35 protein-coding genes and 1 pseudogene are annotated in these 43,996 nt (G+C 74.8%); 24 read left to right on the top strand and 12 right to left on the bottom strand.

Annotated elements, in window-relative coordinates; all coding sequences use genetic code 11:
- The 10 genes and pseudogenes from BD833_RS10445 to BD833_RS10400 form a co-directional block, all read left to right on the top strand.
- Nucleotides 1-240: pseudogene (locus BD833_RS10445) on the top strand (methyl-accepting chemotaxis protein); the annotation flags it as partial.
- Between the two features lie 146 nt (nt 241-386).
- Entirely contained in the window at nt 387-2,834 is a 2,448-nt protein-coding gene (locus tag BD833_RS10440; protein WP_166533054.1) for a chemotaxis protein CheW, read from the top strand.
- A 1-nt stretch (nt 2,835) separates the two neighbouring features.
- A complete protein-coding gene (locus tag BD833_RS10435; protein ID WP_208092559.1) occupies nt 2,836-3,288 on the top strand; it encodes a chemotaxis protein CheW in 453 nt (150 codons plus the stop codon).
- A gap of 621 nt (nt 3,289-3,909) precedes the next feature.
- On the top strand, nt 3,910-4,815 hold the full coding sequence (locus tag BD833_RS10430; protein ID WP_166533053.1) for a hypothetical protein: 906 nt from the start codon (nt 3,910-3,912) through the stop codon (nt 4,813-4,815).
- A gap of 473 nt (nt 4,816-5,288) precedes the next feature.
- Nucleotides 5,289-6,401, top strand: coding sequence for a protein-glutamate methylesterase/protein-glutamine glutaminase (locus BD833_RS10425; RefSeq protein ID WP_166533052.1), 1,113 nt, complete (start codon nt 5,289-5,291; stop codon nt 6,399-6,401).
- A complete protein-coding gene (locus BD833_RS10420) occupies nt 6,398-7,222 on the top strand; it encodes a CheR family methyltransferase (protein WP_166533051.1) in 825 nt (274 codons plus the stop codon). The genes BD833_RS10425 and BD833_RS10420 overlap by 4 nt, the downstream gene beginning before the upstream one ends.
- Entirely contained in the window at nt 7,222-7,605 is a 384-nt protein-coding gene (locus BD833_RS10415; RefSeq protein WP_166533050.1) for a response regulator, read from the top strand. The genes BD833_RS10420 and BD833_RS10415 overlap by 1 nt, the downstream gene beginning before the upstream one ends.
- A complete protein-coding gene (locus tag BD833_RS10410; protein WP_166533049.1) occupies nt 7,602-8,144 on the top strand; it encodes a chemotaxis protein CheX in 543 nt (180 codons plus the stop codon). The genes BD833_RS10415 and BD833_RS10410 overlap by 4 nt, the downstream gene beginning before the upstream one ends.
- Nucleotides 8,141-8,503 carry a response regulator gene (locus BD833_RS10405; RefSeq protein ID WP_166533048.1) on the top strand — a complete coding sequence of 121 codons (363 nt, stop codon included), beginning with the start codon at nt 8,141-8,143 and terminating at the stop codon, nt 8,501-8,503. Before BD833_RS10410 ends, BD833_RS10405 begins: the two co-directional genes overlap by 4 nt.
- A complete protein-coding gene (locus BD833_RS10400; RefSeq protein WP_166533047.1) occupies nt 8,500-8,991 on the top strand; it encodes a hypothetical protein in 492 nt (163 codons plus the stop codon). Before BD833_RS10405 ends, BD833_RS10400 begins: the two co-directional genes overlap by 4 nt.
- A gap of 209 nt (nt 8,992-9,200) precedes the next feature.
- On the opposite strand, the gene BD833_RS10395 is transcribed toward BD833_RS10400, so the two are convergent.
- Nucleotides 9,201-9,656 carry an ATP-binding protein gene (locus BD833_RS10395; protein ID WP_166533046.1) on the bottom strand — a complete coding sequence of 152 codons (456 nt, stop codon included), beginning with the start codon at nt 9,654-9,656 and terminating at the stop codon, nt 9,201-9,203.
- Nucleotides 9,657-9,849: 193 nt separating this feature from the next.
- Between BD833_RS10395 and BD833_RS10390 the strand changes: the two genes are divergently transcribed.
- Complete coding sequence (locus BD833_RS10390; protein WP_166533045.1) at nt 9,850-11,616, top strand: SpoIIE family protein phosphatase; 1,767 nt, start codon at nt 9,850-9,852, stop codon at nt 11,614-11,616.
- A gap of 97 nt (nt 11,617-11,713) precedes the next feature.
- Here BD833_RS10390 and BD833_RS10385 read toward each other — a convergent pair whose 3' ends face one another.
- The gene (locus tag BD833_RS10385) at nt 11,714-12,907 is read right to left on the bottom strand and encodes an ATP-binding protein (protein WP_166533044.1); all 1,194 of its coding nucleotides are present in this window, start codon (nt 12,905-12,907) and stop codon (nt 11,714-11,716) included.
- Nucleotides 12,908-12,961: 54 nt separating this feature from the next.
- The gene (locus tag BD833_RS10380) at nt 12,962-13,561 is read right to left on the bottom strand and encodes a TetR/AcrR family transcriptional regulator (protein ID WP_166533043.1); all 600 of its coding nucleotides are present in this window, start codon (nt 13,559-13,561) and stop codon (nt 12,962-12,964) included.
- Nucleotides 13,562-13,645: 84 nt separating this feature from the next.
- Between BD833_RS10380 and BD833_RS10375 the strand changes: the two genes are divergently transcribed.
- The 3 genes from BD833_RS10375 (at nt 13,646) to BD833_RS10365 (ending at nt 19,927) form a co-directional block, all read left to right on the top strand.
- Nucleotides 13,646-14,356 carry a GAP family protein gene (locus BD833_RS10375; protein ID WP_166533042.1) on the top strand — a complete coding sequence of 237 codons (711 nt, stop codon included), beginning with the start codon at nt 13,646-13,648 and terminating at the stop codon, nt 14,354-14,356.
- A 103-nt stretch (nt 14,357-14,459) separates the two neighbouring features.
- Nucleotides 14,460-14,831: a phage holin family protein gene (locus BD833_RS10370; protein ID WP_166533041.1), complete on the top strand. Its 372-nt coding sequence runs from the start codon at nt 14,460-14,462 to the stop codon at nt 14,829-14,831.
- Between the two features lie 74 nt (nt 14,832-14,905).
- Nucleotides 14,906-19,927 carry an NAD-glutamate dehydrogenase gene (locus BD833_RS10365; RefSeq protein WP_166533040.1) on the top strand — a complete coding sequence of 1,674 codons (5,022 nt, stop codon included), beginning with the start codon at nt 14,906-14,908 and terminating at the stop codon, nt 19,925-19,927.
- 96 nt (nt 19,928-20,023) lie between these two features.
- Here BD833_RS10365 and BD833_RS10360 read toward each other — a convergent pair whose 3' ends face one another.
- On the bottom strand, nt 20,024-20,767 hold the full coding sequence (locus tag BD833_RS10360) for an NADPH-dependent FMN reductase (protein ID WP_166533039.1): 744 nt from the start codon (nt 20,765-20,767) through the stop codon (nt 20,024-20,026).
- Nucleotides 20,768-20,871: 104 nt separating this feature from the next.
- On the opposite strand from BD833_RS10360, the gene BD833_RS10355 reads away from it, so the two are divergent.
- Nucleotides 20,872-21,723, top strand: a complete 852-nt coding sequence (locus BD833_RS10355) for a helix-turn-helix transcriptional regulator (RefSeq protein ID WP_208092557.1) — start codon at nt 20,872-20,874, stop codon at nt 21,721-21,723.
- A gap of 106 nt (nt 21,724-21,829) precedes the next feature.
- Nucleotides 21,830-22,594, top strand: a complete 765-nt coding sequence (locus BD833_RS10350; protein WP_243737577.1) for an aldo/keto reductase — start codon at nt 21,830-21,832, stop codon at nt 22,592-22,594.
- Between the two features lie 39 nt (nt 22,595-22,633).
- Here the strand turns inward: BD833_RS10350 and BD833_RS10345 are convergent, their stop codons facing one another.
- Nucleotides 22,634-24,814, bottom strand: coding sequence for an MMPL family transporter (locus BD833_RS10345; RefSeq protein ID WP_166533036.1), 2,181 nt, complete (start codon nt 24,812-24,814; stop codon nt 22,634-22,636).
- A gap of 172 nt (nt 24,815-24,986) precedes the next feature.
- Here BD833_RS10345 and BD833_RS10340 point away from each other — a divergent pair, with 172 nt between their 5' ends.
- The 4 genes from BD833_RS10340 to BD833_RS10325 all read left to right on the top strand — a co-directional run bounded on the left by BD833_RS10340 (nt 24,987) and on the right by BD833_RS10325 (nt 30,328).
- Complete coding sequence (locus BD833_RS10340; protein WP_166533035.1) at nt 24,987-26,153, top strand: sensor histidine kinase; 1,167 nt, start codon at nt 24,987-24,989, stop codon at nt 26,151-26,153.
- A complete protein-coding gene (locus BD833_RS10335) occupies nt 26,150-26,821 on the top strand; it encodes a response regulator transcription factor (RefSeq protein WP_166533034.1) in 672 nt (223 codons plus the stop codon). Before BD833_RS10340 ends, BD833_RS10335 begins: the two co-directional genes overlap by 4 nt.
- A gap of 286 nt (nt 26,822-27,107) precedes the next feature.
- On the top strand, nt 27,108-28,964 hold the full coding sequence (locus BD833_RS10330; protein WP_243737576.1) for a glycoside hydrolase family 15 protein: 1,857 nt from the start codon (nt 27,108-27,110) through the stop codon (nt 28,962-28,964).
- Complete coding sequence (locus BD833_RS10325; protein ID WP_166533032.1) at nt 28,961-30,328, top strand: glucose-6-phosphate dehydrogenase; 1,368 nt, start codon at nt 28,961-28,963, stop codon at nt 30,326-30,328. Before BD833_RS10330 ends, BD833_RS10325 begins: the two co-directional genes overlap by 4 nt.
- A 128-nt stretch (nt 30,329-30,456) precedes the next feature.
- Here BD833_RS10325 and BD833_RS10320 read toward each other — a convergent pair whose 3' ends face one another.
- Complete coding sequence (locus BD833_RS10320; protein WP_166533031.1) at nt 30,457-31,875, bottom strand: amidase; 1,419 nt, start codon at nt 31,873-31,875, stop codon at nt 30,457-30,459.
- Nucleotides 31,876-31,938: 63 nt separating this feature from the next.
- Here BD833_RS10320 and BD833_RS10315 point away from each other — a divergent pair, with 63 nt between their 5' ends.
- Nucleotides 31,939-33,750: a DEAD/DEAH box helicase gene (locus BD833_RS10315; protein WP_243737575.1), complete on the top strand. Its 1,812-nt coding sequence runs from the start codon at nt 31,939-31,941 to the stop codon at nt 33,748-33,750.
- On the opposite strand, the gene BD833_RS10310 is transcribed toward BD833_RS10315, so the two are convergent.
- The 3 genes from BD833_RS10310 to BD833_RS10300 all read right to left on the bottom strand — a co-directional run bounded on the left by BD833_RS10310 (nt 33,747) and on the right by BD833_RS10300 (nt 38,112).
- A complete protein-coding gene (locus BD833_RS10310; RefSeq protein ID WP_166533030.1) occupies nt 33,747-36,374 on the bottom strand; it encodes a SpoIIE family protein phosphatase in 2,628 nt (875 codons plus the stop codon). The genes BD833_RS10315 and BD833_RS10310 overlap by 4 nt on opposite strands.
- A 140-nt stretch (nt 36,375-36,514) precedes the next feature.
- Nucleotides 36,515-37,261 carry a peroxide stress protein YaaA gene (yaaA, locus tag BD833_RS10305; RefSeq protein ID WP_166533029.1) on the bottom strand — a complete coding sequence of 249 codons (747 nt, stop codon included), beginning with the start codon at nt 37,259-37,261 and terminating at the stop codon, nt 36,515-36,517.
- A 50-nt stretch (nt 37,262-37,311) separates the two neighbouring features.
- The gene (locus BD833_RS10300) at nt 37,312-38,112 is read right to left on the bottom strand and encodes an exodeoxyribonuclease III (RefSeq protein ID WP_166533028.1); all 801 of its coding nucleotides are present in this window, start codon (nt 38,110-38,112) and stop codon (nt 37,312-37,314) included.
- Nucleotides 38,113-38,265: 153 nt separating this feature from the next.
- On the opposite strand from BD833_RS10300, the gene BD833_RS10295 reads away from it, so the two are divergent.
- Both BD833_RS10295 and BD833_RS10290 read left to right on the top strand, forming a co-directional pair.
- On the top strand, nt 38,266-39,816 hold the full coding sequence (locus tag BD833_RS10295; protein ID WP_166533027.1) for an LCP family protein: 1,551 nt from the start codon (nt 38,266-38,268) through the stop codon (nt 39,814-39,816).
- Nucleotides 39,817-39,982: 166 nt separating this feature from the next.
- A complete protein-coding gene (locus tag BD833_RS10290; protein WP_166533026.1) occupies nt 39,983-40,498 on the top strand; it encodes a GNAT family N-acetyltransferase in 516 nt (171 codons plus the stop codon).
- A gap of 25 nt (nt 40,499-40,523) precedes the next feature.
- Here the strand turns inward: BD833_RS10290 and BD833_RS10285 are convergent, their stop codons facing one another.
- Entirely contained in the window at nt 40,524-41,474 is a 951-nt protein-coding gene (locus BD833_RS10285) for an acyl-ACP desaturase (RefSeq protein WP_166533025.1), read from the bottom strand.
- A gap of 120 nt (nt 41,475-41,594) precedes the next feature.
- On the opposite strand from BD833_RS10285, the gene BD833_RS10280 reads away from it, so the two are divergent.
- Nucleotides 41,595-41,810 (top strand): hypothetical protein, encoded by a 216-nt coding sequence (locus BD833_RS10280; protein ID WP_166533024.1) that lies wholly within the window; start codon nt 41,595-41,597, stop codon nt 41,808-41,810.
- Nucleotides 41,811-41,889: 79 nt separating this feature from the next.
- Here BD833_RS10280 and BD833_RS10275 read toward each other — a convergent pair whose 3' ends face one another.
- Together BD833_RS10275 and BD833_RS10270 are read right to left on the bottom strand one after the other, a co-directional pair.
- Nucleotides 41,890-43,329 carry a hypothetical protein gene (locus BD833_RS10275; RefSeq protein WP_166533023.1) on the bottom strand — a complete coding sequence of 480 codons (1,440 nt, stop codon included), beginning with the start codon at nt 43,327-43,329 and terminating at the stop codon, nt 41,890-41,892.
- Between the two features lies 1 nt (nt 43,330).
- Nucleotides 43,331-43,840, bottom strand: a complete 510-nt coding sequence (locus BD833_RS10270; RefSeq protein ID WP_166533022.1) for a SigE family RNA polymerase sigma factor — start codon at nt 43,838-43,840, stop codon at nt 43,331-43,333.
- Between the last annotated feature and the right edge of the window lie 156 nt (nt 43,841-43,996).

The following is a 43,996-nucleotide window of genomic DNA, read 5'->3' as shown; positions in this document are numbered from 1 at the left end:
TCCGACCGCCAGACCACGATCGCCTCGGCGGTGGAGGAGCAGACCGCCACCACCAACGAGATGTCGCGGTCGGTGCAGGAGGCCGCCGGTGGCACGACGCAGATCGCGGAGAACATCTCCGGGGTCTCCACCGCCGCGGAGTCCACCACCCAGGCGCTGACCCAGACCCGCACCGCCGTCGACGAGCTGTCCCGGATGGCCGCGGACCTGCGCAGCACCGTGGGCCGCTTCAGCTACTGACGACGGATGGTCGGCCGCGGCCGACCTCCTGCCGATAACAGATCCAGGCGCGCAGCCGCCGGCGGGTTCACCTTGACTCCGCCGGCGGCCCGCCGATGACCCAACGGGGCCGACTGCGCCCCGAAGCGACCAGAGAGAAGGCAACAGTGGACGGTCTGGACGACATCGTCGAGGAGTTCCTCGTCGAGAGCCACGAGAACCTGGACCAGCTCGACTCGGACCTGGTCGCCCTGGAGCAGGACCCCAACTCCCGTGAGCGGTTGTCCAGCATCTTCCGGACCATCCACACCATCAAGGGCACCAGCGGGTTCCTGGCCTTCAACCGGCTGGAGGAGGTCACCCACGTCGGCGAGAACATGCTCTCCCGCCTGCGGGACGGCGAGCTGGCCCTCACCCCCACCCGGACCAGCGTGCTGCTCCAGATGGTCGACACCGTCCGGTCGCTGCTGACCTCGATCGAGGCCAGCGGGGGCGAGGGGTCGGTGGACGTCTCCGCCGTCGTCGCCGCCATCAGCGCCGCCATGGAGGACACCCCGGCGGCTCCGGTCGCCGAGCCGGCCCCGGCCGCCCAGGCCCCCGCCGCCGCCAAGGCGCCGGCCAAGCGCGCCGCGAAGGCCCCGGCCGCCGCCACCGCGAAGGCGCCGGCGAAGGCCGCTGCCGCGAAGGCCCCGGCCAAGGCTCCCGCCAAGCGGGCCAGCCGGGCCAAGGCCGCCCCCGCTCCCGTGGCCGAGGAGCTGTCCGACGTCCTGCAGGACGAGCTGCAGACCGACCTGCCCGCGGAGCCGCTGACCCCGGCCCCCACCGTCGAGGAGCACCCGGTGCCCGAGCCCGCCGCCACCGACCATCCCGAGGCCGAGGCGACCACCGACGCCGCCGGCGGCCAGGCCCGCCGGGCCGTCGCCGACAGCACGATCCGGGTGGACGTCGACCTGCTCGACGAGCTCATGCTGCTCGTCGGCGAGCTGGTGCTGACCCGCAACCAGATCGTGCAGAACGTGGCGCGGCAGACCGACACCGACCTGATCCGCGCCTCCCAGCGGCTGAACCTCATCGCCAGCGAGCTGCAGGAGGGCGTCATGAAGACGCGCATGCAGCCCATCGACCACATCTGGTCCAAGCTGCCGCGCGTCGTCCGCGACCTCGGCCTCGCGCTGAAGAAGTCGATCCGCCTGGAGATGGAGGGCCGGGAGACCGAGCTCGACAAGACCCTGCTCGAGGCCGTCAAGGACCCGTTGACGCACCTCGTGCGCAACTCCGTGGACCACGGCATCGAGACGCCCGAGGACCGCAAGAAGGCCGGCAAGCCGACGGAGGGCGTCCTCACCCTCCGCGCCCGGCACGAGAGCGGCCAGGTCGTGGTCGAGGTGGCCGACGACGGCGCAGGCATCGACCCGGCGAAGCTCGGGGCCAAGGCGGTGCAGCGCGGCCTGCTCACGGCGGACGCGCTGTCCCGGATGAGCCCGGCCGACATCCTGCAGCTGATCTTCCTGCCCGGCTTCTCGACGGCGGCCGCGGTCACCAACGTCTCCGGTCGTGGCGTCGGCATGGACGTGGTCAAGACCAACATCGAGTCCATCGGCGGCACCATCGAGGTCGAGTCCGACCCCGGCGTGGGCACCGTCTGCCGGCTGCGCATCCCGCTGACCCTCGCGATCGTCCCGGCGCTGACCGTCGAGTGCGCCTCCGACCGGTACGCGATCCCGCAGATCAGCCTCCAGGAGCTGGTCAGCCTGGACGCGGAGAAGGCGGCCAACGCGGTCGAGGAGGTCGGCGGTGCGCCGGTCTACCGGCTGCGCGGCGAGCTGCTCCCCCTCGTCCGCCTCACCGACGTCCTCGGGCTCACCTCCGAGCGGCACGACGGCCACGTCGTCATCGCGGTGCTCCGCTCCGAGGGCCGGCGCTTCGGCCTCGTCGTCGACCGGGTCATCAACACCGAGGAGATCGTGGTCAAGGCCGTGGGCGGCCAGCTCAAGCAGATCGGCCTGTACTCGGGGGCGACCGTCCTCGGCGACGGCACCGTCGCCCTGATCCTCGACGTGCAGGCGCTCGCCCGTCGTGCCCTGCGCACCGAGACCGCGGACCGCCAGGAGGCCCGCGCCGGCGTGCTCCAGGCCGCGGCGGTCGAGACCGACCGGCAGCGCATGCTCCTGGCCGCCATCGGCGGCGGGCGCCGGGTCGCGATCCCCCTGGACACGGTCACCCGCCTCGAGCAGGTGCGCACCGAGTCGGTGGAGAAGGTCGGCAACCGGGAGGTCGTGCAGTACCGCGGCGCCATCCTGCCGATGGTCCGGCTCGACCGGCACCTGGGCGCCTACGGCGAGAGCGACCGCGAGGTGCTCGAGGTCATCGTCTACGCCGACCACGGCCGCAGCGTGGCCATCGTCGTGGAGGAGATCCTCGACATCGTCGACGGCGAGGCCGCGGTGCGCAGCGACATCGACGACATGGGCCTGCTCGGCTCCGCCGTCCTCGGCGACAAGGTGACCGAGCTGCTCGACGTCCGGGCCGCGATCCTCGCCGCCGACCCGGCCTTCTACTCCTCCCCCACCCCCACGACGCCCTCCGGCGTCCCCACCGCTCTGCTGGAGGTCTGACGTGACCGCACCCACCCGTGCCCTGGCCCCCGCGACCAGCGGCCAGCTGGCCACCTTCCGCCTCGACGGCGACCTCTACGGCATCGAGGTCGAGCACGTGCAGGAGGTGCTGCGCAGCCAGCAGCTCACCCGCGTGCCCCTGGCCCCGACCGCCGTGGCCGGGTTGATCAACCTGCGCGGCCAGGTGGTCACCGCCATCGAGCTGCGCGAGCGGCTCGGCCGGCCTGCGCGCCCGGAGGGCACCGACCCCGTGGTCATCGTCGTCCGGCTGCACGGTGAGGCCGTGAGCATGCTCGTGGACTCCATCGCCGACGTCGTCGACGTGGACGCCAGCGACTTCGAGGCTCCGCCGGACACCCTCGAGGGCCAGGCCCGCGAGCTGATCCGCGGCGCCTACAAGCTGGACGGCAAGCTGCTGCTGGCGCTCGACGTCCAGAAGGCGCTCAGCGCTTAGTACTTCGTCGTCCTCCGGACGACACCGCGGCCAGGAGCCGTCCCCCAGCGGGGCGGAGCCGACCCGTCGCGCCTACGCGGACCCCTCCGGGGCCCACTCGGCACGACACCGCGGCCAGGAGCCGTCCCCCAGCGGGGCGGAGCCGACCCGTCGCGCCTACGCGGACCCCTCCGGGGCCCACTCGGCACGACACCGCGGCCAGGAGCCGTCCCCCAGCGGGGCGGAGCCGACCCGTCGCGCCTACGCGGACCCCTCCGGGGCCCACTCGGCACGACACCGCGGCCAGGAGCCGTCCCCCAGCGGGGCGGAGCCGACCCGTCGCGCCTACGCGGACCCCTCCGGGGCCCACTCGGCACGACACCGCAGACGCAGTTGACGAGCGGCGGGGGAGGGCGACCTCCCCCGCCGCTCGCGTCCTGTCAGGCTCCAGGATGTAGAGCAAGCAATCACCACCGCGGGCCAGCGGCCGGTCACTCAGCGTGACGGGTCGCTGACAGTGCCGGGGGTGACACGCCCGGTAGGGGGTCAGGCCCTCCAGCGAACGGGTGAGGGGTGCATGGCGGTTCACCGGCAGGGCAGACAGCATGGGCCGTCCGTTCCCGAGCCCCTGGAGGCGCTGCCGTGCCCTACTCGCTGGTCAGTGCCGCCACGCTCGGTTTCGACCTGGTCCGCCTGCCGGCCGGTCGCGCGGTCGCCGAGGTCCTGCTGGCCGGGCTCGGGTCCGACGCCGCGGCCATCGACCGGCTCGCCGTCGCTCACCCGGCCCGCGGCCTGGACCGGGAGCGCCGGGGCGTCCGCGCCGTCCGGTCCCGCCGGGCGCGCGAGATGGCCGTGGGCGTGCCGCACCTGCGCTCGGCCGCCGACGCCGCCGCGGGTGGTGGCGACCGCACCGCCCTGCTCGTCGCCCAGCTGGAGCAGGGCACCATCGGCGACGTCCCCACGCTGGAGCGGTTGCTCCGCGACGACGTCCTGGGCGCCGAGCACCCGCTGCACGGGCAGCTGGACCCCGGGCTCTGGGACGAGGCCGCCGACGTGCTGGCCGACGCCGCCGTGGGCTTCTGGGCGGCCGGCGTGCTGCCGCCCCTGGTCCGCCGGGACCTCACCGCCGCCTTCGACCGCGTCCTCGACCGTGGCCCGCTGGTCGCACCCAACGCCTGCGACCTGGGGCCGGCCACCGGCGAGCTGACCGGCTTCCTGGCCGCCGTCCGCGACCTGGACGATGCCGGCCGGGCCCGCTGGCGGATCGCCGTCGACGAAGGCCGCGCGGCCCAGCGCCCCTGGGCGACGGCCATGCACGAGGCGTCCTGGGGTGCCCACGTGTCAGGACGCACCCGCGCGCTCGCCGCGGCCCAGCTGATGGCGGTCCAGGCGTTCCTCGACGGCGGCTTCGACCTGCACGACGGCGCGGCCGGGATGTGGAACGCCGTCGCCGGCTGCGTCCAGGCCATCGCGCTCGGCGACCTGCTGGGCAGCGACGCCGTCGACGTGCTGCGGGCGCCCGCCCGCCGGGTCGGCGCCCTCTCCTGAGCAGCGCGCGCGGTGGTCCCGCGCGGCGTTCCCGCAGGTCGATGACCATTCCGGGAGTTCGGGTCGACATCGGTGCGGCGGGTCGCCGTCTTTCCCGTTGTCGAAATTTGTGGAGCGCAAAAAGATAGCGCTCCACCTTCTGCGTGTCGGCTGTAGTACGGCAGTCATCCGCCGAGAATCCCTGTCAGCACCAGTCGTCCGGTCGCTCTCCGACGTGCCCGGACGCGCTGTGGCGTGCCGATACGCATCTTTCTCCCCACCGGTCCCCTGATTCCCCGCCATTCCCCGGAATGACGGTCCGGACTGTCCGTGGGCAGAGCCGATCGCGTCGCGGCCCGTTCCGTCGTGCCCGGTGCGACCGCGCCGGTGCAGGTGCGGTGCCGTTCCGCCGAAGGGCTCAAGCCGGGCGCGGAATTGCCGATACAGAACAACGAGCCTGCCGGTCGGACCGGGGGCAGGGGCCAGGAGGACGTGTGAACCCGATCAAGGTGATGGTGGTCGACGACTCGGTCGTCGTCCGCAAGATCGTCACCGACGTGCTCTCCGCGGACCCGGGGATCGAGGTCGTGGGCACCGCTGTCAACGGCAAGGTCGCCCTCGGCAAGCTGGAGCAGCTGAAGCCCGACCTGATCACCATGGACATCGAGATGCCGGAGATGAACGGCATCGAGGCGGTGCGGGCCATCCGGGGGCAGCGCAGCCGGATCCCGATCATCATGTTCAGCACGCTGACCGAGCGCGGTGCCACGGCCACCCTCGACGCCCTCTCCGCCGGCGCCAACGACTACGTCACCAAGCCGGCCAACGTCGGCAGCGTCGCGCAGTCGATGGAGAGCGTCCGCGAGCAGCTCATCCCCAAGATCAAGGCGCTGACCGGCCGCCCGGTGACGACCCCGGCGCGCGCCGCGGCGCCCGCCGCTCCCCCGCCGCGCCCGGCCGCCCCGCGCACCGGGCCGGGCAAGAAGCCGGCCGTCCTGGTCATCGGCTCCTCCACCGGCGGCCCGGAGGCGCTGGCCCGCGTGCTGCCGGCCCTGCCGGCCAACCTGCCGGTGCCGGTCCTGCTCGTCCAGCACATGCCGCCGGTCTTCACCCGCCAGTTCGCCCAGCGACTGGACCGGCTCTGCGCGCTCCGCGTGGTCGAGGCGGTCGACGGCGTGCCGCTGGCCCCCGGGACGATCCACCTGGCACCCGGCGACCACCACCTGGTGGTGCGCGCCAACTCCCGCGCCGGGTTCTCGACCTCGCTCAACCAGGGCCCGCCGGAGAACTTCTGCCGCCCCGCGGTCGACCCGCTGTTCCGCTCGGCCGTCGCCGCCTACGACGGCGCCGTGCTCGGCGTGGTCCTGACCGGCATGGGTGCCGACGGCCGCAACGGCTGCGGGGAGATCCGCAACGCCGGCGGCACCGTCGTGGTCCAGGACCAGGCCACCTCGGTCGTGTGGGGCATGCCGGGCGCCGTCGCCCAGGCCGGCTACGCCGACGAGGTCCTGCCGCTCGACCGGATCGCCGAGGCGATCCAGCGCCACCTCTCCGGTGCCGCATTCCTGAACTCCGGAACCGCTATGGCCGTGGGAGGTCGTCGATGAGTCTGACCGCGACCAGTTTCGACTGGGTCCGTGAACTCGTCCGCAAGGAGAGCGCCATCGTTCTCCAGCCGGGCAAGGAGTACCTGGTGGAGGCCCGCCTCCTGCCGATCGCCCGGCAGATGGGCCTGCCCGACGTCGGCAAGCTGGTCGACACGGTGCGCACCCGGCCGAGCGCCGACGACACCCGCAAGATCGTCGAGGCCCTCACCACCAACGAGACCTCGTGGTTCCGCGACGGTGATCCGTTCACCGCGCTGACCTCGACGGTGCTGCCCGCCCTGCTCTCGGCGCGCGGCGCGAACGAGCGGCTGCAGATCTGGTCGGCCGCCTGCTCCAGCGGCCAGGAGCCGTACACCATCGCGATGCTCCTGGACGACGCGCTGCCCAACGCGGCCTCCCGCGTCTCGATCACGGCGACGGACCTCTCCCGCGAGATGGTGCAGCGCACCCGGGCGGGGCGGTTCAGCCAGCTCGAGGTCAACCGCGGGCTGCCCGCGCCGATGCTGGTCCGGCACTTCACCCGGGCCGGGACGGAGTGGGAGGTGTCGGCCAACCTCCGCCGGATGGTCAACGCCACCGAGTGCAACCTGGCGGCGCCGCTGCCGCGGATGGGCCCGTTCGACGTGGTCTACCTGCGCAACGTGCTCATCTACTTCGACCTGCCCACCAAGCAGTCGATCCTCCGCCGTGTGCGGGACCTCATGCGACCTGACGGCTGGCTCTTCCTCGGCGCCGCCGAGACCACCCTCGGGGTCGACGACTCATGGGAGCGGGTCGTCATCGGCCGCAGCTCCGCCTACCGCCCACTGAAGGGGAAGTAATGCGTGCCTTGGTGATCGACGACTCCCGCGCCATGCGGCGGATCGTCACCGGGATCCTCACCGACCTCGGCTACGAGGTCAGGGACGCCGGTCACGGTGGCGAGGGCCTCGAGGTGCTGAACGAGGGCTGGGCACCCGACCTCGCGACCATCGACTGGAACATGCCGGTGATGGACGGGCTGCAGTTCGTCTCCGCCGTCCGCTCCAACCCGGCGTGGCGCCGGATGACCATGATGATGGTCACCTCGGAGAGCGAGCACACCCAGATCGTCCGTGCCCTGGCGGCCGGCGCGCACGAGTACATGATCAAGCCGTTCACCGCCGACGCCTTCCGCGACAAGCTCGCGCTGCTCGGCCTGCTCCCCCAGGAGGTCGCCCTGTGAGCACGATCGACACCGGCGCCCGGCGCCGGACCACCGACCCGAGGCCGGTGATCACCGACCTGATCGACGGGGACACCATCCTGTCGATCGCCGGCGACGCCTGGATCTCGCTGGTCGGCGAGGACGAGGTCCTCGTCCCGCTGCCCGGTCCCCTGCCCGGCGACATCCTGTCCAGTTGGGTCGACGTCGTCGGCCCCTGGACCGGCAGCGTCGTGCTCACCACGGCGCGCGCCACGGCCGAGGAGCTCTCCCGGGCGCTGCTCCGGGAGTCCGCGCCGGAGGTGCTCGACGACGAGGACGTCGCCGACGCCTTCGGCGAGATCGCCAACGTGGTCGGCGGCAGCGTCAAGGCCGCACTGCCCGGGCCGTCCGCCCTGAGCCTGCCGCAGGTCGGCAACGCTCCCCTGGTCCGCAACCCGGGCGACGTGTGCCGCGTCGACGTCGTCTGGCGCGGCGAACCGCTCACGATCTCCGTGCAGGGCGCTCTCCCGCCGCTGCCGGTTCCCTCCCCCACCCGCGAGAACGAGGTGTCACTGTGAAGATCCTGATCGCCGACGACAGCCGCGTGATGCGGCAGATCGTCATCCGCACCCTGCGCCAGGCCGGCTACGACGACCACGACATCGTCGAGGCCGAGGACGGCGCCGACGCGCTGGCCAAGGTCGGCTCGGAGAAGCCCGACCTGGTCCTGTCCGACTGGAACATGCCCAACATGAGCGGCATCGAGTGCCTGGAGGCCATGCGCGCCTCCGGCTCGGCCGTGCCCTTCGGCTTCGTCACCTCGGAGGGCTCCCCGGAGATGCGGGAGAAGGCCGCCAACGCCGGCGCGCTGTTCCTCATCGCCAAGCCCTTCACCGAGGACACCTTCAGGGAGCACCTGGACGGGGTGATCGCATGACCGCCGTCGGCACCGTCCCCCTCCCGGAGGCCAAGGAGGTCCGCGACATGCTGTCGGGCCTGGTCGGCAAGCCGGTCAACGTCCTGCCCGGCGCACCGGTCACCCCCACGCCGGACAAGCCCGTCTCCGTCGCGATCTACGTGGACCCGCAGAAGGCCGTCACGGCGCTCTGCGTCATGGACCTCGGCGCGTCGGCCTACACCGGCTCGGCGCTCGCCCTGCTGCCCCCCGGTGGCGCCCAGGACGCCGTCGAGGAGGACGGCGAGCTGAGCGGTATGCAGGTCGAAGCCCTGTACGAGGTGGTCAACGTGCTGTCGGCGCTGTTCAACAAGGAAGGTGCGCGGCACTCGAAGCTGGACACGCTGGTCGCCCCCGGCGACGACATCCCCGGGGACGTCGCAGGCATGCTGGCGGCGTTCAACCGCATCGACCTCGCCATCGAGGTGCCGACCTACGGCAAGGGAGCCCTGTCGCTCATCGTGCCGTGAGCGATGACATCGCGATCCTCCGGATCGCACCGCGGCCAGCGGCCGTCCCCGACGGCCGCTGAGCCGCTGCGTCGTCCCTGCGCGGGACCCTCCGGGCCCCACTCGGGACGACAGTGCAAAGGCTCGTCGTAGTGCTGCACCGCAGAGACCCCCGCCGCCTCCGGGCGACGGGGGTCTCTGCGTTCGGCGTTGCACGTGGAACACGGCGCTCAGGCGAGGGCGTACGCGCTCTCCGGGCTGGTGGGCAGGCAGGCCCACACGTGCTTGCAGTCGTCGTCGACGTACCAGCCGTGCGCCACCGACAGCCGGGCCACCAGCTGGAGGCCCATCCCGCCCTGCGCGGGGTCCCGGTCCACCACGGGCGCCGGCATGGACCCGGGCGCCCGGTCGCTCACGTCGAGCAGCCACCCGCCGCTGCCGGCCACGATCGTGGCCACCACCGGCGACTCACCGTGCCGCAGGGCGTTGGAGGCGAGCTCGTCGAAGGCGAGGACCAGCTGCTCGCTGCACTCGTCGTCCCGGTCGTCGGGCAGGCCCACCCCGCCGAGCCGGCTGCGGAGCGCCGCCCGGGCAGAGGGCAGCTCGGCCAGGGCACGGAGCCGCCACCGCCACACCTCGCCGCGCCCGTCGGGCAGCGGGCGCAACGGCCATGCGAGTCGCCCCATGCTCTCCCCCTCGAGTCGCGGGTGTCCGACCGATGTCATGAGTGCCCCACCCACCGGGCTGTCAACCCCGGATGTGACCGGTCCCGCGCTGTCGCCCCCGCGGGGGGTGCGGGGGAGCCGGTGATTGCATTCACCCCGGTCGACCGTCAGTCTGATCGTCCAGGCTGCCGACCGTGCGGCGGGACGGAGCACCGTGGGCGGTACGACCCTGGACGACGCGGCGCGATCGCTCGGTGCATTGCTCCTGCACGCCGTCGAGGGCATGGACCGGCCGTTGTTCGTGCTGGACGCCGACTGGCGGTTCAGCTACGTCAACCCGGCCGGTGCGAAGGTGCTCGACCGCACCGTCGACGGCCTGCTCGGCGCCGACATCTGGGTGGAGTTCCCCGAGGCCGTCGGCGGGCCGTTCGAGGAGCTCTACCGGCGGGTCCGCGCGACCGGCCGGGCAGACGCGGTCGAGACCTGGTTCGCCCCCCTGGGCAAGTGGTTCCACGCCGATGCGTTCCTGACCGACGCCGGGCTGGTCGTGAGCTACGACGACATCACCGCCCGCCGCCTGGCCGAGGACGAGCGGGTCGCCGCCGTGGCGGCGCGCGAGCAGGCCGTCGCGACCGCCGCCCGGGCCGCCGCGGACGCCGAGGAGGCCGGTCGGCACCTGATGCTGCTGGGGGACATCAACCTGGCGATGACGTCCACGCACGACACCGACGAGGCGGTGCAGCGCTTCGCCGAGCTCTCGGTGCCGCAGCTGGCCGACTGGTGCCTGGTCAGCGTGGTCGGCCCCGGCGGGATCCGGCGGGACGTCGGCCGGGCACACCGCGACCCCGCGCTCGTCGAGGCCATGCACCGGTACGCCGACGCCCGGGTCGCCTCCAACCGCTCGACCGCGCCGGTGCCGGTGGCGCTGCGCAGCGCCCGCCCGGTGGTCATCCCGCAGCTGACCGAGGAGCACGTCACCACGATGGTGGGCGACCCGGTCAGCCGGGCCGCGCTGGAGCCGCTGCGGCCGGGAGCCGTCGCCGCCTTCCCACTGGTCGCCCGCGGTGAGGTGTTCGGGGCGCTGACGCTGGTCAACGGCGCGGACCGCGGCCCGCACACCCCCACCGAGCTGCGCACCGCCGAGATCGCCTCGCGGCGGGCGGCGCTGGCCCTCGACAACGCGCGGCTGGTCGCGGTCAACCACCAGGTGGCCGAACGACTCCAGCTGAGCCTGCTCTCCCCGCCCGTCCAGCCGGACCACCTGGAGCTGGCGGTGCGCTACCGCGCGGCCACCCGGGGGGTCTCCATCGGGGGCGACTGGTACGACGCCTTCCTGCAGCCCGACGGGAACACCGTGCTCGTCATCGGCGACGTGATGGGCCACGACGTCGAGGCAGCGGCTGCCATGGGCCAGGTCAAGACGCTGGTGCGCGCGATCGCCTTCGACCGGCGGGAGGAGCCGACCGGGCTGCTGCGCCGGGTGGACGAGGCGATGGTGGGGCTGGCCGTGCCCGCCATGGCCACGGCCCTCGTCTGCCGGGTGGAGCTGGCCCCGACCGGGCGGCGCCGGCTGCGCTGGGCGTCGGCCGGCCACCCCGACCCGGTGCTCCTGCTGGCCGACGGGAAGGTGCGCGACCTGCGGGTGCGGGTCGGCCCCCCGCTCGGCACCGGCTGGGTCGGTGAGCTGGCCGACGGGGACGTGGGCATGCCGGACGGCAGCACGCTCGTCCTCTTCACCGACGGCCTGTTCGAGCGCCGGGGGCTGCCGCTGGACGAGGGCCGGGCGAAGGTGCGCGCGGTGCTGGCCGCGTCGGCCGGGCTGTCGTTGACCGAGCTCTGCGACCGCCTGCTCGCGGAGATGCTGGGGGACGGGGCGGAGGACGACGTCGCCGTCCTCGCCGTGCGGGCCCACCCGATGAACCGGCCCCGGCCGCTGGAGGCCGGTCCGGAGGTCCTGCCGCCGGGGGGCGACAGCGGCTGACTCAGGCGCCGGCCCGCTCGATGGCCGGTCCGGCACCCCGCGCCGTTGCCCAGCGCAACCACCCGTCAACCCCGGTGGGAGGAGGGGTGGTCCGCTCTCAGTCGGGGTGGCGCAGCAGGTACCGGCCGAAGTGCGGCACGGTGAACGCGATCTGGCCGCGCTCGGCGGAGTAGACCAGGCCCTTCTTGATCAGCGAGTCCCGCGCGGGGGAGAGGGAGGCGGGCTTGCGGCCGAGGGAGACCGCGACCTCCGACGTCGCCACCGCCGCGCCGCCCGGCCCGCCCAGCTGCGCCATGGCGTGCATGTACTCCCGCTCGGCCGGGGTGGCCCGGTCGTACCGGGAGCCGAAGAAGCCCACGGCGAGCTCGGCCTCGGCCACCGGCGCGGCCATCGCGACGTCGGCGGCGGTGATGGGGGAGGAGGCCGCGACGTCCCACGTCACCTTCCCGTAGGCCTGCACGAAGTACGGGTAGCCGTCGGCGGCGTCGTACAGGGCGTCGAGGGCGTCGGGCTCGAAGCTGACGTCCTCGCGCTCCGCGGGCGCCAGCAGCGCCCGGTCGGCGGCCGCCCGGTCGAGGCGGTCGATGCGCAGGTAGCGGAACAGCCGCTCGGAGTAGCTCTTGGACGCCGAGAGGACGGCCGGCAGGTGGGGGAGACCGGCCCCGACGACGATCAGCGGCGCGCCCTGCTGCGAGAGCTCGTGGCAGGCGGCGCAGACGGCGGAGACGTCGTCGGGCTGGATGTCCTGCATCTCGTCGATGAACAGCGCGATGCCGCTGCCGATGTCGGCGGCCACCCCGGCGGCGTCGGTGAGCAGCTCGACCAGGTCGATCTCCATGTCCCCGGAGTCGGCCCGCCCGGTGGCCGCCGGGACGTCGATGCCCGGCTGCCAGCGGTCGCGGACCTTCGCCTCCGCCGGATTGACCCGCTGGGCGAAGGCCTTGACGACGCCGAGCACCTCGGCCACCGACTCCTGGTCGCCGTGGCGGGGGCCCAGCTCGCGCAGCGCCATGTGCAGCGCGGAGGAGACCGGCCGGCGCAGCGACTGCTCGGGGCGGGCCTCGATCTTCCCGGTGCCCCAGCCGCGGGCGATCGCGGCCGACCGCAGCTGGTTGAGCAGCACCGTCTTGCCGACGCCGCGCAGCCCGGTGAGCACCAGCGACCGCTCCGGCCGGCCCCGCGCGATCCGCTCCAGGACGACGTCGAAGGCCGAGAGCTCGCCGTCCCGGCCGGCCAGCTCGGGCGGGCGCTGCCCGGCGCCGGGGGCGTAGGGGTTCCGCACCGGGTCCATGTCGACCACCGTATGGCCATGTCTAGGGATGCGGCTAGAGATCGGTAGAACGACCTAGCGCGTGTCGCGCAGCTCCGCCAGGTGCGCCGCCAGCACCTCGCGCACCCGTGCGGGCGGCAGCGCCGACGGCCGGGTGATCGCGTGGACGGCCAGCCCGTCCAGCACCGCGTACAGGCGCTCGGCCTCCAGCGCCGCGTCCACGCCCTCGGCGAGTTCCCCGGCCTCGGCCAGCGCATCCACCACCGCGGCGCAGAGGCCGGAGAGCTCGGTGGCCGCCCGGTCGCGCAGGGCCGCCAGGTCGGCGTCGACGAGGGCGCGGGCGGTGAGGGCCAGCCAGACCTCGCCCTCCGCGCGCCGTTCGTCGTCGAGGGGGAGGGTCTCCTCCAGCACGGCGAGCACCTGGTCGCGCAGCGGTGCGCCGGCGCGGAGCACCGCCGTGATCCGGTCGCGGGCGCGCTCCACGACCAGCGTCATCGCGAAGGAGAGCAGCTGGTCCTGGGTGGCGAACCAGTGCCGCAGGGCGCCCATCGAGGTGCCGGCCTCCCGGGCCACGGCGCGCACCGAGGCGCCGGTGACGCCGTCGCGCCGGATGACCCGCCAGACGGCCTCGGCCAGCTGCTGCCGGCGCTGCTCGGCATCGACGACCCTGGGCACGGCTCGTTGATAGCACGACTGTGCTAATTTCGTTGGCAGCACACTCGTGGGGGGGGGGGGGGGGGGGGGGGGGGGGGGGGGTCCGTGGAGCTGCTGGTGTCGCTGGTCGTGCTCGCCCTGGTGGACAGCACCAGCGTGGGCACCCTGGTGCTGCCGCTGTGGTTCCTCCTGGCTCCCGGCCGGGTGCGGGTCGGCCGGGTCCTGCTGTTCCTGGGCACGGTGGCCGGCTTCTACCTGGCCCTCGGCGTCGCCCTCCAGCTGGGCGCCGGAGCGCTCCTCGACCCGGTGGGCGACGCGCTGGAGAGCCCGGCGGGCCGGATCGCGCAGCTGGTCGTCGGCGTCGTGCTCGTCGTGCTCGGCCTGACCATCGAGCCCTGGACGGCGGCCGGCAAGGAGCGCAAGCGCGCCGCGCGGGCCGCCCGCGGCCCCGGCCGGCTGGCCCGGCTGCGGGACGGCGCGCGCGGCGACGGCCCGCGGCGCGCCGTGGTGCTCCTCGCGGTCACGGCCGCCGGCATCGAGGCGGCGTCGATGGTCCCCTACCTCGCCGCGATCGCCCTGCTCACCGCCTCCGGGCTCGGGCCGCTCGCCTCGCTCGCCGTCCTGACCGGCTACTGCCTGGTCATGGTGCTGCCCGCGTTGGTGCTGCTCGGCGTCCGCACCGCGCTGGGCGACCGGCTCAGCCCGGCGCTCGGCCGGCTGGAGGGCTGGATGTCCCGGAACTCGGGGGAGACGCTGGCCTGGGTGCTCTTCCTGCTCGGCCTGTACGTCGCCGGCGGCGCCTTCCCGCTGACCTGACCGGTCGCGAGCCTCGTCCGCGGCTCTCTAGCAGCGACCCTAGACAGCGGCAGACGCGGTCAGATCCCCCGGTCGGCGAGCCCGCCCGGCTAGCGTGGCCGCCGTGATCAAGTTCCTGCTCAAGGTCGTCATCTTCGCGGCGGCCTTCTACGGGCTGACCTACTTCGACGTGCTGCCCGGCCTGGAGGTGCTGGCCAATCCGGACGGTCCGCTGGGGGAGTACGGCAGCTACCTGTGGATCGGGCTCATCTTCGGCATCGTGAACGCCGTCGTCGGCCCGGTGCTGCGGCTGCTGTCGCTGCCGTTCCTGCTGCTCACCCTCGGCCTGTTCCTGCTGATCATCAACGCGGCGCTGCTGGGCCTGACCGCGGCGATCACCGACCGCCTCACGATCGACGGCTTCGGGACGGCCGTCATCGGCGGGCTGATCTTCGCCATCGTCGGCTGGGCGGCCGACCAGATGCTCGACAGCTGAGCACGAGCCCGCTGCGCCGCGCCGCCCCCCCGCCGCCGTGACGGCGCTCACGGGGAGCAGTACCGTGGCCGAACATGGCGAGTGACACCGGTGTCGTCCCGGAAGCCCCGTCCCGCGACCAGGACGGCGGCCCGGCGGCCGGCGGCCTCGCCGGGCTGGCCGCCCTCGAGGCCGGGCGCGACGAGAAGAAGCGGATCCTGCGCGAGGCGGCCGCCACCGCGGCCGCGGAGGCCGAGCAGGGCGCCGTGGCGCTGCCGCCCGGCTGCGAGCCCGAGGAGCTCCCGTCGTTCCTGCGGCGGTACTACTGGAGCGAGCCCGCCGACGAGGTGCTGAGCGCCGACCCCGCCGACCTGGCCGCCCTGGCCCTCGGGCACCTGCGGCTGGCCGAGGTGCGGCTCCCCGGTGCCGCCACCGTCGACGTCCAGTGGCTGCCCGGCGGGCCCGGCGGCCGGACCGTGGTCCGGCTGGTCACCGACGACATGCCCTACCTGGTCGACTCGGTGACCGCCGAGGTCGTGCGCCAGGGCGTCGGGCTCGCGCACATCGTCCACCCGATCGTCGTGGTCCGCCGCGACCCCTCCGGCCGGATCACGGCGTTCTACGACGCGGCCACCGCCACCGGGTGCGGCACGGACGCGCTGGCCGAGTCGTGGATGGCCGTCGTCCTCGACCGCTCCCTCGACGAGGAGTCCGCCGCCGACCTGGTCGCCGGGCTGCGCACCGTCCTCGACGACGTGCGCGCCGTCGACGAGGACGAGGACCGGATGCGCAGCCGGATGCTCGACCTCGCCACCGAGCTGGACGAGCTCGCCGCCGCCGGCACCGCCGCGCCCGGGCCCGACGGCGACCCCGCGGACGACCCCGCCGAGGCGGCGGCCCTGCTGCGGTGGCTGGCCGAGGGCAACTTCGTCCTCCTGGGCGCCCGGGACGTCGAGGTCGCCCGCGACGGGGAGGACGCCGCCCGCCCGGTGCCCGGCACCGGCCTCGGCGTGCTCCGCAGCGACGCCGACATGACCCGCACGGCCAAGGTGCCCCCGGAGGCGGCCGGCCTCACCGGGCGCCACCTGCTCACCGTCACCAAGGCCGACAGCCGCTCGTCGGTGCACCGCCGGGCGTGGCTGGACCTGGTGGCGGTCACCCTGCCCGGCTCGGCCGGCGCGGTGACCCGGCGCCGCCGCTTCGTCGGGCTGTTCCCCTCGACCGCCTACGGCACCAGCGTGCTCGACGTCCCGCTCGTGCGCCGCCGCGTCGAGGAGGTGGTCCGCCGCTCCGGCGTCCCCGCCGACAGCCACACCGGCAAGCAGCTGCTCGAGGTCCTGGAGACCTATCCGCGCGACGAGCTGATGCAGGTCGGCGCGGACGAGCTGCTGCCCGTCGCGATGGCCGTCCTGCAGCTGCAGGAGCGCCGGCAGACCCGGCTGTTCCTCCGCCAGGACGCGACCGGGCGGTTCTGGTCGGCGCTGGTCTACCTGCCGCGCGACCGCTACACGACCGAGGTCCGCGTGGCGATGCAGCAGCTGCTGCTCGAGCGCCTCGGCGGCTCCGGCGTGGAGTTCACCGCCCGCTCCACCGAGTCGGTGCTGGCCCGGCTGCACTTCGTCGTCCGGCTGCCGGTCGGCCGCACGGGCGCCACCCAGCCGGTGGACGTCGACGTCGAGGCTCTGCAGGCCGAGCTCGCCGCGGCGGCGCGGAGCTGGACCGACGACCTCGCCGAAGCCCTCGCCGAGCGGTATCCGGCCGAGGCCGAGACGGTGTTCGCCCGCGTGGCCGACGCCTTCCCGGCCGCCTACCAGGAGGACTTCCCCGCCACCCGGGCGGTCGAGGACCTGGCCCGGCTGGACGGGCTGGCACCGGGCGACCTCGGGCTGCGGCTCTGGACCCCGGCCGGCGCGGCACCCGGGGAGCGGCGGCTGTCGGTGTACCGGGTCGGCGAGCGGCTGCTGCTGTCGCAGATCCTGCCGGTGCTGCAGCACATGGGCGTCGAGGTCGTCGACGAGCGGCCCTACGAGATCGACCGGATCGGCGCACCCCCGACCTGGATCTACGACTTCGGCGTCGCCGTCCCGCCGGTCGACCTGCCGCTGCTGCGGTCGCTGCCCGAGCGGTTCACCGAGGCCGTGGCCGCCGTCTGGCGCGGGGAGGCCGAGGACGACGGCCTCGGTGCGCTCGTCATGCTCGCCGGCCTCAACTGGCGCCAGGTCACCGTCGTCCGGGCGTACGTGCAGTGGCTCCGGCAGGCCGGGCTGCCCTTCAGCCAGGCCTACGTCGAGCGGACCCTGGCAGCCCACCCGGGCGTCGTCGCCCGCATGGTGGCGCTGTTCGAGACGCGCTTCTCCCCCGGCCGCAGCGGCCGGGAGGCGCGGCAGGCAGAGCTGGTCGAGGCGCTGCGGGGGGCCATCGGCGAGGTCGCCTCGCTCGACGCCGACCGCGTGCTGAGCTCGCTGCTCGCCGCCGTCGTCGCGACGCAGCGGACCACGTACTACGCGATGTCGTCCCCAGCCCGCCCCGCGCTGGCCCTCAAGCTCGACCCCTCCGGCGTCCCCGACCTCCCCGAGCCGCGGCCGGCGCACGAGGTGTGGGTGAGCTCACCGCGGGTGATGGGGGTGCACCTGCGCTTCGGCAAGGTCGCCCGCGGCGGCCTGCGCTGGTCCGACCGGCACGAGGACCTGCGCACCGAGATCCTCGGCCTGGTCAAGGCGCAGATGGTGAAGAACACCGTCATCGTGCCGACCGGCGCCAAGGGCGGGTTCGTCGTCAAGAACCCGCCGCCGGACGGCGCCTCCCGGGACGAGGTGGTCGCCGAGGGGCAGGCCTGCTACCGGATCTTCGTCGGCGCCCTGCTGTCGCTGACCGACAACCTGGTCGACGGCGCCGTCGTCCCCCCGGAGAAGGTGGTGCGGCACGACGGCGACGACAGCTACCTCGTGGTCGCCGCCGACAAGGGGACGGCGACGTTCTCGGACCTGGCGAACTCGGTGGCCCTCGAGCGGGGCTACTGGCTGGGTGACGCGTTCGCCTCCGGCGGGTCGGTCGGCTACGACCACAAGGCCATGGGCATCACCGCCCGCGGCGCCTGGGAGTCGGTCACCCGGCACTTCCGCGAGCTCGACCTGGACGTGCAGAGCCAGGACTTCACCGTGGTCGGCGTCGGCGACATGTCCGGCGACGTCTTCGGCAACGGGATGCTGCTGTCCGAGCACATCCGCCTGGTCGCCGCCTTCGACCACCGGCACGTGTTCGTCGACCCCGCCCCCGACGCGGCGCGGTCGTTCACCGAGCGGCAGCGGCTGTTCGAGCTGCCGCGCTCCTCGTGGGCCGACTACGACCCCGCGCTGATCAGCGCCGGCGGCGGCGTCTGGCCGCGCACGGCGAAGTCGGTGCCGGTGTCGGAGGAGATGCGCGCGGCCCTGGGCCTGCCCGGCGACGTTCCCGCCCTGACCCCGGTCGAGCTGATCCGCGCGATCCTGCTGGCGCCGGTCGACCTGCTGTTCAACGGCGGGATCGGCACCTACGTGAAGGCGGCGACGGAGAGCCACCTCGAGGTGGGCGACAAGGCCAACGACGCGGTGCGGGTGGACGGCGGGCAGCTGCGGGTCCGCGTCGTCGGCGAGGGCGGCAACCTGGGGCTCACCCAGCGCGGCCGGGTGGAGTACGCCCTGGCCGGTGGGCGGGTGAACAACGACGCCATCGACAACTCCGCCGGCGTCGACACCTCCGACCACGAGGTCAACATCAAGATCGCCCTGAACCGGGTGGTCGACGAGGGCCGCATCGACCCCGAGGGGCGGGCCGCGCTGCTGGGGGAGATGACCGACGACGTCGCGGTCGCCGTCCTCGCCCACAACCACGCGCAGAACGCGACCCTCGCGGTGGAGACCGCCTCGGCCCGCGGCCTGCTCGACGCGCACGAGCGGTTCATCCGGTCGCTGGAGCGCTCGGGCCGGCTGAACCGGGCGGTGGAGTTCCTGCCCGACGGCCGCGGGCTGGCCGAACGGCGGCGCGACGGGCAGGCGCTGACCGGCCCGGAGCTGTCGGTGCTGCTGGCCTACGCCAAGCTGCAGACCGGGGACGCGGTGGTGGCCTCCTCGCTGCCCGACGACCCCGCCCTGGAGGAGCTGCTGGTCGGCTACTTCCCCGCTCCGCTCCGGGAGCGGTTCCCCGCGGCGGTGACCGACCACCCGCTGCGCCGGGAGATCATCGCCACCGTCCTCACCAACCGGGCGGTGAACGTCGCCGGCATCACCGGGCTGTTCCGGCTGGCCGAGGAGACGGGGGTGCCCCTGCACACGGTGGTGCGGGCGCACGCCGTCGCCCGGGCCGTGTTCGGCGTGGACCGGATGTGGGACGCCGTCCGCCCGCTGGACAACCGGGTCGCCTCCGCCGCCCAGGTGGAGGCGCGCACCGAGGCGACCCGGCTCGCGGAGCGGGCCACCCGGTGGCTGCTGCGCCAGCCCGACCTCACGGCGGAGAACCCGCCGCCCCTCGCCGCGGTGACCGTCCGGTTCGCCGCGGCGGTCGCGGAGGTGCAGGCCGGGCTGCCCGGCTGGCTGCTGGGCAGCGAGGCGGCCGGGTACGCGGAGCGGGCGGAGCGGCTGCAGGAGGCCGGTCTCCCTGCCGAGCTGGCCGCCCGGGTGGCCGCCGCGCCGCTGGTGCCGGCGGCGCTCGACCTCGCCGTCGTCGCCGAGCGGACCGGTGCCCCGGTGGCCCTGGCGGGACAGGTGCTGCAGCGCCTGGCCGACCGGCTGGGCCTGGTCGCGCTGCGCGAGCTGGTCACCGCCCTGCCGCGGGACCGGCGCTGGCCGTCGATGGCCCGCGCCTCGCTGCGCGACGACCTCGCCATGGAGCAGTCCTCGCTCACGGAGGACGTGCTCAGCCTGCGGACCGCGGAGAACGAGCCGCCCGACGAGCTCGTCACCCGGTGGGAGGAGGGCTGGGACGCCGCCCAGCGCCGGGCCGCCGCCCAGCTCGCCGACATCACCTCCGGTGACCGGCAGGAGCTGGCCGAGCTGCTGGTCGCCGTCCGGACCCTGCGCGGGCTGCGCCGCCGCCGGCAGGCCCGCCGCCTGCCGCGCCCCGAGGAGAAGCAGCCGGGCTGAGCACCGATCCCGAGCCACGGCCGACGACGGCATCCGGGGAAGTTGGGAGACGTCCGGACCCAAGGGCCTGACCAGCTCTGCGGAGGGCGCAGTCCGCTAGAGCGCACCGACGGGCTGGCCGCCGTCGGCTCCGACGGGGTCGGCGGCGGAGCCACTGTCGTGATCGCCCGCGCCGTCGGCCTGACGCCGCGCACTGCCCCGCAGCGGCGCCAGGGCTCGACTGTGGGCGAGGAGCTCCTCGAGCAGATCCTGCAGCACCGCGTCCTGGTGCGGACGGGCGGCCACCACCCCGGGGTCGGTGGGATCGGCGGGGTTGGCATAGCTGAAGTCGTCGAAGACCGACAGGGCCACCTGGGCACTCACGGGGACGGCCTTGACCTCGACCAGGACGGTCCTGAGGTGCTCGACGGCGCGCACCCCGCCGGCGAGTCCGTAGCTGACGGCGCCCACGGCCTTGTGGTGCCACTCGGCATACAGGTAGTCGATGGCGTTCTTCACCGCCGCCGGGATGGAGTGGTTGTACTCCGGGGTCACGAAGACGAAGGCGTCGCAGGAGGCCACCGTCGCGGCCCAGCGCCGGGTGTGCTCGTGCTGGTACCGGCCGAACGCGGCCGCCAGCGGCTCGTCCAGCATCGGCAGCGCGACCCGGGCCAGGTCGAGCACGGCGAACTCGACGTCCCCGGAGCGCACCCGCGGGTGCGCCCGCACCCCGTCCAGCACCCAGTCGGCGACCGTTGCGGCCTTCCGCCCCGGGCGGGTGCTGCCCACCACCAGCCCGACGCGGGTCGTGCCCGCCGTCGTGGACGCGTCGATCGTCTCGCTCGTGAACTCGGAGGTCATGCCGTCACGGTGGGCGCGACGGCCTTCGTCGGGGAGGCCGTGTCGAGAGTGGCCCCGAGAGGGCCACCCACCCTGGCCGCCCGAAGGCCACACTGGCGCAGGTGATGACCGGAGAGCTGGGGAACTTCCTCCGCAGCCGCCGTGAAGCGGTGCGCCCCGAGGACGTGGGACTGGCCGCCGGCTCGCGCCGGCGCACGCCGGGACTGCGGCGAGCGGAGCTGGCCACCCTCGCCGGGATCAGCGTGGAGTACCTGGTTCGCCTCGAGCAGGGACGTGACACGCGGCCGTCGGTCCAGGTGCTCGCCGCGCTCGCCACCGCCCTGCGCATGGACGACGCCGACCGTGACCACCTCCAGCAGCTCGCCACGGTGAGCCAGGGCACCGAACTGTGCACGCAGGGCGGGGTATCGGCCGCCCGGCACGTGCGCAGCCCGGTCCGCACCCTGCTGGATCGACTCGATCCGGCTCCGGCCGTGGTCGTCAACCACCTGCTCGACGTGCTGGCCTGGAACTCCGCGTACGACCGGCTGTCCCGCCCCCTGGGGCTGCTCGACGGCGAGGTGCCCAACCTGCTCTGGTACACCGCCACCGACGCGCGGGCCCGCGAGGCCTATCCCGACTGGTCGGAGGTCCTCGACGAGCAGGTCGCCTTCCTGCACGGGTTCCGTCGGGGCGACCCGGCGACCGATGCCCTCGCCGAGCGGATCAGCACCGTTGCGGGCTCGACCTTCAGCGACCGGTGGAAGCAGCGGCCGCTCGCCCAGCGGCGGTCCCGCGTGACGGCGATCGCCCACCCCGACGTCGGAGCACTGCGCCTGGTCCTCGAGCCGCTGGAGCTCACCGACGGCGACTACCAGCGGCTGGTGGTCCACCTGCCCGCCGACACCGCCAGCGCGGAACGTCTGGACCGCCTGGCCGGTCGCCGACCCGGTGCGCTGCGCTCGGTCAGCAGCTGAGCCGGCGATGCCCCAGGGAGGCGTCATGACCTCGGGCCCCACGGAGGGCGGTCGACGACGGGGCTCCCCGCCCGACCTTCCCGTGCAGGGGCTCGGGTGCATGCGCATGGACGATCCGCTCAGCGCCCGGGCGGTCATCGCCCGGGCCGTGGACCTCGGCGTCCGCATGCTCGACACCGCCGAGATGTACGGGAGCGGGAGCAACGAGCAGCTCGTGGGCGCCGCCATCCGGGGCCGCCGCCGGCACGTCTTCCTCGCCACCAAGGGCGGCGTGCGCGCCGAGCCGGACGGCACCTACTCCTGCCACGGGCGTCCGGAAGTCCTCCGCGCGGCCTGCGAGCGCAGCCTCGCCCGACTGGATGTCGAGGTGATCGACCTGTACTACCTGCACCGCCGCGATCCGGACGTTCCGCTGACCGAGTCCGTCGGCGCGCTCGGCGACCTGGTGACGGCGGGCAAGATCCGGCACGTCGGGCTGTGCGAGGTCACGGCCGCCGAGCTCGAGGCCGCGTCCGCGGTGTTCCCCATCGCGGCCCTGCAGTCCGAGTGGTCCCTGACCGCCCGTCGCATCGATGCCGTACTCCCCACCTGCGCACGGCTCGGCACGGCCGTCGTCCCCTACGCGCCGCTGGCGAGAGGACGCCTCGGGCGGGTGCCGGTCCTCGGCGACATCGCCCGTCGACACGGCATCGCTGCGACCCAGGTGGCTCTGGCCTGGCTGCACGACCAGTCCCGCCGCTGGGGGTTGCCCGTGGTCCCGATCCCGGGCAGCACGAGCGTGGCGCACCTCGAGTCGAACGCCGCCGCGGCGACGCTCCGGCTGTCCCCGGACGACCTCGGACTCCTCGACGCGGCGCCGATGCCGACGTGAACGTCGCGGTGCGCGTCGGCCGGCCCGACGGCGGGCGCATCACCGCACCCCGGCCGTCTCCCGGACCGGCTCCCGCGGCAGTGACACCGAACCCTCGACGGTCAGGTGCGGGAGCCGCCGGTCCAGCCACCCCGGCAGCCACCAGTTGGCGCGGCCCAGGAGCTCCATGGTCGCCGGCACGAGCACCATCCGGACGAGCGTCGCGTCGATGAGGATCGCCACCGCGAGCCCGAAGCCGAACAGCTGCAGGTCCCGGTCGGCGCCCAGGACGAAGCTGCCGAACACGCAGACCATGATCGCCGCGGCCGCGGTGATCACCCGGGCCGTGCGGGCCAGCCCGGTCGCGACCGCCGCCGCGTTGTCCCCGGTGCGGTCGTACTCCTCGCGGATCCGCGAGAGCAGGAACACCTCGTAGTCCATCGACAGGCCGAACACGATCGCGATCAGCAGCATCGGCACCCAGGCCTCGATCGGCCCGGTGCCCTCGATGCCGAGGGCACCGGCCAGCCGGCCCCACTGGAACACGGCCACCAGCGCGCCGAACGCGGCACCGATCGACAGCAGGTTCACCACCACCGCCTTGAGCGCCACGAGCAGGCCCCGGAAGACCACCGCGAGCAGCAGGAACGACAGCCCGAGGACGACGGACAGGAACAGCGGCAGCCGCTGGGCGGTGTAGTCGGCGAAGTCGATCGCCGCCGGCTGCGCGCCGCCGATGGCCACCTCACCGCCGGTTCCCGCCACCACCGGCGGGACGACGTCCTCGCGCAGCCGGTGCACCAGGTCGGTCGTCGCCTCGTCCCGCGGCGCCGAGGTCGGCACCACCTGCAGCACAGCCGTCCCGCCGTCCCTGGAGACCACCGGCGGGCTCACCGCCGCGACTCCGCCGTCGGTGGCGAACGCCGCGGCCAGGTCCGCGGCGAGCGGTTCGGCGTCTCCGGACGGGGCGTCGACGGCGACGACGAGCGGCCCGTTCACGCCCGGTCCGAAGCCGTCGGCGACCAGGTCGTAGGCCTGGCGCGCGCTGCTCTCCTCGGGCATCGTCCCGGCGTCGCTGAAGCCGAGCCGCAGGTCGAGCACCGGGACGGCCAGCACTGCCAGTGCGGCCAGCGCCCCGGCCACCCACAGCGCCGGCCGGCGCTGCACCGTCCGCGACCACCGCTCCGCTGCCGCACCCGAGCCGTCGCCGCCGCCGGCGAGCCGCCGCCGTGGTCGGGCCTGGGCGCGCTGCAGCCGGGGCCCGACGATGCCGAGCAGGGCCGGCAGCAGGGTCACCGCGGCCAGCATGGCGACCAGGACCGCCGCCGCGATGCCGATCGCCATGCCGGTGATCAGCTCGATGCCCATGAAGACCAGACCGAGGGTGGCGATGACCACGGTGACGCCCGCGAAGAGCACCGACCGGCCCGCCGTGTGCTGCGCGAGGGCGACCGCGTCGGGCACCGGCAGCCCGTCGTGCAGTGCCTCCCGGAACCGGGTGACCACCAGCAGTGCGTAGTCGATGCCGACGCCGATGGCGATCATCCCGGCCGCCGCGCCGGCGTAGCTGGGCACCGCGATGACGTGCGCGGCCAGCTCCACCCCGGCGACACCGCAGAGCGCCCCGAGGACGCCGATGGCCAGCGGCAGCAGCATCGCCACGACGGAGCCGAACGCGATCAGCAGGATCACCGCGGCGGCGATCAGGCCGATCACCTCGGCCGGCGCACCGGCCGGCTCCTGCTCCTCCACCTGCAGCCCCAGCTCGACCTGCAGCCCGGCCACGCCGACGTCGTCGGCCAGCGCCAGGAGCTGCTCCCCGGACGCGGCCACCTCCGCCGGATCGCGGTGCGGCAGATCGACCTGCAGGTAGGCGATGTCCCCGCCGGGGGAGATCTGCCGATCGCCTCCCGGGGCGAAGGGGCTGACCACCTCCGCACCGGGCAGCTCATCCTCGATCGCGGCGGCCAGGTCCTCGACCGCCGCCCGCACCTGCGGCGTCGCCACGCCGTCGGGCGCGTGCAGCACCACCTGCGCCTGCGTGCCGGCGCTCGCCTCGAACCCGGCGTCGGCGAGCAGGTCGGAGGCCCGCTGGCTCTCCGATCCGGGCAGCGAGAAGTCGTCGCTGGTCGGGCCGGCGAAGGCCCCGGCGAGCACCGAGAGCATGACGACGGCGGTGACCCACACGGTCGTGACCGACCACCGGGCACGGGCGCAGGAACGGGCGAGAGTGGCGAGCACGGCGTTCTCCAGGGGCTGGACCGGACAGGACGCCGGGAACGCTAGGAACGCCGGGCCTCCGGGGGATCCGCTGCGCCGACCGACCTGGCTACGGATCTCGGCGTACACCTGCCGCGAGGACTACGTCGTCGCGCGGATTCCCGGCACACCGGGAACGCCCTAGCCTCCCGGCATGACCTGGCGCCCGGGGCGGACCGACGTCGTCCTCGTGCTGGCCTCGGTGCTGCCGGCCTGGGCCGCGCTGGCCGCCCACCTCGAGGTCGAGGCGAAGCCGCCCGATGCCTTTGCCTTCGCCCTCGTGACCGTGGTCGGCCTGCCGATGCTGTTCGCCCGCCGGGCCCCCGTGCCCGCGCTGGCGCTGAGCATCGCCCTGCTCTTCGGCTACTACTGGACCGGCTATCCCGCGATCGGCCTGGCGCTGCCGCTCGCCCCCGCGCTGTTCACCGTCGCCGAGGCCGGACGGGTGCGGCTGGGCGCGGTGGTGGGCGGCTCGGGCCTCGCCCTGTCGACGATCTTCCGGCTGCTGGGCGGCGAGCGGGACGTGGACCCGGGGGTCATCATCGGCTACGACGGCGCCCTGTCCCTCGCGCTGCTCGCCGCGGTGCTGGCGCTGGGCGACGCCGTGCGCTCGCGCCGGGGCTGGCAGGCCGAGCTCGACCAGCGGCTGCGGCTGGCCGAGCAGGAGCGCGAGGCCGAGGCGCAGCGCCGGGTGGCCGACGAGCGGCTGCGGATCGCCCGCGACGTGCACGACCAGCTAGGCCACGCGGTCGCCATCGTCACCCTGCACGCCGCCGTGGCCGCCGAGGCGCTGGACGACGACCGGGAGGCCGCCCGCCGGTCGCTGGAGACGATCCGCACCGTCAGCCGGGACGTGCTGCACCACCTCGGCGACACCGTGGGGCTGCTGCGGGGGGACGCCGCCACGAGCGCCGAGCCGGCGGCGGGCATGGCCGACCTCGCCGATCTGGTCGCCGCCACCGCGTCGACCGGCCTCGACGTCCGGCTCGAGGTCCGCGGCGTGGAGCGCCCGCTGCCCGCCGCCGTCGAGGCGACGGTGCACCGGCTGGTGCAGGAATCGCTGACCAACGTCCTCCGGCACGCGCACGCCCGCTCCGCGACGGTGACCCTGGAGCACGGGGCGGCCGACCTCACCGTCACGGTGGCCGACGACGGCGCCGGCGACCCGGGCACCGGTGCCGCCGGGCACGGGCTGCAGGGGATGCGCGAGCGGGTGGCGCTGCTGGGCGGCCGGCTGGCGGTGGGCAACCGGCACGCCAGGGGGTTCGCCGTGACCGCGGTGCTCCCGCTGACCGCCGAACGGGTCGGCGCGCAGCCGTGATCCGCGTGCTGGTGGTCGACGACCAGCCCCTGGTGCGGGCCGGCATCCGCGCGCTGCTGGACCGGGCCGACGACGTGCAGGTGGTGGGCGAAGCGGGCGACGGGCGCGCCGCGCTGCACCGGCTGGGGGGAGCCCGCGACGTCGACGTCGTGCTCATGGACCTGCGGATGCCGGTGCTCGACGGCATCGAGACCACCCGCCGCATCGTGGCCGACCCCGCGCTGGAGGGGGTGTCCGTCCTGGCGCTGACCACCTTCGACGACGACGAGCTGGTCTTCGGCGCCCTGCGCGCCGGCGCCAGCGGCTTCCTGCTCAAGGACGCCGAGCCCGACGCGCTGCGCCGGGCGGTGCGCGCGGCCGCCGCCGGCGAGGCGGTGCTCGACCCCGCCGTCACCCGCAGCGTGCTGGCCGCCGCGCTGCACGCCCCGCCGCCGGCGGATTCCGGGCTCCTCCAGCACCTGACCGACCGGGAGGGCGAGGTGCTGGTCGCGGTCGCCCGCGGTATGTCGAACGAGGAGATCGGGCGGGCGCTGCACATGAGCCCGGCGACGGCGCGCACCCACGTCGGGCGGGTGCTGACCAAGCTCGCCGCGCGCGACCGTGCCCAGCTGGTGGCGATGGCCTGGCAGGCCGGCCTGCTGCCGCCGGCCCAGCCGGCCGGGGACTGACCGGCCGCGGTCGGGCACGAGGCCCGCCGGCGCGACATTGGTGCCTCGCGCCTCCCCGTCCGCGCCCCATGGTCTCCGCGCACCCCGCGCCGATGCGCACGGCTGCGCCTGTGACCGGCACCTTTCCCGCGGTCGTGCGCATCTCGGCGGTCATGAGGCCGTCTAGCGCCTCGGCTAGAGAGCGATAGAGGGCCCAAGTCATCGGACCGTCATGTCGGGGGTGGTTGGCGGGTGCGTGGGCGGGCACGGTCGGGAGGTCCCCTGCCCACCGACCCGAGGGAGTTCCGTGCCGCTGCGCCCGCTGACCCGCATCGACGGCTACCTGCCGATCGAGGACCACGGCCTGATCGGCGACGGCCTCACCTGCGCGCTCGTGGCGCGGGACGGCAGCATCCCCTGGCTGTGCCTGCCGGACTTCGACAGCCGGCCGTTCCTCGCCGGCATCCTCGACACCGACCGCGGCGGCAGCTTCGGCATCGCCCCCGTCGGCCTGCGGGAGTCCGCCCAGCACTACCTGCCCGACACCGGGATCCTGGTCACCGAGCTGCAGGGGGACGGCGGCCGGCTCGAGCTCACCGACTGCCTCACGCTGCGCTCGGGCGCCGACCTGGCCGAGCCGGTGCCCTCCGGCCGCGGCGAGCTGCTCCGGCTGGCCCGCGCCGTGGGTGGAGCGGTCGAGGTGGAGATCCGGCTGGCGCCCATGGACGGCGTCCTGGTGCGGCCCGAGCTGGGCGCCTGGCGGATCCTCTGGGCCGCGCAGCCGCAGCTGGAGATCCTCGTCTCCTCCTCGCACCCGCTCACCGTGGCGGGCAACGGCGCCCTCAGCGGCCGGGTGGCCCTGCGCGAGGGGGAGCAGCTGACCGTCGCCCTGCAGTGGTCGGGGGAGACGCACACCCGGACCCGCACCCAGCCCGAGCGGCTGATCGACCAGACGGCGGCGGCCTGGCGCAGCTGGGCCGGCCGGCTCCGCTACACCGGCCCGCAGGAGGACCTGGTCCGCCGGTCGGCGCTCACCCTCAAGCTGCTCGACCACGCCCCCACCGGCGCGATCATGGCGGCCGCGACGTCGTCGCTGCCCGAGGAGATCGGCGGCAGCCGGAACTGGGACTACCGGTTCACCTGGGTGCGGGACGCCGCCTTCTCCAGCTACGCGCTGCGGCGGATCGGCATGCAGGACGAGTCCGACGCCTTCCTGGCCTGGACGCTGCGCAACATCGAGCGGGACGACCGCGCGAGCATCTGCTACACCCTCGACGGCCGGCGGCCGGGCATCGAGTGGGAGGACCTCGCCCTCTCCGGCTACCGCGGATCGGGCCCGGTGCGGTGGGGCAACGGCGCGGCCCGCCAGGTGCAGAACGACGTCTACGGCGAGCTGCTCGACGTCGCCTACCAGTGGGCCCGCTCCGGAGGGCAGCTCGACCCGCCCCTCTGGGGCGCGCTGTGCGACCTCACCGAACAGGCCATCGCCCAGTGGTCGACCCCGGACAACGGGATCTGGGAGATCCGCGACGCCGGCCGGCCGTTCACCTACTCCGTCGCCATGTGCCACGTCGCCGTCGACCGGGCCGTGCGCATCGGCGAGCTCTGCGGGCTGCCGCACCCGGGAGAGCGGTGGCGGCGCGAGGCCGACCGGATCCGCAGCACCCTCCTCGAGCACGCCTGGGATCCCGACCGCGGCACGTTCACCGAGCACCTGACGCCCCCGGGCCGCGGTGACCGCGGGGGTCTGGACGGCTCGCTGCTCACCCTGCCCCTGCGCCGGCTCGTGCCGGCCGACGACCCGCGGATGGTGGCGACGACCGAGGCGGTGCGCCGGCACCTCGACGCCGGGGACGGCCTGCTGTACCGCTACCTGCACACCGCCTCACCCGACGGGCTGCCCGGCGGCGAGGGGGCGTTCCTGCTCTGCAGCTTCTGGCTGGTCGACAACCTCACCGGGCAGGGCCGGCTGGACGAGGCGCAGGAGCTGTACGACTCGCTGTGCGGCCGGGCCACCGAGCTGGGGCTGCTCGCCGAGGAGATCGATCCCTCGACCGGGGCGTTCCTCGGCAACTTCCCGCAGGCGTTCAGCCACGTGGGCGTGATCAGCAGCGGCTGGAACCTCGGTCGGGCGCTGGCCGCCCGGGACGGAGCGGCCCGGTGAACCGGTCCTTCGTCGTCCTCGGCGGCACCGGCGACCTCACCGGCCGGTTGCTGCTGCCGGGCCTGGCCGAGCTCGTGGCGGCGGGCGTGCTGGACGAGCCGGTGGCCGTGCTGGCCGTGAGCCGGGAGGACTGGTCCGACGAGGAGTACCGCGACTGGGCGCGCACGCGGCTCGCCGAGCACGCCGGCCGCGTGCCCGAGGCGGCCAGGGAGCGGCTGATCGGGTGGCTGGGCTACCGGCACGGCGACGTGACGGTGCCCGCGGACCTGCGGGCCGCCCTCGAGCGGGCGGGCGGGGTGCCGGTGGTCTACCTGGCGCTGCCGAACACCGTCTTCCTGCCCACGCTGGAGGCGCTGCGGGAGTGCGAGGTGCCCGAGGGCACCGTGGTCGCCGTCGAGAAGCCCTTCGGCCGGAACCTGGCCGATGCCCGGAACCTCAACGAGGTGCTGCACCGGCTGGTGCCCGAGGACCAGGTGTTCCGCACCGACCACTTCCTCGCGATGCAGACGGTGCTCAACATCCTCGGGCTGCGGTTCGCCAACCGGGTGTTCGAGCCGGTGTGGAACGCCCAGCACCTCGAGCGGGTGGACATCGTGTTCGACGAGACGCTGGGCCTGGAGGGCCGGGCCGGCTACTACGACACCGCCGGTGCGCTGCGCGACATGCTGCAGAACCACCTGCTGCAGATGCTGGCGGTGGTGGCGATGGAACCCCCGGCCGCCCTGGACGCGCGCAGCCTGGCCGCCCGCAAGGCCGACGTGCTCCGCGCCGTCCGCCCGCCGCGGGACATGCGGCGGGACACGGTGCGCGCCCGGTACACCGCCGGGACGGTGGGCGACCGGCAGCTGCCCGACTACACCGCCGAGCGCGGGGTGCAGGCCGACCGCGGCACCGAGACCTACGCCGAGTACACCGTCGAGGTCGACAACTGGCGCTGGGCCGGGGTGCCCTTCCGGCTGCGCTCGGGCAAGGCCCTGGGTGCCGACCGGCACGAGATCGTGCTGCGCTTCAAGCCCGTGCCCCACCTGGCCTTCGAGCCCGACGGCGCCGGCCCCGAGCCCGACGTGCTGCGGCTGCGGCTGGACCCGGACGGGATCAGCCTGGAGCTCAACCTCAACGGCGCCGGGGACCCGTTCGACCTGGAACGCCGCTCGCTCGCCGTCGACCTGCCGCCGACCCCGCTGTCGGCGTACGGCCTGCTGCTCGAGGAGCTGCTGGCCGGGGAGGCGGCGCTGTCGATCAGCGACGTCGAGGCGGAGGAGTCCTGGCGCATCGTCGAGCCGATCCTGGCCGCCTGGGCCGCGGACGAGGTCCCGCTGCTCGACTACCCGGCCGGCTCCGACGGACCAGCCGGCCCCGCCTGACGATCCCGTCCGGCCACTCCCGCCGATATGCGCATGCCGGTAGTTCTCACGCGCTCAGAAGCGCAGGAATGCGCATATCGACGACTCTGGCGTCGTCTGTCGTCCGCGCTAGAGAGTGGTAGAGGAGGTCAGAGGGCGGGGCGGCGCTCGCCGAAGCGGGTCGCCTGCTCGAAGGCGTGGCCGACCTCCAGCACCCGCCGGTCGGCGCGGGCGGGGCCGATCACCTGCAGCCCCACCGGCAGCCCGTCCGGTGTGAAGCCGCCGGGCACCGACAGCGCCGGGCACCCGGTGGCGGAGACGACCGTGCAGGACCGCATCCACTCGAGGTAGTTGTCCTGGTGGACGCCGGCGATCTCGGTCGGGTACTCGACCTCCACGGGGAAGGGCAGGACCTGCGTCGTGGGGGCGAGCAGGACGTCGTAGCGCTCGAAGAAGGCGACCACCCGCTCGAACAGCGTCGTGTGCAGCCGCTCGGCCCGCGCCAGGTCGGAGCCGGTCAGCCTCGCGCCCAGCGCCGCGTTCCAGCGGATCGACTCCTTGAGCTGCTCCGGTTGCCGGCGGGCCAGCTCGCTGAAGGTCGCGTCGAACAGCCAGGCCCGCAGGGTGCCGAACACCTCGTCGGCGCCGGAGAGGTCGGGGCAGGCCTCCTCGACGACGGCGCCGAGCTCCCCGAAGACCCCCAGCGACGCGGTCAGCGTGGCGGTGATCGCGGGGTCGACCGCCACCCGGCCGCCCAGGTCCGGCGTCCACGCCACCCGCAGGCCGTCCAGCCGGTCGGGGAGGGGGGCGGCGAACCCGGCGGGGTCGTCGTCGAGGGCGATCGGCACCCGCGGGTCCGGGCCGGCCAGCACGGACAGCTGCAGGGCGACGTCGGCGACGGTCCGGCCCATAGGGCCCTGCACCGACAGCGTCGACCAGGCCATCGGCGCCGGCCAGGTGGGCACCCGGCCGGGGGTGGGCCGCAGCCCGGCCACGTTGCAGAACGCCGCCGGGTTGCGCAGCGAGCCGCCCATGTCGCTGCCCTCGGCCAGCGGGACCAGCCCGGCGGCGAGCGCCGCGGCGGCGCCGCCGCTGGACCCACCGGCGGAGAGCCCGTGCCGGTAGGGGTTGTGCGTCACGCCGAAGACCGGGTTGAAGGTGTGCGACCCGGCCGCGAACTCCGGCACGTTGGTCTTGCCCACCCGGATGGCCCCGGCGCCGACCAGGCGCGCCACCGCCAGCTCGTCGCGGGCGGGGACGGTGTCGCGGTGCAGCGGGGAGCCCCAGGTGGTGCGCATGCCGCCGGTGGCGTGGGTGTCCTTGTGCGCGACCGGCAGGCCGTGCAGCCGGCCGAGCGGCTCCCCGGCCGCCTGTGCGGCGTCGGCGGCGTCGGCGGCGGCCCGGGCCCCCTCGGCGTCCAGCGTCACCACGGCGTTCAGCGACGGGTTGAGCCGCTCGATCCGGGCGAGGTGGGCCTCGAGGAGCTCGCGCGCCGACACCTCCCGGGCGCGCACCAGGGCGGCCAGCTCCGTCGCCGGGCGGGTGCAGAGGTCGTCGTCGGCGCTCACCCCGGCAGCGTGCCAGACGGCCGGGTGCGCGGGAGCGTCCCGCCCAGGGAACGATGGACCGCGATGACCGACGAACGAGACACCCCCGCCGCCCCCGAGGGCACGGCGACCGAGGGCACGGCAACCGAGGGCACGGCAACCGAGGGCACCGCGACCGAGGGCACCGCGACCGAGGGCACCGCTCCTGACGGCACCGCCCTCGACGGCACCGCCACCTTCGAGGGCCTCGGGCTGCGCCCGGAGCTGCTGAAGGCCCTGACCGCCCTGGGGTACGAGGAACCTACCCCGATCCAGCAGGAGGCGGTCCCGCCGCTCGCGGAGGGGCGCGACCTGCTCGGCCAGGCCGCCACCGGCACCGGCAAGACGGCGGCCTTCTCCCTGCCGGTGCTGCAGCGGATGGCCGCGCACCGCACCGAGCGCCCGCCCGTGGCGCTGGTGCTGGTGCCCACCCGCGAGCTCGCCGTCCAGGTGTCGGAGGCGCTGCACCGCTACGGCCGGGATCTCGGCGCCCGCGTCCTGCCGGTGTACGGCGGCGCCCCGATCGTCCGGCAGCTGCGCTCCCTGGAGTCCGGCGTCGACGTCGTCGTCGCCACCCCCGGGCGGGCGCTGGACCTGCTGAACCGGGGTGCGCTGCAGCTCGGGGACGTCGCCACCGTCGTGCTCGACGAGGCCGACGAGATGCTCGACATGGGCTTCGCCGAGGACCTCGAGGCCATTCTCGACGCGACCCCGGAGCAGCGGCAGACGGTGCTGTTCTCGGCCACGATGCCCCGGCGGCTGGACGCGCTGGCCCGCCGGCACCTGCGCGACCCGGTGCGGATCACGATCGCCCGGGAGACCGCCCGGCCCGGGGAGACGCCGCGGATCCGGCAGACCGCCTACGTCGTGCCCCGCGGCGCCAAGCCGGCCGCGCTGGGCCGGATCCTGGACGTCGAGGCGCCCACGGCGGCGATCGTCTTCTGCCGCACCCGCGAGGAGGTCGACTCGCTCACCGAGACGCTCAACGGCCGCGGGTACCGGGCCGAGGCGCTGCACGGCGGCATGAGCCAGGAGCAGCGCGACCGGGTGATGGGCCGGCTGCGCGGCGGCACGGCCGACCTGCTCGTCGCCACGGACGTCGCCGCCCGCGGCCTGGACATCGAGCAGCTCACCCACGTCGTCAACTACGACGTGCCCTCGGCGCCGGAGGCCTACGTGCACCGGATCGGCCGGGTGGGCCGCGCCGGCCGCGAGGGCGTGGCGATCACGCTGGCCGAGCCGCGCGAGCACCGGATGCTCAAGACCATCGAGAAGGTCGCCGGCGCCTCGATCTCCGTGCAGACCGTCCCCACGGTCGCGGACCTGCGCGCCCGGCGGCTCGACCTCACCCGGGGTGCGCTCCGGGAGAGCCTGCTCGGTGACGACCTGGACCGCTTCCGCGTGGTCGTGGAGACCCTCGCCGACGAGTTCGACCTCATGGAGGTCGCCCTGGCGGCGGTGAAGCTGGCGCACGAGGCAGCCGGGCCGGTCGACGACGACGAGGAGATCCCGCAGGTCTCCTTCCGTCCCGAGCGGGACGGCGGCCGGGGTCCGGCGGGCCGGGGGACCGGCCGGCGCGACGAGCGGCCCGGACGGCCGGCGGGGCGTTCCGCCGGCGGGCCGGCGACGCGGCTGTTCGTCGGGGTGGGCCGGGACGCCGGCATCCGCCCCGGCGACCTGGTCGGCGCGATCACCGGCGAGACCGGCCTCACCGGGCGGGACGTGGGCTCGATCGAGATCCACCAGCGGTTCGCGCTCGTGGAGGTGCCCGAGTCGGCCGCCGACGAGGTGGTGCAGGCGCTGCGGGCCACCATGATCAAGGGCCGCAAGGCGCAGGTCCGGCGCGACCGCGCCTAGCGCGCAGGCTGCTCGAACCCCGGGTCCAGGGCCGGGTCCGGCGGGACGGTGGGCGGGATCCGGACGGGTCCGGCCTCCGCCGGCCGCGGCCCGTCCTGCGGGTGCAGCCGGACGGCGACCAGGGCGACGTCGTCCTCGGGGCGGCCCTGCACCAGCCGCTCCAGCAGCTCGTCCAGCAGCTCCTGCAGCGGCAGGTCGGAGAGCTCCATGAGGGCCTCGCGCAGCCGCAGGATGCCCGCGTCGAGATCGGAGTCGCGCCGCTCCACGAGCCCGTCGGTGTAGAGCAGCACGGTGCAGCCCCGGCGGAGCGGGAGCACCGTCTCCCGGCGGCGGACCCCGGGATCGACGCCGAGCAGCAGGTCGCCGGTCCACTCGGTCAGGTCGGCCACCGTGCCGTCGGGCTCGATGACCAGCGGGGGCAGGTGACCGGCGTTGGCCCAGCGCATGCGGGTCACCCCGCTGCGGTACTCCTCGGCGGTCTGCTCGAAGCGGGCGACGGCCGCGGTGGCCAGGGTCGGGATCTGCAGCGTGGTCATCGAGGCGTCCAGCCCGCGCAGCACCTCCGCCGGCCCGGCGTCGCTGTAGGTGGCCACGCCGCGGAGGAGCCCGCGGAGCTGCCCCATGGCGGCCGCCGCCTCGGTGTCGTGCCCGACGACGTCGCCGATGACCAGCATGGTGGCGCCACCGGGCTGCATGAAGGCGTCGTACCAGTCACCGCCCACCCGGGCGGCTTCGGCGGCCGGCAGGTACCGCACCGCGATCTCCGCGTGGTCCGGCTCCGGCGGATCGGTGAGCAGGCTGCGCTGCAGCCCCTCGGCGAGCTGCTGCTGCGCGCTGTAGAGCCGGCCGTTGTCCAGGGCCATGCCCGCCCGGTCGGCTGCCTCCTGGGCGGTGGCCACGTTCTCCGCCAGGATGGGGGATTCCGCGTCGAAGTAGACGGTGAGGAGGCCGAGGGTGCGGTTGCGGCCGCGCATCGGCAGGACGATGGCCTCGCGCGGGGCCAGCTCGGCCGCCAGGTCGCGGGCCTCCCCGGGCGCCAGCATGTCGATCACCACCGACCCCGGGCAGCGGTTCTGCCGGCCGGTGCGGAGGGACACCGCGGCGGGGGAATCGGCCGGCATCGCGTCGAGGCGGACCCGGGTGTAGCGCTCCAGCAGCGCCTGCTTCCCGGGGTCGCGGTGCCAGCTCCCGACGTCGCGCGGGCGGCCGTCGGGGTCGACCAGGGTGACGATGCAGAAGTCGGCCAGCGCCGGGACGATCAGCTCCGGCAGGTGCGCCATGGCTCCGTGCTGGTCGAGGCCTCCGGCGAGGTCGGCGCTGATGCTCGCCAGGATCGCCAGCCGCTGCGCGGCCCGCTCCGCCTGCTCCTGCACCCGGCGGCGCTCGGTGACCTCCAGGAAGTAGACCGACAGGCCGTCGGGGCTGGGCCAGGCCCGCAGCTCGTACCACCCGTCCAGCGGCGCGGGGTAGTAGGCGTCGAACGCGATCGGCTGGCCGGTGGCCACCGCCTCCCGGTAGCTCGCCTCGAAGACGCTGTTCAGCGCGTCGGGGAACGCCTCCCACAGGACGCGGCCCAGCAGCTCGTCGCGGGTCGCCTGCAGCAGCCGCTCGGCCTCGGCGTTCACGTGGGTGAACCGCCACTCCCGGTCGAGGCTGTAGAAGCCGGCCGGCATCGCCTCGAGCGTCCGGGTGACGAGGGTGGCCGCCTCCCGCGCCCCGGTGATGTCGAACGCCGCGCCGAGGAGCCGCACCGCGGAGTCCTGGTGGTCGGGGAGGGCGCGCCCGCGGGCGTGCACCCACCGGGTCTCGCCGTCGGGCCGCACCACGCGGTAGGTGGCGTCGAAGTCCCCGCAGGTGTCGATGGCGTGCTGCAGCGCCTCGCTCACCGCGGCCTCGTCGTCGGGGTGCAGCCGCGCGTTGAACGCGTCGATGGTCTGGTCGAAGTCGTCGGCGTCGTAGCCGAACATCGTGATCAGCTGCTCGTCCCAGATGAGCTGCCCGGTCGTCAGGTCCCAGTCGAACGTGCCGACCTCGCCGGCCTCGGTGGCCAGCTCCCAGCGCACCCGGTCGTCCTCGTACTGCCGCACCAGCGTGGACAGCTCCAGCTCGGTGACCACCGACGCGGCGAGCTGCTGCAGGAGGGCGATCTCCGAGGGTGCCCACGGGCGGGGCTCCGGGTCGAACACGCACAGGGCGCCGATCGGGCGGCCGGCCGCGTCGGCCAGCACCGTGCCCAGGTAGGCCCCCACGACGCCGGTGCGCACCGGCGGCAGGGTGTTGACCCGCTCGTCGGCGGCGGCGTCGGAGACGACCAGCGCCTCACCGGGCGGCAGCGTGGCCGTGATCGTGCAGAGCGACTCCTCCAGTGGCCCGGTGCTGCCCACCGCGGCGGCGCCGGTGCCGGCCGCGACGAGCTGGGTCGCACCGAGCAACGACACCTGGCTGCCGGACGTGCCGAGCAGATGCGCGGCGAGGGTGGCCAGTCGGTCCAGGCCGCTGCCGTCGCGGTAGGGGCGGAGTCGCTGCGCCGCGGCCACCCGGTCGCGGTCGCCCCGCAGCTGCGCCGCCGCGCGATCGCCGAGGCTGCGGCCTCTGCTGACGACCGTGCGGTCCGTTACGTCCACCGAAGCCCTTCCGCCCCGACCGTCGCCGGATGCCCGGGCCAGCGCACCGCGTGTGCTCGGGTGGCGTGGCCTCAGCAGTTATGTCACGGGAGGAGGGTTGCGTGCAACCAACCCCCGGGAGTTGCGGCGAGAGATCGGCCTCATCCGGCCGGGACGACCAGCTCCAGCGCGGTGCCGCCGTCATGTTCCACGTGCAACCCCGCCCGCCGGAGCAGGCGCCGCAGTGCCCCGACGTCGCCGGGCTCCGCCGTGGTGGTGGCCAGCAGCCGGGCCAGGCGGCCCTTGTGCGCCTTGTTGAAGTGGCTCACCACGGACCGGCTGCCGTCGGGTCGCCGGCTGAGCACGGAGACGGTCACGGCGCCGGGCGCGGGCGCCAGGGCGGCGTAGGACCCGCTGCGCAGGTCGACGACCAGCTCGTCCACCTGCGTCAGCACCGGCTGCAGCGCCGGTCGCCAGAGGGCGCGCAGCGTGGGCAGCCCGGGGAGCGCGGATCCGGCGGAGAGCCGGTAGGCCGGGATGCCGTCCGCCGCGCCGACCAGCCCGAACAACGCCGAGCCGACGGCCAGCCGGCGGTCGGCGCGCGAGCGCTGCGCGCGGGTCAGCGAGCCGACGTCCAGGGCGTCGTAGAGCACGCCGGTGTACCGCTGGAGCGCCGGCCGGGTGCCGGCGGTGAGCAGCGCGGCGTTCCGCGCGATCTCGTCGTCCTGGCGGGGGGAGAGGCCCAGCGCGGCCCGGGAGGCGGGGAGGTCGCCGGCGAGGGACACCAGCGCCTCGGTGAGCCGCGCGCGGACCGGGGTGAGCTCCGGAGCGCGGAGCGCAGCCAGGTCGAGCGGCGGGCCGTCCCCACCGGGGGCCTTGGTCTCCGACGGCGGCAGCAGGACGAGCACGGGACGCCAGCCTAGGGACCCCGTGGAACTCCCCACGGGGTCGGTCCGCATCAGCCGAGGTCGACGACGACCGGCGCGTGGTCGCTGGCGCCCTTGCCCTTGCGCTCCTCGCGGTCGATGAAGGCGCCGGTGACCCGCTCGGCCAGGGCGGGGGAGCCCAGGACGAAGTCGATCCGCATGCCCTCGCGCCGGGGGAAGCGCAGCTGGGTGTAGTCCCAGTACGTGTAGACGCCGGGGCCGGGTGCGTGCGGGCGCACCACGTCGGCGTACCCGGCGTCGACCACCGCCTGGAAGGCGGCCCGCTCGGGCGCGGAGACGTGCGTGGAGGTGCTGAAGACCGCCATGTCCCAGACGTCGTCGTCCTGCGGGGCGATGTTCCAGTCGCCCACGAGGGCCACCGGCGCGGCCGGGGCGTCGGCCAGCCAGCCGGCGGCGGTCTCCCGGAGGGCGGCCAGCCACTCCAGCTTGTACGCGTAGTGCGGATCGGCCAGCGTGCGGCCGTTCGGCACGTACACGCTCCAGACCCGCACGCCCCCGCAGGTGGCGCCCAGGGCGCGCGCCTCCGGAGCGGGCTCGGCGCCCTCCTTGGCCGACCACGGCGGCATCCCCGGGAAGCCGACCTCGACGTCCTCGAGCCCGACGCGGGACAGGACCGACACCCCGTTCCACTGCGAGTGGCCCACGTGCGCCACCTCGTAGCCGATCGCGCTGAAGACCATCTCGGGGAACTGGTCGTCCCGGCACTTGGTCTCCTGGAGCGCCAGCACGTCGACGTCGTGCCGCTGGAGGAAGGCCGCCACGCGGTCGGCGCGGGTGCGGATCGAGTTGACGTTCCAGGTGGCCAGGCGCACGGATGCCGAGCTTACGGCCGGACGGAGCGGGGAACCTCCGGCCCGGGTCCCCGGATCGGGCGGTGGAGGCCGCCGGCCCCGGCCGCGGCACCCCCACCTGGCGAAACGATGCGATCATGGCCGGATGTGCGGGCCAGGACGAGGGGGAGCGGCATGACCGCCGACACGACGTCTCCGGCCCCTGGCGGTGGTGCCCGGGCCTCGGGCGCCGGCCGCCGGCGGAGCTTCGGATCGGCGCTGGGCTGGACCGTGCTCAACGCGGTGGTCCCGGGCACGGGTCTGCTGGCCGCGGGCCGGCGCCGGCTCGGCGCCGTCGTCCTCGTCGTCTTCCTGCTGCTCGTCGCCGGGGGCATCTGGCTGGCCACGGCCGGCCGCCGGTACGCGGCCCGCTCCGCCGTGGACACCGACGTCCTGCTCTGGGCCACCGTCGGCATCGGCGTGCTCGCGCTGCTCTGGGCCGTCGTGGTCGTCGCCGGCTACCGGGCGCTCGTGCCGCCGGGGACGTCGCGCGGCCGGCTGGCGGTGGGCGGCCTCGTGGTCGCCGCGCTCGTCGCCGGGATCGCCGCCCCCGCCGTCCTGGCCGGGCAGCTCACCCTCACCTCGCGCGACCTCATCGACGGCGTCTTCGCCGAGGACCGGCGGTCGGCGACCGTGCCGGAGGCGCCGGACCCGTTCCCCAGCCGGGAGCGGGTGAACGTCCTGCTGCTCGGTGGGGACGGTGGCGAGGGCCGGGAGGGCGTCCGCACCGACACGGTGATCGTGGCCAGCATCGACACCGACACCGGCGACACGGTGCTGTTCAGCCTGCCCCGGAACCTCGAGGAGCTGCCCTTCCCGGCCGACTCGCCGCTGGCCGAGGTCTACCCCGACGGCTTCGACGCCGGCAGCGAGAGCGAGAGCCTGCTCAACGCCGTCTACCGCAACGGGCCGGCCTGGTACCCCGACGTCCTGGGCGCCACGGACAACCCCGGCGCGGACTTCCTGAAGCTCGGCGTGGGGGAGGCGCTCGGGCTGCGGATCGACTACTACGTGCTGGTCAACCTCGAGGGCTTCAGCCGGCTGGTCGACGCGCTGGGCGGCATCACCGTGGACGTCAACTACTACGTGCCGATCAACGGCGATCCGGGCACCGGTGAGCTGCCCGACGACTACATCGCTCCCGGGCCGGATCAGCGCATGGACGGCTACACGGCGCTGCAGTACGCCCGTGGCCGGTTCGGCCTCAGCGACTACGACCGCATGGCGCGGCAGCGCTGCACGATCTCCGCGATCGTGGACGCAGCCGACCCGATGACCGTCCTGCAGCAGTACCGGGAGCTGGCCGCGACCACCGAGGACATCGTCAGCACCGACATCCCCCGCTGGGCCCTCGACGACTTCGTCGACCTCGGGTTCCTGGTGAAGGACGCCGACATCCGCAGCGTGGTGTTCGACGACACCGTCATCGACCCGGCCTACCCCGACTACGACCAGATCCGGCAGCTGGTCGACGAGGCGCTCTCCCCGCCGCCCCCGTCCCTGCCCTCCCCGTCGGCACCCTCGACGTCGTCCCCCGCCCCGCCGACGTCGGCGCCGACGTCGGACGGTGCCGGGGCGCAGCCGCCGGCGGATCCGGTCGCCGACATCACCGACGCCTGCGCGTACGACCCGGCGCGCGCGGCCGAGGCCCGGGCCGAGGGGGAGCCGCCGAGCCGGAACGGCTGAGCCGCCGAGCCGGAACGGCTGAGCCGCCGAGCCGGAACGGCTGAGCCGCCGAGCCGGAACGGCTGAGCCGCCGAGCCGGAAGGGCTGAGCCGGGACGGGCGGGCCGCTGAGCCGCTCGGCCTGCCCCGGCGGTGGGCGGCCCCGTGGGGGAGCGGAGAATGCCGCTGTGCCCGCCGACGTCCGCCCCGTCTCCACCGTCGACGACACGCTGCGCGGCGAGCTGCTGCGCTGCTGGGTGGATGTCACCAACGCCGGTGGAGCCGTCGGGTTCGTGCCGCCGGTGAGCGGGGTCGACGTCGAGCCGCTGCTGGACAAGCTGCTGGAGGGCGTCCACTCCGGCCGCGACGTGCTGGCGCTGCTCACCGTGGACGGCGCCGTCGCCGGGTTCGCGAGCGTCGTCGGGTCGCTGAGCCCGCTGCGCCGGCACTGGGGCACCGTGCTGCGCGTGCAGGTGCACCCCTCCCGGCAGGGCCAGGGGCTGGGCCGGGTGCTGATGGAGGGCGTGCACCGGATCGCGCGGGAGCGGCGGTGGGAGTTCCTCCACCTGACCGCCCGCGGGGGCACCGGGGTGGACGACTTCTACCAGGGCCTGGGCTACGTCGAGGTCGGCCGGCTGCCCGGCGCGATCCGGGTCGCCCCCGGCGACGACCGCGACGAGATCGTCATGGCCTGCCGCCTCTGACCCGCCGGGCGGCCGGCCGCCGGCGTCAGACCTGGACGGCGGTCTCGCCCTTGGCCGCCATGCGGGCCCGCATCCGCTCCCGGCTCTCCACGAACCTGCTGGCCTCGGCGTCCAGGCCGGTCAGGAACGCGGCCAGCCGCTCGCGGGCCTGCTCGCCCTCCGGCCCGAGGTCGCTGCGCTCGAAGACCTTCCAGGTGCGCAGGATGGGGCTGACCACCTCGTCGTGGTGCAGCCGAAGGTCGTAGATGCCGGCCTTGGCGATGATCGTCGAGTTCCGGCGGAAGTTCGCCATGGTCGCGCCGGGCATCTCGAAGCTCATGACCTCGGTGGCCACGGCCTTCATCGTCTCGTCCGGGTCGATGTCGAACGCCGCCGTCACCAGGTTCCGGTAGAAGATCATGTGCAGGTTCTCGTCGGTGGCGATGCGAGCCAGCAGCTTGTCGGCGATGGGGTCGCCGGTGGCCTTGCCGGTGTTGCGGTGCGAGACCCGCGTCGCCAGCTCCTGGAACGAGACGTAGGCGACCGCCTCGAGCGGGCTCTTGTCGCCGGAGTCGTAGCCGGTGGTCATGTAGTCCATGCGGGCGCGCTCCAGCTCGACCGGGTCGACGCCCCGGGTGACGACCAGGTAGTCGCGCAGCGCGACGCCGTGCCGCCCCTCCTCCGCCGTCCAGCGGCCCACCCACTGGCCCCACGCGCCGTCCCGGCCGAACCGGGTGGCGATCTCGCGGTGGTAGCTGGGCAGGTTGTCCTCGGTCAGCAGGTTGACGAACATCGCGGCCTTCGCCGTGGCGTCCAGCCGCGACTGCTCGGGCGACCAGTCCTCGCCGCCGAGGAACGCGAAGTTCCGCCCCTCGTCCCACGGGACGTAGTCGTGCGGATGCCACTCCTTCGCCATCCGGATGTGCCGGTCGAGGTTCTCCGCCACGACCGGCTCGAGCTCGGTCAGGACGGCTGCCTGCGGGGACGTCTGCGCCATGGGGACCTCCGGGTCGGCTCGGTTCGCATCGTCGCAGATCCCGCGCGTGCGGCCGTGCCCGGACTGGAGTTCCCCGTCCGCCCTGCCGCTACGCCCGGACCTGCCTGGCAGGCTGGCGGCATGACCGACCCCTCCCCCGGCACGCCCGTCACCCGCAACGCCCGCCGCGAGCGCCTGGTCGGACTGCTCCTCCTCGGGGTCGCCCTCGTGCTCCTCGTCTCCTCCCCTACCTGGTTCGCCAGCGACCAGGCCGGAGTGGGGATCGGCCAGCTGGTCGTCGCGGTCGCGCTCGCCGCCGTGGGCGGCCTCCTCGTCCGGCGGTCCGGGCGGGCCTGACCACCCGGACCGCCGTGGAACGGCCTCCCGGCCCGGCCAGGAGCACCGCGCCGGCGACGCCGTCAGGGGTGCCGGGCGCTCATCCCTCGAGCTCCGACAGCGGCGCCTCGGCGACGACCGCGCCGCGGCCGTCCAGGATCCGCACCCGCTCGGCCGCCGGTGGCGCCAGCGGGCCCACGCCGGCGCCGTCCACCAGTGGCACCGTGGCGTGCAGCGTGCCGTCGGCGAGGTAGATCTCGGCCAGGACGCCGGACGCCGGGCCGCTGACCGTGACCGTGCTCGCGGTCGCCACCGCGAAGACCTGCTCCAGGAGCGGGGTGCCGGCCGGGGCCAGCACGATGCCGAAGGAGTCCTCCTGCGCCATGTCGTAGGAGTCGGTCCAGTAGTCGACGAACGCGGCCCCCGTCGCACCCGAGGGGAAGGTCAGGCCCACCAGCAGGGTCCGGGTCTCCGGCTCACCGCTCAGGGAGTCCGAACCGGTCCCGACGGAGCCGGCCGCGAGCAGGGTCGGACGGAGGTCGCGGAGCGGCAGCCCGTACCGCCCGGCGAGCTGCTGCACGGCCTGCTGCAGCACGTCCTCCTGGACGAGCCCGCGCAGCCCACGGGGATCGGCGATCTCCACCGGCTCGTTCCAGGCCCTCACCAGGTCCTCCCCGGTGGTGACATGCGAGGGGAGCGGCCGGCTCTCGCCGGGCCGGGACAGCTCCACGGGGATGCCGGTCGGCCAGTCGGAAGAGGCGCCGAGCGCCAGGGCGCCGGCGCCTTCCTCCATCGGCACCGGTTCCCACCGGTCGACGACGTCGGCCGAGGCGGTCACCGTCCGGCCGGTCAGCACCACGGCTTCGTCCCCGGGTGCGCCGACGACCACGACCATGCGCTGCTCGGGCGCCCCGTACGGAGCGGCGAACAGCATCGCCGGCCCCGTTCCCGGGTCCGACCCGGGATAGCCGACCGGCGCCATCTCCTCCGGCGCGGCGTCGCCGTCGCCGGTGAACCAGGTCTGCACCAGGCCCTCCTGCCCGCTCCCGCCCACGAACCCCTGCTCGGCCCGGCCGAGGACGAGCGCCACCCGGGTGCCGGCGACCTCGCCCGCCCAGGCGACCCGGCGGCTCCCGACCGGCGGCTCGGGCAGCTCGGCGCTCGTCGGCAGCTGGTCCGCGAGCTCCGGGGGGATCCAGTCGAGCTCCCGGACGCCGGCCACCCACTCCTCGTCCCCGGCGAGCGAGCCGCGCGTCGGCAGGTCGTAGAGGGCGGGCGCCGGCTCCGGGGCCGGGCTGCTCGGCACCGCGACCTCGCCGCCGCGGTCGCCGCTGAGCAGGCCGGAGGCCGCGACCGGCACCCCGACGACGACCGCCAGGACCACCAGGGCGCCGGCGCCCAGCGCGGTCCGTGACCGGCGCTGGGCGCGGTACCGGGCGCGGGTGCGCTCGGCGAGGTCGGCCGGGGGAGGTGCGGTGAGGTCGGCGCGGGCGCGCAGGTTCCGCAGGCCGGCTTCCAGCTCGCTGTCGGGGATGGTCACGTCAGCACTCCTCGAAGACGGTGGCGGATGCCGCGGCGCCGAGGACCGTGCGCAGCCGGGCGAGGCCCCGGACGGTCTGGCTCCGCACCGTGTGGACCGAGCAGCCGAGCAGCTCGGCGGTGGCTGCCTCGCTGAGGTCCTCGGTGTAGCGGAGGACGAGTACCGCCCGCATGCGCGGCGGAAGGGTGGCCAGCGCCTGGGCCATCCGCTCCCGCTCGGCGACGGCGTCGGTCGCGTCCGGAGCGGCCGGGTCGTGCGCCGGCATGGACACGATCTCCTGGGTGCTGCGCAGCCGCCACCAGCTCGCGGCGGTGGTGACCAGCACCCGGCGCACGTAGGGGAAGGGGTCGCCGGTGATCCGGCCCCACCGGCGGTAGGCCTTCACGAGCGCGGTCTGCAGCAGGTCCTCCGCATGACCGCGGTCGCGCGTCAGCAGCACGGCGGTCCGGAGCAGCTCACCGGACCGTGCCGCGACGAACGCCTCGAAGGCGGACTCGTCCCTTCGTCCCACCGGGTCTCCCCTCGTCGTCACTGGCTAGGACGCCTCGGGCGCCGGCGGACGAACGCCGCCGTGACCGGACCGTGACCTCGGGCCTTCCCGGGACGCCGTTGCGGCCGGCGGTGACCGGGACCACACTCCGGCCAGGACGAGGCGAGGGAGATCGCG

It is taken from the genome of Blastococcus xanthinilyticus (genome assembly GCF_008124835.1).
Taxonomy (GTDB): Bacteria; Actinomycetota; Actinomycetes; order Mycobacteriales; family Geodermatophilaceae; genus Blastococcus; species Blastococcus xanthinilyticus.
The sequence above is the reverse complement of the archived record's forward strand: the minus strand, read 5'-3'. Positions and strand labels throughout refer to the sequence as shown.

What these genes read in the sequence shown, in the direction of transcription:
- BD833_RS10365 (WP_166533040.1), top strand. Translation starts at nt 14,906, where the DNA reads ATGGCGAGTGACACCGGTGTCGTCCCGGAAGCCCCGTCCCGCGACCAG.
- BD833_RS10355 (WP_208092557.1), top strand. Translation starts at nt 20,872, where the DNA reads ATGACCGGAGAGCTGGGGAACTTCCTCCGCAGCCGCCGTGAAGCGGTG.
- BD833_RS10350 (WP_243737577.1), top strand. Translation starts at nt 21,830, where the DNA reads ATGGACGATCCGCTCAGCGCCCGGGCGGTCATCGCCCGGGCCGTGGAC.
- BD833_RS10415 (WP_166533050.1), top strand. Translation starts at nt 7,222, where the DNA reads ATGCGTGCCTTGGTGATCGACGACTCCCGCGCCATGCGGCGGATCGTC.
- BD833_RS10400 (WP_166533047.1), top strand. Translation starts at nt 8,500, where the DNA reads ATGACCGCCGTCGGCACCGTCCCCCTCCCGGAGGCCAAGGAGGTCCGC.
- BD833_RS10280 (WP_166533024.1), top strand. Translation starts at nt 41,595, where the DNA reads ATGACCGACCCCTCCCCCGGCACGCCCGTCACCCGCAACGCCCGCCGC.
- BD833_RS10360 (WP_166533039.1), bottom strand. Translation starts at nt 20,767, where the DNA reads ATGACCTCCGAGTTCACGAGCGAGACGATCGACGCGTCCACGACGGCG.
- BD833_RS10285 (WP_166533025.1), bottom strand. Translation starts at nt 41,474, where the DNA reads ATGGCGCAGACGTCCCCGCAGGCAGCCGTCCTGACCGAGCTCGAGCCG.
- BD833_RS10395 (WP_166533046.1), bottom strand. Translation starts at nt 9,656, where the DNA reads ATGGGGCGACTCGCATGGCCGTTGCGCCCGCTGCCCGACGGGCGCGGC.
- BD833_RS10340 (WP_166533035.1), top strand. Translation starts at nt 24,987, where the DNA reads ATGACCTGGCGCCCGGGGCGGACCGACGTCGTCCTCGTGCTGGCCTCG.
- BD833_RS10420 (WP_166533051.1), top strand. Translation starts at nt 6,398, where the DNA reads ATGAGTCTGACCGCGACCAGTTTCGACTGGGTCCGTGAACTCGTCCGC.
- BD833_RS10295 (WP_166533027.1), top strand. Translation starts at nt 38,266, where the DNA reads ATGACCGCCGACACGACGTCTCCGGCCCCTGGCGGTGGTGCCCGGGCC.
- BD833_RS10385 (WP_166533044.1), bottom strand. Translation starts at nt 12,907, where the DNA reads ATGGACCCGGTGCGGAACCCCTACGCCCCCGGCGCCGGGCAGCGCCCG.
- BD833_RS10315 (WP_243737575.1), top strand. Translation starts at nt 31,939, where the DNA reads ATGACCGACGAACGAGACACCCCCGCCGCCCCCGAGGGCACGGCGACC.